Annotated in this window: 55 protein-coding genes (1 of these 55 only partly in view); 23 read left to right on the top strand and 32 right to left on the bottom strand. The window is 62.0% G+C overall.

What is annotated here, in order from left to right; translation table 11 throughout:
• Positions 1-148 precede the first annotated feature (148 nt).
• Positions 149-499, bottom strand: a complete 351-nt coding sequence (locus ASF70_RS22210; RefSeq protein WP_062457890.1) for a restriction endonuclease — start codon at positions 497-499, stop codon at positions 149-151.
• 285 nt (positions 500-784) lie between these two features.
• Here ASF70_RS22210 and ASF70_RS22205 point away from each other — a divergent pair, with 285 nt between their 5' ends.
• Entirely contained in the window at positions 785-2,326 is a 1,542-nt protein-coding gene (locus ASF70_RS22205) for a sodium:proton antiporter (RefSeq protein ID WP_062582849.1), read from the top strand.
• A 269-nt stretch (positions 2,327-2,595) separates the two neighbouring features.
• Here ASF70_RS22205 and ASF70_RS22200 read toward each other — a convergent pair whose 3' ends face one another.
• Positions 2,596-4,257, bottom strand: a complete 1,662-nt coding sequence (locus tag ASF70_RS22200; RefSeq protein WP_062582848.1) for an alpha-glucosidase family protein — start codon at positions 4,255-4,257, stop codon at positions 2,596-2,598.
• A gap of 156 nt (positions 4,258-4,413) precedes the next feature.
• On the opposite strand from ASF70_RS22200, the gene ASF70_RS22195 reads away from it, so the two are divergent.
• Complete coding sequence (locus tag ASF70_RS22195; RefSeq protein ID WP_062582847.1) at positions 4,414-5,325, top strand: sugar kinase; 912 nt, start codon at positions 4,414-4,416, stop codon at positions 5,323-5,325.
• Here the strand turns inward: ASF70_RS22195 and ASF70_RS22190 are convergent.
• Positions 5,286-7,331, bottom strand: a complete 2,046-nt coding sequence (locus tag ASF70_RS22190) for an acyltransferase family protein (protein WP_062582845.1) — start codon at positions 7,329-7,331, stop codon at positions 5,286-5,288. The genes ASF70_RS22195 and ASF70_RS22190 overlap by 40 nt on opposite strands.
• 191 nt (positions 7,332-7,522) lie before the next feature.
• On the opposite strand from ASF70_RS22190, the gene ASF70_RS22185 reads away from it, so the two are divergent.
• Positions 7,523-8,557, top strand: a complete 1,035-nt coding sequence (locus ASF70_RS22185) for a glycosyltransferase family 1 protein (RefSeq protein ID WP_082472051.1) — start codon at positions 7,523-7,525, stop codon at positions 8,555-8,557.
• Between the two features lie 361 nt (positions 8,558-8,918).
• Here the strand turns inward: ASF70_RS22185 and der are convergent, their stop codons facing one another.
• Together der and ASF70_RS22175 are read right to left on the bottom strand one after the other, a co-directional pair.
• Complete coding sequence (der, locus tag ASF70_RS22180) at positions 8,919-10,349, bottom strand: ribosome biogenesis GTPase Der (protein WP_062455575.1); 1,431 nt, start codon at positions 10,347-10,349, stop codon at positions 8,919-8,921.
• A gap of 30 nt (positions 10,350-10,379) precedes the next feature.
• A complete protein-coding gene (locus tag ASF70_RS22175; RefSeq protein WP_062582841.1) occupies positions 10,380-11,051 on the bottom strand; it encodes a tetratricopeptide repeat protein in 672 nt (223 codons plus the stop codon).
• A 215-nt stretch (positions 11,052-11,266) separates the two neighbouring features.
• Between ASF70_RS22175 and ASF70_RS22170 the strand changes: the two genes are divergently transcribed.
• A complete protein-coding gene (locus ASF70_RS22170) occupies positions 11,267-12,253 on the top strand; it encodes a hypothetical protein (protein WP_062582839.1) in 987 nt (328 codons plus the stop codon).
• A gap of 75 nt (positions 12,254-12,328) precedes the next feature.
• Positions 12,329-12,694 carry a VanZ family protein gene (locus ASF70_RS22165; RefSeq protein ID WP_062582837.1) on the top strand — a complete coding sequence of 122 codons (366 nt, stop codon included), beginning with the start codon at positions 12,329-12,331 and terminating at the stop codon, positions 12,692-12,694.
• 17 nt (positions 12,695-12,711) lie between these two features.
• On the opposite strand, the gene ASF70_RS24120 is transcribed toward ASF70_RS22165, so the two are convergent.
• The 3 genes from ASF70_RS24120 to ASF70_RS22155 all read right to left on the bottom strand — a co-directional run bounded on the left by ASF70_RS24120 (position 12,712) and on the right by ASF70_RS22155 (position 15,646).
• Complete coding sequence (locus ASF70_RS24120) at positions 12,712-12,894, bottom strand: hypothetical protein (RefSeq protein ID WP_156461908.1); 183 nt, start codon at positions 12,892-12,894, stop codon at positions 12,712-12,714.
• 157 nt (positions 12,895-13,051) lie between these two features.
• Positions 13,052-14,329 carry a peptide antibiotic transporter SbmA gene (sbmA, locus tag ASF70_RS22160; protein WP_062582835.1) on the bottom strand — a complete coding sequence of 426 codons (1,278 nt, stop codon included), beginning with the start codon at positions 14,327-14,329 and terminating at the stop codon, positions 13,052-13,054.
• Positions 14,330-14,458: 129 nt separating this feature from the next.
• Positions 14,459-15,646 (bottom strand): YbfB/YjiJ family MFS transporter, encoded by a 1,188-nt coding sequence (locus tag ASF70_RS22155; protein ID WP_062582833.1) that lies wholly within the window; start codon positions 15,644-15,646, stop codon positions 14,459-14,461.
• 306 nt (positions 15,647-15,952) lie between these two features.
• On the opposite strand from ASF70_RS22155, the gene ASF70_RS22150 reads away from it, so the two are divergent.
• Positions 15,953-16,168, top strand: coding sequence for a hypothetical protein (locus ASF70_RS22150; protein ID WP_062455558.1), 216 nt, complete (start codon positions 15,953-15,955; stop codon positions 16,166-16,168).
• A 54-nt stretch (positions 16,169-16,222) separates the two neighbouring features.
• On the opposite strand, the gene map is transcribed toward ASF70_RS22150, so the two are convergent.
• The 6 genes from map to ASF70_RS22120 form a co-directional block, all read right to left on the bottom strand.
• The gene (gene map / locus ASF70_RS22145) at positions 16,223-16,981 is read right to left on the bottom strand and encodes a type I methionyl aminopeptidase (RefSeq protein ID WP_062582832.1); all 759 of its coding nucleotides are present in this window, start codon (positions 16,979-16,981) and stop codon (positions 16,223-16,225) included.
• Between the two features lie 58 nt (positions 16,982-17,039).
• On the bottom strand, positions 17,040-18,083 hold the full coding sequence (locus tag ASF70_RS22140; protein ID WP_062582830.1) for an LLM class flavin-dependent oxidoreductase: 1,044 nt from the start codon (positions 18,081-18,083) through the stop codon (positions 17,040-17,042).
• 221 nt (positions 18,084-18,304) lie between these two features.
• Positions 18,305-18,769 (bottom strand): SRPBCC family protein, encoded by a 465-nt coding sequence (locus ASF70_RS22135; protein ID WP_062582828.1) that lies wholly within the window; start codon positions 18,767-18,769, stop codon positions 18,305-18,307.
• 91 nt (positions 18,770-18,860) lie between these two features.
• Positions 18,861-19,622: an ABC transporter ATP-binding protein gene (locus ASF70_RS22130; protein WP_062582826.1), complete on the bottom strand. Its 762-nt coding sequence runs from the start codon at positions 19,620-19,622 to the stop codon at positions 18,861-18,863.
• Positions 19,619-20,620: an iron chelate uptake ABC transporter family permease subunit gene (locus ASF70_RS22125; RefSeq protein WP_113110873.1), complete on the bottom strand. Its 1,002-nt coding sequence runs from the start codon at positions 20,618-20,620 to the stop codon at positions 19,619-19,621. The genes ASF70_RS22130 and ASF70_RS22125 overlap by 4 nt, the downstream gene beginning before the upstream one ends.
• A gap of 71 nt (positions 20,621-20,691) precedes the next feature.
• On the bottom strand, positions 20,692-21,717 hold the full coding sequence (locus ASF70_RS22120; RefSeq protein WP_062582824.1) for an ABC transporter substrate-binding protein: 1,026 nt from the start codon (positions 21,715-21,717) through the stop codon (positions 20,692-20,694).
• A gap of 213 nt (positions 21,718-21,930) precedes the next feature.
• Between ASF70_RS22120 and mqo the strand changes: the two genes are divergently transcribed.
• The 4 genes from mqo to ASF70_RS22100 all read left to right on the top strand — a co-directional run bounded on the left by mqo (position 21,931) and on the right by ASF70_RS22100 (position 25,719).
• A complete protein-coding gene (gene mqo, locus ASF70_RS22115; protein WP_062582822.1) occupies positions 21,931-23,637 on the top strand; it encodes a malate dehydrogenase (quinone) in 1,707 nt (568 codons plus the stop codon).
• A 159-nt stretch (positions 23,638-23,796) separates the two neighbouring features.
• The gene (locus tag ASF70_RS22110; protein WP_062582820.1) at positions 23,797-24,504 is read left to right on the top strand and encodes a glutathione S-transferase N-terminal domain-containing protein; all 708 of its coding nucleotides are present in this window, start codon (positions 23,797-23,799) and stop codon (positions 24,502-24,504) included.
• 50 nt (positions 24,505-24,554) lie between these two features.
• The gene (locus ASF70_RS22105) at positions 24,555-25,025 is read left to right on the top strand and encodes a GFA family protein (protein ID WP_062582818.1); all 471 of its coding nucleotides are present in this window, start codon (positions 24,555-24,557) and stop codon (positions 25,023-25,025) included.
• Between the two features lie 157 nt (positions 25,026-25,182).
• Positions 25,183-25,719 carry an SH3 domain-containing protein gene (locus tag ASF70_RS22100; RefSeq protein ID WP_062455533.1) on the top strand — a complete coding sequence of 179 codons (537 nt, stop codon included), beginning with the start codon at positions 25,183-25,185 and terminating at the stop codon, positions 25,717-25,719.
• Between the two features lie 4 nt (positions 25,720-25,723).
• Here the strand turns inward: ASF70_RS22100 and ASF70_RS22095 are convergent, their stop codons facing one another.
• Entirely contained in the window at positions 25,724-27,058 is a 1,335-nt protein-coding gene (locus ASF70_RS22095; RefSeq protein WP_062455530.1) for a D-alanyl-D-alanine carboxypeptidase, read from the bottom strand.
• Between the two features lie 514 nt (positions 27,059-27,572).
• Between ASF70_RS22095 and ASF70_RS22090 the strand changes: the two genes are divergently transcribed.
• Positions 27,573-28,664 carry a hypothetical protein gene (locus ASF70_RS22090; protein WP_156461907.1) on the top strand — a complete coding sequence of 364 codons (1,092 nt, stop codon included), beginning with the start codon at positions 27,573-27,575 and terminating at the stop codon, positions 28,662-28,664.
• 42 nt (positions 28,665-28,706) lie between these two features.
• Here the strand turns inward: ASF70_RS22090 and glpK are convergent, their stop codons facing one another.
• Entirely contained in the window at positions 28,707-30,200 is a 1,494-nt protein-coding gene (glpK, locus tag ASF70_RS22085) for a glycerol kinase GlpK (protein WP_062582814.1), read from the bottom strand.
• A gap of 248 nt (positions 30,201-30,448) precedes the next feature.
• Between glpK and ASF70_RS22080 the strand changes: the two genes are divergently transcribed.
• The 5 genes from ASF70_RS22080 (at position 30,449) to xdhC (ending at position 37,774) form a co-directional block, all read left to right on the top strand.
• The gene (locus ASF70_RS22080; RefSeq protein ID WP_082472015.1) at positions 30,449-31,399 is read left to right on the top strand and encodes a sensor domain-containing diguanylate cyclase; all 951 of its coding nucleotides are present in this window, start codon (positions 30,449-30,451) and stop codon (positions 31,397-31,399) included.
• Positions 31,400-31,555: 156 nt separating this feature from the next.
• Positions 31,556-32,332: a 3-hydroxybutyrate dehydrogenase gene (locus ASF70_RS22075; RefSeq protein WP_062582812.1), complete on the top strand. Its 777-nt coding sequence runs from the start codon at positions 31,556-31,558 to the stop codon at positions 32,330-32,332.
• Positions 32,333-33,048: 716 nt separating this feature from the next.
• The gene (gene xdhA, locus ASF70_RS22060) at positions 33,049-34,521 is read left to right on the top strand and encodes a xanthine dehydrogenase small subunit (protein ID WP_062582805.1); all 1,473 of its coding nucleotides are present in this window, start codon (positions 33,049-33,051) and stop codon (positions 34,519-34,521) included.
• On the top strand, positions 34,521-36,860 hold the full coding sequence (gene xdhB / locus ASF70_RS22055) for a xanthine dehydrogenase molybdopterin binding subunit (RefSeq protein WP_062582803.1): 2,340 nt from the start codon (positions 34,521-34,523) through the stop codon (positions 36,858-36,860). Before xdhA ends, xdhB begins: the two co-directional genes overlap by 1 nt.
• 32 nt (positions 36,861-36,892) lie before the next feature.
• Entirely contained in the window at positions 36,893-37,774 is an 882-nt protein-coding gene (gene xdhC, locus ASF70_RS22050) for a xanthine dehydrogenase accessory protein XdhC (RefSeq protein ID WP_062582800.1), read from the top strand.
• Here xdhC and ASF70_RS22045 read toward each other — a convergent pair.
• Entirely contained in the window at positions 37,756-37,935 is a 180-nt protein-coding gene (locus tag ASF70_RS22045; RefSeq protein ID WP_156461906.1) for a hypothetical protein, read from the bottom strand. The genes xdhC and ASF70_RS22045 overlap by 19 nt on opposite strands.
• A 161-nt stretch (positions 37,936-38,096) precedes the next feature.
• Between ASF70_RS22045 and ASF70_RS22040 the strand changes: the two genes are divergently transcribed.
• A complete protein-coding gene (locus tag ASF70_RS22040; RefSeq protein ID WP_244474105.1) occupies positions 38,097-38,993 on the top strand; it encodes a LysR substrate-binding domain-containing protein in 897 nt (298 codons plus the stop codon).
• 13 nt (positions 38,994-39,006) lie between these two features.
• On the opposite strand, the gene ASF70_RS22035 is transcribed toward ASF70_RS22040, so the two are convergent.
• The 3 genes from ASF70_RS22035 to ASF70_RS22025 all read right to left on the bottom strand — a co-directional run bounded on the left by ASF70_RS22035 (position 39,007) and on the right by ASF70_RS22025 (position 41,963).
• Positions 39,007-39,381, bottom strand: a complete 375-nt coding sequence (locus ASF70_RS22035; protein ID WP_244474116.1) for a hypothetical protein — start codon at positions 39,379-39,381, stop codon at positions 39,007-39,009.
• 191 nt (positions 39,382-39,572) lie between these two features.
• Positions 39,573-39,956 (bottom strand): response regulator, encoded by a 384-nt coding sequence (locus ASF70_RS22030; RefSeq protein ID WP_062582792.1) that lies wholly within the window; start codon positions 39,954-39,956, stop codon positions 39,573-39,575.
• Entirely contained in the window at positions 39,957-41,963 is a 2,007-nt protein-coding gene (locus ASF70_RS22025) for a GAF domain-containing protein (RefSeq protein ID WP_062582790.1), read from the bottom strand.
• A 212-nt stretch (positions 41,964-42,175) separates the two neighbouring features.
• Between ASF70_RS22025 and ASF70_RS22020 the strand changes: the two genes are divergently transcribed.
• Entirely contained in the window at positions 42,176-43,096 is a 921-nt protein-coding gene (locus ASF70_RS22020) for a sensor domain-containing diguanylate cyclase (protein WP_062583169.1), read from the top strand.
• Between the two features lie 5 nt (positions 43,097-43,101).
• Here ASF70_RS22020 and ASF70_RS22015 read toward each other — a convergent pair whose 3' ends face one another.
• On the bottom strand, positions 43,102-43,530 hold the full coding sequence (locus ASF70_RS22015) for a GFA family protein (protein WP_062582788.1): 429 nt from the start codon (positions 43,528-43,530) through the stop codon (positions 43,102-43,104).
• 183 nt (positions 43,531-43,713) lie between these two features.
• Between ASF70_RS22015 and puuD the strand changes: the two genes are divergently transcribed.
• The 4 genes from puuD (at position 43,714) to ASF70_RS21995 (ending at position 49,891) form a co-directional block, all read left to right on the top strand.
• Positions 43,714-44,955, top strand: coding sequence for a urate hydroxylase PuuD (gene puuD, locus ASF70_RS22010; protein WP_062582786.1), 1,242 nt, complete (start codon positions 43,714-43,716; stop codon positions 44,953-44,955).
• 8 nt (positions 44,956-44,963) lie between these two features.
• Positions 44,964-46,277, top strand: a complete 1,314-nt coding sequence (gene guaD, locus ASF70_RS22005) for a guanine deaminase (protein ID WP_062582785.1) — start codon at positions 44,964-44,966, stop codon at positions 46,275-46,277.
• 309 nt (positions 46,278-46,586) lie between these two features.
• Entirely contained in the window at positions 46,587-48,557 is a 1,971-nt protein-coding gene (locus ASF70_RS22000) for a methyl-accepting chemotaxis protein (RefSeq protein ID WP_062582783.1), read from the top strand.
• 188 nt (positions 48,558-48,745) lie between these two features.
• Entirely contained in the window at positions 48,746-49,891 is a 1,146-nt protein-coding gene (locus ASF70_RS21995) for an alpha-hydroxy acid oxidase (RefSeq protein ID WP_062582781.1), read from the top strand.
• A 15-nt stretch (positions 49,892-49,906) separates the two neighbouring features.
• On the opposite strand, the gene ASF70_RS21990 is transcribed toward ASF70_RS21995, so the two are convergent.
• Positions 49,907-50,323: a response regulator gene (locus ASF70_RS21990; protein WP_062582780.1), complete on the bottom strand. Its 417-nt coding sequence runs from the start codon at positions 50,321-50,323 to the stop codon at positions 49,907-49,909.
• Between the two features lie 200 nt (positions 50,324-50,523).
• On the opposite strand from ASF70_RS21990, the gene ASF70_RS21985 reads away from it, so the two are divergent.
• Entirely contained in the window at positions 50,524-51,285 is a 762-nt protein-coding gene (locus ASF70_RS21985) for an SDR family oxidoreductase (protein WP_062582778.1), read from the top strand.
• 30 nt (positions 51,286-51,315) lie between these two features.
• Here ASF70_RS21985 and ASF70_RS21980 read toward each other — a convergent pair whose 3' ends face one another.
• From ASF70_RS21980 to ASF70_RS21935, 10 genes are all read right to left on the bottom strand, one after another.
• Positions 51,316-52,101, bottom strand: a complete 786-nt coding sequence (locus ASF70_RS21980; RefSeq protein WP_062582776.1) for a hypothetical protein — start codon at positions 52,099-52,101, stop codon at positions 51,316-51,318.
• A 156-nt stretch (positions 52,102-52,257) separates the two neighbouring features.
• The gene (locus ASF70_RS21975) at positions 52,258-52,650 is read right to left on the bottom strand and encodes a VOC family protein (RefSeq protein ID WP_062582774.1); all 393 of its coding nucleotides are present in this window, start codon (positions 52,648-52,650) and stop codon (positions 52,258-52,260) included.
• A gap of 61 nt (positions 52,651-52,711) precedes the next feature.
• Positions 52,712-53,458 (bottom strand): metallophosphoesterase family protein, encoded by a 747-nt coding sequence (locus ASF70_RS21970; RefSeq protein ID WP_062582772.1) that lies wholly within the window; start codon positions 53,456-53,458, stop codon positions 52,712-52,714.
• The gene (gene uraH / locus ASF70_RS21965) at positions 53,458-53,814 is read right to left on the bottom strand and encodes a hydroxyisourate hydrolase (RefSeq protein ID WP_062582770.1); all 357 of its coding nucleotides are present in this window, start codon (positions 53,812-53,814) and stop codon (positions 53,458-53,460) included. The genes ASF70_RS21970 and uraH overlap by 1 nt, the downstream gene beginning before the upstream one ends.
• On the bottom strand, positions 53,811-54,335 hold the full coding sequence (locus tag ASF70_RS21960; RefSeq protein ID WP_062582767.1) for an ureidoglycolate lyase: 525 nt from the start codon (positions 54,333-54,335) through the stop codon (positions 53,811-53,813). The genes uraH and ASF70_RS21960 overlap by 4 nt, the downstream gene beginning before the upstream one ends.
• Positions 54,319-54,594: a HepT-like ribonuclease domain-containing protein gene (locus tag ASF70_RS21955; protein WP_244474104.1), complete on the bottom strand. Its 276-nt coding sequence runs from the start codon at positions 54,592-54,594 to the stop codon at positions 54,319-54,321. The genes ASF70_RS21960 and ASF70_RS21955 overlap by 17 nt, the downstream gene beginning before the upstream one ends.
• Before the next feature lie 81 nt (positions 54,595-54,675).
• Entirely contained in the window at positions 54,676-54,969 is a 294-nt protein-coding gene (locus ASF70_RS21950; protein WP_062582764.1) for a nucleotidyltransferase family protein, read from the bottom strand.
• 61 nt (positions 54,970-55,030) lie between these two features.
• Positions 55,031-55,528 carry a 2-oxo-4-hydroxy-4-carboxy-5-ureidoimidazoline decarboxylase gene (gene uraD, locus ASF70_RS21945; RefSeq protein WP_062582762.1) on the bottom strand — a complete coding sequence of 166 codons (498 nt, stop codon included), beginning with the start codon at positions 55,526-55,528 and terminating at the stop codon, positions 55,031-55,033.
• The gene (gene puuE, locus ASF70_RS21940; RefSeq protein ID WP_156461922.1) at positions 55,525-56,475 is read right to left on the bottom strand and encodes an allantoinase PuuE; all 951 of its coding nucleotides are present in this window, start codon (positions 56,473-56,475) and stop codon (positions 55,525-55,527) included. The genes uraD and puuE overlap by 4 nt, the downstream gene beginning before the upstream one ends.
• Before the next feature lie 77 nt (positions 56,476-56,552).
• Positions 56,553-56,601 carry the end of a DUF1045 domain-containing protein gene (locus tag ASF70_RS21935; RefSeq protein ID WP_062582757.1) on the bottom strand. The gene runs 659 nt beyond the window's last position, so the window shows 49 of its 708 coding nt (coding positions 660-708); its start codon lies beyond the right edge, outside the window — the gene reads right to left on this strand; it ends in the stop codon at positions 56,553-56,555.

Here is a 56,601-nt window from a genome sequence, read left to right as displayed (position 1 = left end):
ACCGCAAGGGCAAGCGCTTGTTTTTCACCGAGGAACCTGTGAGCAGCCGATCAAAAAAAACGAACGACGGCGTCGGCGGACTTCGCCATCATCTACGCCCCGCGCACACTTGATGGCGTCCGGTATCAGCCCGGGCCATCGTCTGACTTTAAGCTTTCGGCCCGCGTCCCCGGCCCTGTCGCGGCTCCTTCGGCGGAGCCGCATACCCCGGAGGTTTTGTTTTCACCCAGGCAACGAATGTCCGTATCGCCGGGTCTTCAAGGATCGCCTCGATCGTCGAGAACTTCTTGGCGAGCTGGGCATCCGTCAAATTCACATGGATCTGGTCGTGACAGATCCGGTGCAGGCAAACCGTTTCCTTGCCGCCCTTGCTCTTGGGGACAAGATAATGCTTTTCCTGCTGATCCGCCGGGATCACCCGCTCGCACATCGGACAATACACGGGCTCCGGCGCAGCCTCGTCCCATGAAGCCGGTTCGTCTCTGTTCTTGCGGGCCATCGGTCCATCACCTGTTGAGCGCTGCCGGCCCTGCATCTCCATCTGGCTGGATCGATGCAAAGCCCTTGCCTCCAGCAGATATCGCGTCCCGCAACCCGGAGCAATGCCGTTCGAAACAGACCTTGGACCTGGCATCGCCCAAATCCCGCTGCCCACGCAGACCCGCCATCACCCTCACCCGCCCGAAAACCGTTTTCCCTTTCACCCTCCCGCCCTACATGATGCTCGACGGATGCGCTGTGACGCGCCCGGTCGATCACCCCTGCAGCGAATGACGCCACCCCCATGACCTTTTTCGAAAGCCTGCTCATCCTGATGCTGGTCGCGATCGTGCTGTTGCAGGTGTCGCGGCGGCTCTCCGTGCCCTATCCGTCGATGCTGGCGCTGGCAGGCGTCGCGGTGGCGCTGGTGCCGGGCGCGCCTTACTTCGCGCTCGATCCGGAGATCGCGCTGGCGCTGTTTATCGCGCCGGCCTTGCTCGATGCCGCCTTCGATTTCCCGCTGAATACCGCAAGGCGCTTCTGGCTGCCGCTCGTGGTCTTTGCGCTCGGCGGCGTCGTCGTCACCACGGCGACGGTCGCGGTCGCCGGCTATGTGATGGCCGGCCTGCCGATTGCGGCCGCCATCGTGCTCGGCGCCATCGTCGCGCCGCCGGACGCCGCCGCCTCCACCGCCGTCCTCTCCACCATGTCGGTGCCGCGCACCACCGATGCCATCCTGCGCGGCGAAAGCCTGTTCAACGATGCGGCAGCACTTCTGATCTTTGGAGCAGCCCTTGCGGTCCAGTCGGCCGGCGGGCTTGATCGCGAAGTAACGACCCATCTCGTTCTTGCCGTTCCCGGCGGCATCCTGCTCGGCTGGGTCGCGGCGCTGGTGATCCGCCGCCTGTCGGCCTACGTCACAGGCACGCTTGGTGGCAATCTCCTGCAATTCGTCCAGACCTTCCTTCTGTGGATCCTCGCCGAACATCTGGAACTGTCTGCGGTGCTCGCCATCGTCACCTTCGCCATGACGATCGCCAGCACCAGCGAAAGCCTGTCGTCGGCGCGCATGCGGGTGCAGTCCTATGCGGTCTGGACGGTCGTCGTCTTCGTCCTCAACGTCGTCGCCTTCCTGCTGATGGGCATGCAGGTGCGCGACATCTATGCGGACATGGAGGTCGGCCATTTCGCCGAAGCTCTGTTGTTTTCCGCCGTGATCGTCGCCATCGTCATCGCCACCCGCTTCGCGCTCTGCCTTGCCTATAACCGCATCGAAGCCTGGCGAGTCCGTCGCGACGGACGCGAGGAACCGGCATCGACCAGGCAGGCGATTCTCGCCTCCTGGTGCGGCATGCGCGGCCTCCTCTCGCTTGCCACGGCCTACGCGCTTCCCGCCGATTTCCCGGAACGCGACATGGTCGTGCTGACCGCCTTCGCCGTCGTCATCGCCACGCTCGTCCTGCAGGGCCTGACGCTGTCACCGCTCATCCGCTGGCTCGGCCTCGACCGGCGCCATACCAGCGCGCAGGAACTGTCTGAGATGCGCCGCCGCGTCGTCAAGGCAGGCATCGGCCGCCTCGACGGCGAGACGGGAACAGAAGCCGAAAAACTGCGCGCGAAGCTCACGATGGAACACCAGGCCTTCGACGACCCGGACCGTGCTGCCTCGATGGACACCTACCGCCGGCTGGTGCTTCTCTTCATCGCCGGACAACGCACCGAACTCGAAAACCTCCGCGCTTCCTACGAGTTGAACGTCGACGAATACAATCTCCTGCTCGAGGAAATCGACTGGCGCGAACTCTCGATCCTCCCCGAAGACGACCGACGGATCGAGGAGATCTGATCAGGGAAAGCGGTGCGGGATCAACGGGCGTTGAACCACCAAAATATCTTGCTCCCGCACCAATCCACAGGCAACGGCGCCGATAGTTTGGCGCCCGCATTCCCCCACACTCCCGCATTCCTGTGCTCGTCACAGGAACCCAGTCAGCCCAAGTCCTTGGGCTGAAAGAACCGTCGTCGCCCTACCGACGCGTCGGCAAAATTCCTGTGGCAATCACAGGAAAGAGGGGAAGATTGCCTCCCCCTCCCATCCCACTCACACCTACGCCATCACACCCGCGCGCAGAACACATCCAGCGCATCGAGCTTCACGGCACCCGCTTCCAGCTTCGACACAAACCCCGGAAGATCGACCGGCATCACGTCGCCCATCCGCTTGGGCAGCACGAAGTTTTGCGGCTCGCGGGTCAGGTTGAACACGAACAGCAGCTTCTCACCGCCCTTTTCGCGGACGAAGGCGAGCAGGTCCTGGTTGATCTCGATAAACGTCATGTCGCCGTCGATCAGCGCATGGTGGTTTTTGCGGAAGGCGAAGGTTTCGCGGTAGTGCTGCAGCACCGAATCCGGCATTGCCTCCTGCGCATCCACCGAACGGCTGGCGTGATCGGCCGGAATGGGCAGCCAGGTCTTGGCGCCCTCGCTGAAGCCCGCATGGGCCTCGCCCGCTTCCCACACCATCGGCGTGCGGCATCCGTCGCGGCCCTTGAAGGCCGGCCAGAAGCGGATGCCGTAGGGGTCGCGCAGATCCTCGTAAGTCAGTTCCGCTTCGCTCAAGCCCAGCTCCTCGCCCTGGTAGAGGCAGATCGAACCGCGCAGCACCGAAATCAACGTTGCCGACAATTTGGCGACGCGGTCCTGCTCGGACGGATCCTCGGTAAAGCGGGTAACATGACGAACCACGTCGTGGTTGGAAAACGCCCAGCACACCCAGCCGTTCACCACCGTATCGAGCACGGTCTGCATCACCTTGCGGATATAGGCGGCAGAAAACGCCGGGCCCAGCAGGTCGAACGTGTAGCACATATGCAGCTTGTCGTCGCCGGTCGTATAGAGCGCCAACGTGTTCAGCGAACGCGGCCCGTCGCCCACTTCGCCCACCGAGGCGCGGTTGTCGTAGCTGTCGAGCAGCGCCCGCAACCGCTTCAGAAAGCCGATATTTTCCGGCTGCGTCTTGTCGTAGAGATGGTTCTGCATCGAATACGGATTGGTATCCGTCTCCATGCCGGCGCCGTCGGTGTCGTAGACCATCGGCGGGTTGCTGCGCAGTTGCTTGTCGTGGAAATAGTAGTTGACGGTATCGAGCCTGAAGCCGTCGACGCCGCGGTCGAGCCAGAAGCGCACCGTATCCAGCATCGCATCCTGCACATCGGGATTGTGGAAGTTGAGGTCCGGCTGCGAGATCAGGAAGTTGTGCATGTAGTACTGCTTGCGCACACCGTCCCATTCCCAGCCCGGTCCGCCGAAGATCGACAGCCAGTTGGTCGGAGCCGTGCCGTCGGGCTTGGGGTCGGCCCAGACATACCAGTCGGCCTTGGGATTGGTGCGGCTGGAGCGGCTTTCGATAAACCACGGATGCCGGTCGGATGTATGCGAAATGACCTGGTCGATGATCACCTTGAGGCCGAGGCGATGGGCCTCTGTCATCATCTCGTCGAAATCGGCAAGCGTGCCGAACATCGGGTCGACATTGCAGTAATCGGAAACGTCATAGCCCATGTCGGCCATCGGCGAGGTGAAAAACGGCGACAGCCAGATCGCATCGACGCCGAGCGAAGCTACATGCGGCAGGCGCTGGGTAATCCCCTTGATATCGCCCAGTCCGTCGCCGGTCGTGTCCTGGAAGGACCGCGGATAGATCTGGTAGATCACCGCACCCCGCCACCAGTTGCCGTCAACCTTGCGAGTGGTGTCCCTCGTGGTCTCCAATACCATTCCACAATGCTCCTTCTTGAAAATCGCTCATCCCAACCTTGGTCCCAAACTAGAGCCATGCCACCAAAAGACAACGCGGAAACGAAGCGCGACACGCTCTTGTCATGGCGGACGCTTCAGCTTATTCGAGCGTCAAACCCATGGGAGGGATGACAATTGGGCGGAAAGCTTCTTTCGATCGGCGAATGCATGGTGGAACTGTCGCAGGCGGGTGAAGGCCTGCTGCGCAAGGGCTTCGCCGGCGATACGTTCAACACGGCCTGGTATGTCCGCGCCTGCCTCTCCAAAGACTGGTCGGTGGACTATCTGACCGCAGTCGGCGACGATCCGATGTCGTCGGATATGCTTGGGATGATGGAGAAAGCCGGCATCGGCACCAGCCTCATCCGCCGCATCCCCGGCAAGACGCCCGGCCTCTACTTGATCACCCTCAAGGATGGCGAGCGCACCTTCAGCTACTGGCGCGACAGCGCTGCCGCGCGCAAGCTCGCAGACGACGCCGAGCACCTGCGCTCGGCAATCGAAACCGCCGACATCATCTATTTCTCCGGCATCACGCTCGGCATCCTGGCACCGGAAGCGGTCGAGACGCTTTTATCGGAACTGCGCCGCGCCAAGGCCGCCGGCAAGACGGTCGCCTTCGATCCGAACCTTCGCCCGCGCCTGTGGGTGAGCCGGGACATCATGCTGAAGACGATCGAGGATGGCGCAAGAGCCGCCACCATCGTTCTCCCAAGCTTCGACGATGAAGCGACCTATTTCGGCGATGCCACGGTGGCCGATACGATCGCCCGCTACCATGGTCTCGGCGTCACGGATGTCGTGGTCAAGAACGGCGCAGAAGGCGCAACCTTCAGCCTGTCGGGCGTGACCGGTCATGCACCGGCCGTCACCACCGGCAAGGTGGTCGACACGACCAGCGCCGGCGACAGTTTCAACGCCGGCTTCCTGTCGAAGTACTTAAGCGGCGCCACACCGCACGAAGCCGCAGCCTACGGCGCCGCAGTCGCCGCCACCGTCATCGGCCATCACGGCGCGCTGATCAGTCCGGAGCTTCTGCCCGGCTGAACCACCGCGACCGGATGTGTCGGCTTGAGCTGGCAGATCCCTTTCGGCTCGCCCACCTTCACGCCAGCCTCGCAACCGTGTTGCGCGGCATCCGTCAGCGCGTCGTAGAGATCGAGCGTCTTACCGAGATGGATCGACCCCAGATGCGAAAAATGCTCGTCGTCGAGGAACAGCGAAACGCCGCCATCCACCACCCGGCAGCTTTTCTCGTCGCAGAGAAAGTCTTCGAGCGACACGACCGGGAACCGCTTCGAAACGTCCGCCATCAGCCGCTCCACGAGGGCATCATGGGCGCGCTGTTCGTCCCGCTCCATCATGCAGGGCGTGTCTGCAACATCCAGCATGGCGCTTCGCACGACACAGCGGCCGATATCGCGACCATCGCGCGGCGGCGGCGCCATGAACACTGGCCGCAGACCGATCGAGCGCAGCCAGTCGGCAGTCGCCTCGACCTCGGCAAGCATCCGGCCGTAATCCGTCCGCATCGCCTGGCCTTGCGCCGTCATCACCCGGCGGTCAGATCTGAGATAGGTCAGGTACTGCGATCCGAGCACGACGGTGCGCAGCGAGGGCGTCTTTGCAAGATAGGCCTTTACCGCCTCGTTGTGACGAATGCAGTCGAGCGGCCATGACGCGGAATCGTTGAGCGGAATGGGCGCGATGCCGGTTGGAAACGCGCAGCTGTTCTTGTGAAGCTGCACCAGCCCCTCGCCCTGATCGGACGGCGTATCGTGCATGGACGCCGCCAGCCCGTCGACCAGATGCATCGCCAGCGAATCGCCCCAGACCGCCATTTCCGGGCCCTGACCGATCGTGCAGACATCCGGCCGCACTTCGCCGTTGCAGATCTTGCCGATGCCGAGGCTCGGCTCCCCCATGGCTGTAAGCACGGGATCGCGGCCCGGAAAGCCCTGCGCGTTGGTGGTCACGATGCCGAGCACCACCAGCACCGCCGCTAAGGACCCGCTGAGGGAAAACACCAAGCGACGGCCGACCTGCGGCTTCCGGAACGGCTGTTCCACCAGAAAATAGCTTGCGATTGCCAGCGCAAACACGAGCGCCACCAGCAGCCCGTAGGACCAGCCCGGCAGCATGTCCATCGAGCGCAGACGGGCAAAGGCGAACACCGGCTGATGCCAGAGATAGAGGCTGTAGCTGATCAGCCCGATCGCCACCAGCGGCCGAAGCGAAAGCAGCCGTCCGGCAAGATTGCGCGGACCGGCAAAGGCGATCACGAGAAGCGTGCCGACGACCGGCGCCAGCGTCACCGGTCCCGGCCATTTCAGCTCGGATGTCAGGAACAGGCAACTGCCGACGATCAGGATAAGGCCAGCGAGCCCCAGGGCCGATCGGGTCCGCTCAGAGTAACGGGTCGGTATGCCGCCGATCGCCAGAAGAGCGCCTGCGGCAAGTTCCCAGAAACGGGTAAAGGGGAGATAGAAATTCGCGACCGGATCGACCCTTGAAACCGGCCATGCCAGAAACAGGCTGATCAGCGCCAAAACCGCCACGATGCGGAAGATCACCTGCCGCGTCTGCTTGCGCACCATCCACAGAAGCACCGGAAACACCAGATAGAACTGCTCTTCCACCGATAGCGACCACGTATGCAGCAGCGGCTTCAGTTCGGTACTGGGCGAAAAATATCCCGTATTGTCCCAAAGCTCGAAGTTGGAAACCATCAGCAGCGAGTGGAACAGGTCCTTGCCGAAATCGTCCAGTTCCGATGGCAGCATCCACAGTGCCGCAAAGGGCAGACAGGCAATGCACACCACAAGCAGCGCCGGCGCGATGCGCCGCACCCGCCGCTCGTAGAAATTGACGATGCTGAAACGGTCTTTCGCCAGGTCGTTGAGAATGATCGCGGTGATCAGGTAGCCGCTGATGACGAAGAACACGTCGACGCCGACAAAGCCACCCGGCATTAACCCGAGACCGGTGTGGAAGAGGATGACGGGAACGACGGCGATCGCGCGCAGCCCATCGATTTCTGGTCTGTACTGCATGCCGGGGCTCTACCAATCCCGGCCGCGGAAGTCCATTGCTGAGGGGTGCTGCGAGCAGCGTTCGGCTTTGACAATCAAACGTTGAGAGCGCGTCTTCATCGCCCTGTTACAATATTTTCCGATGAAGGAACGGAAAACATGGTCGGCAGCCGCGAGTCGGTTCCGGCATGGCAACGGGGCCGGGTCAAACCATGACAAGGATTACCATTGTAACCGACGCCTGGTATCCGCAGGTCAATGGCGTCGTACGCTCGATCGAAAATACCAACCGCGAACTGGCAGGCATGGGCATCAATGTCTCGATGGTGACGCCGCTGGATTTCTCGAGCATCCCCTGCCCGACCTATCCGGAAATCCGCCTTTCGGTCGCAAGCTTCCGCAGCGTTGCCGCGACCATCGAAGGAACTCAGCCATCCGCCGTGCATATTGCAACGGAAGGACCGCTCGGACTTGCTGCCCGCCGCTGGTGCCTGAAGAACGGCATGCCGTTCTCCACCAGTTATCACACGCGTTTTCCGGAATATGTGGCCGCCCGCTTTCCGGTGCCGATCCGGCTGCTCAACGGCTTCGTCCGCTGGTTCCACAATGCCGGCAACGGCTGCATGGTGGCAACCGCGAGCCTGGAGCGGGAACTGCACAAGCTCGGCGTGAAAAATCTTCTGCGCTGGAGCCGCGGTATCGATCAGACGGTGTTTCACCCGGTGGCACTCGAGGCCAAGCCCTTCGACCTGCCTCGTCCGATCTTTATGACGGTCGGCCGAGTAGCCGTGGAGAAAAACCTGCCCGCCTTTCTCGATCTCGATCTGCCGGGCTCCAAGGTCGTGATCGGCGACGGCCCCGCCCGCGCCGACCTTCAACGGCGCTACCCACATGTGCTTTTCACGGGAATGAAAACGGGAGAAGACCTGGCACGCGCCTACGCCCAGGCCGACGTGTTCGTCTTCCCGTCCAGAACCGATACGTTCGGCAACACCATTCTCGAGGCGCTGGCAAGCGGCGTCCCGGTCGCGGCCTATCCGGTCATGGGTCCGATCGATATCATCGAACAGGGCTCAGGCGCCGGTGCCCTCAACGAAGACCTGCGTCTTGCCTGCCTGGAAGCACTGACGTGTCAGCGCGAGGACGCAAGTCGCCTTGCCCGCCGCTACACCTGGGAAGCCGCCTCGAAACAGTTTCTCGGCAACGTGCTCAAGGTACAGGGCGTCAAGGCGCTGACTGCGCGATAACCGAATATTGCTGCTGTGGCCGGGGTTCTATGCGCTAGCCTGCATGTCGAACCGGCACGTCCCGCTGATGCTTATCCGCGCCAGATGAAATAGCCGATACCACCAGCACCAAGACCCACGGCAGTCAGCAGACCGAGTACGATCATAAAAAACCTCCCAAAAGGCCGCCCAACGCCCTCCACAGCACCGGGTCGACAAGAAGGAGTGGATCATAAAGACGAACCGAATGCAAGCAGAGCGCGAAACGCCTTAGCGGTCGCTGCGTTCAGCCCACGTTCTGGCTTATATTTCAACCATTTGGCGAAATCGCTCGTGCTGCTGATGATCGACGCTCTGCACTAAACGCGATCATCGAGCAGGTTTATCGCTTCTTGCGGCGGTTTTCGAACGGGTTCTCGCCCGCCTTGAAGTGAATGCGGATCGGCACGCCCGGGATCTGGAAATCGGCGCGCAGGCCGTTGGTCAGATAGCGGATGTAGCTTTCCGGCAGGGCATCGGGACGCGTGCAGGAAATCATGAAGGCCGGCGGGCGGGCCTTGACCTGCGTCATGTATTTGAGCTTCAGGCGACGGCCCGAAACGGCCGGTGGCGGATGCTGAACCTGCGTGCCTTCCAGCCAGCGATTGAGCTTGGCCGTCGAGATGCGCTTGTTCCACACCATGTCGGTGTCGATGATGCTCTGCATCAGCTTGTCGAGCGAATAACCGGTCTGGCCGGAAATCGGCACGGCGCGGATGCCGCGCGCCTGCGGCAGCAGCCGCTCGGTCTTTTCGCGCAGCTCGGCCAGCACCGCCTGCGGTTCTTCGACGAGGTCCCACTTGTTGAAGGCGAGCACGGCGGCGCGACCTTCTCGCAGCACCAGATCGACCAGCTGCAGGTCCTGCTTTTCAAACGGAATGGTCGCATCGAACACGATCACGACCGTCTCGGCAAAGCGGATCGACCGCAGCGCGTCGGCGACTGACAGCTTTTCGAGCTTCTCCTGGACGCGCGCCTTTTTGCGCATGCCGGCCGTGTCGAACATCTTGATCGTGCGGCCGCGCCACTCCCAGTCGACGGAAATGCTGTCGCGGGTAATGCCCGCTTCCGGGCCGGTCAGCAGCCTGTCTTCACCCAGAAAGCGGTTGATCAGCGTCGACTTGCCGGCATTCGGACGGCCGATAATGGCAACCCGCAGCGGCTTGGTATCGTCATAGGCAGGCTCAAACTCGTCGTCGGCCTCTTCGCCCAGCACGCTGTCGCGCACGTCGATATCCGTCTCGGCCTCGTCGTCGTCGCCTTCCGGAAACGCCCGGTCTTCGCCGATCGCCTCGACGATCGCGTCGCGCAGGTCGATCATGCCCTGGCCGTGTTCGGCAGAAATCGGCACCGGCTCGCCGAGACCCAGCGTATAGGCATCGTAGAAACCACCGTCGGAACCCTTGGCTTCGGATTTGTTGGCCACCAGCACGACCGGCTTGCCGCTGCGGCGCAACAGCTCGCCGAACGTCTTGTCGAGCGGCGTCAGGCCGAATTTCGCATCGACCACGAACAGCGTCAGGTCGGCATCCTCGATGGCGAGCTCGGTCTGGGCCCGCATGCGGCCCTCGAGCGTATCGGGACCGACCTCTTCGAGACCGGCCGTATCGATGATGATGAACCGGAGGTCGATCAGCTTGGCATCGCCCGGGCGGCGGTCACGGGTAACGCCCGGCGTGTCATCGACGAGCGCGAGCTTCTTGCCGACCAGCCGGTTGAAGAGCGTGGACTTGCCGACATTCGGGCGTCCTACGATGGCGACGGTGAAGCTCATAGTCGTTCCTTGCTGCCCTGTGGCGAAAAATCAGGGCGCCTTGCCGGATGCGGCGATGTTGTCGAGCATGATCTGGGCGCGGTTGGCAACGTTGCGCGGCGCACTGGCATCCTCGGCGATCCGCTGGAACCAGGTCTTGGCTTCCGCCATGTTGCCGGCCTTGTAGGCGGCAAGACCGAGTGCCTCGCGGGCGGAATTGGCAAGCGTCTGGCCCTGGTTGGCCATGGCCTGCGCCTGTGCAGACACCTGATCGTAGGTGCCGGCGTCGATCAGCAGCCATGCGGCGCGCAGTTTTGCGAGATCGCGGATTCCGGCCGGCGCTGAAGTGTCGCCGCCGATCGCTGTAAAGGTGGAGATGGCTGCCCCGGTATCGCCCTTGGCGGCCTGAACCGAGCCTGCACGCATCTTGGCGAGAACCGGATAGGCGCCGGAGCCATCCTTTTCGATCGCGGAGAGTGCCGCCAGCGCTTCGTCGTTCTTGCCCTTCGAGGCAAGATCAAGCGCCGCGATAAACCGGTCACCCGACTGCGACGAACCGTGGTTTTCCCAGTATTCGTACCCGCGCCAGCCGGCCGTGCCGAGGACGACGAGAACGGCAACGCCGATCAGGATACGGCTGTAGCGCTTCCACACATACTGCAACTGGTCGGAACGAAGTTCTTCGTTGACCTCACGGAAAAAGCTGTCGTCGTTCTGCGCCATGATCACTCCGGCCTTGCTGGGGCCCCATCCATCTAAAGAGCGCCTAATAGCTTATTTTGCTAAGGATGTAAGGCCCCTCACGCAATTCTCAAACAAGCTTGTTGATGCAAGGAGCCTTGGTCCCTTCTATCATATCCCAATTCAAAGCTTCGCCTTAATCCGGGCGCAGGGAAATTCGCCTCGATTCTCCCCTTTGGACACAGTACCGGGTTGCCATGCGTTTGCTCTCTTCCTCCATCGCCCTTTGCCTCTGCCTCGCCTCCCCGGCGTTGAGCGCAGACGAGCGGCCGAAACAGTTGCTGATCGTCTCCTTCGATGGCGCCGGTCCCAACCACCTGTGGCAGCGCAGCCGCGATTTTGCGAGGGCCAACAACGCCCACTTCACCTACTTCCTGTCCTGCACGCTGCTGATCCCCCGCGCCGAGCGGTCGACCTATCAGGGACCGGGCCACAAGCCCGGCCGCTCCAATATCGGCTTTGCCCAGACGAAAGACGAAGCGCGAGAACGGCTCTCCCATATCTGGCAGGCGCATCAGGAAGGCCACGACATTTCCAGCCACACCTGCGGCCACTTCGACGGCAAGGACTGGTCCGCGGCAGACTGGAGCGCCGAGATGACGACCTTCTCGCGCGTGCTCGGCAATGCCTGGACGGCGATCGGTGCTGGCGACAGCGAACCCGGTGGCTGGAAGGATTTCGTGGCGAACGACATCCATGGTTTCCGCGCCCCCTATTTCGCCACCAGTGCCGGCATGACTGTCGCCGAGAAAAAAGCGGGCTTTACCTATGATGCAAGCCTTGTCACCAAGGGGCCGATGATGCCGGAAGAGGAGGACGGGCTGATCCGCTTCGGCCTGCCGCTCATTCCCGAAGGCCCGTCGCAGCGACCGATCATCGCCATGGACTACAACCTGTTCATCCGCCATTCCGGCGGCATCGACAATCCCAGCCAGTCGTCCACGTTCGAGGACCGCGCCTATTCCGCGTTCCGCGCCGCCTTCGACCGCGAATACGACGGTGACCGCATTCCTGTTCAGCTCGGCTTTCACTTCGTCGAGATGAACGGCGGCGCCTATTGGCGGGCGATGGAACGGCTGGTCTCGGAAGTCTGCAATAGGGACGATGTCGCCTGCGTCAGCTACAAGCAGGCCATCCCCATGATCGCAGAACGTCGCAAGGCCAAGGCAACGTCCGGCCTGTAGCCGTCTGCTGGACGCCGTTAACCGCGGGCGACGATTCGATTTTCGCAATGCAGCATAGTTCGGTATGACACCCCGATGACAAACCGCCTTCTCGCAAATCCGCTCAGAACCCTGGCCTGGCTGGCGCTCGCCGCGATCGTCTTCGTGACGATCTCGCCGATCGACCTGCGGCCGCACGACCTCCTGCCCGTGGATGTCGACCGGGCGGCGGCCTTCGCCGTGATGGCCTTCCTCTTCGTCGCCGCCTATCCGCGCCAGTGGATTTTTTGCGCAGTTCTGCTCTTGATCGGGGCTGGCGGCATCGAGATGCTGCAGCTCCTGTCGCCCTCGCGGCATGCCCATATGGATGACGCACTGGTCAAGGCCGCAGGCGCGGCCATTGGTTGCCTTGCCGGCTGGACGCTGAACCAGATGCGGTTCCGCCGCAAAGCTGTCGCCTAAGGCATCCGAAAAATCCGCTAATGCACGTTATCTCCGTTTGAAACCAACGGATTATCATTTTTCTGAAAACCGCCCGTCCTCACGCTGTCGGGCCGCGCGATAATGCTTGCGTCATCGGGCGGGAAACCGGGTTCGCGAACCGGCATCACCAAAGGTTCGAAAGAACCGGTTCCGATGATGGCCGTGACGGTTTTCGGCATCCCGAAAATCATCGGAAACGGCCCGGGCAGGCGGAAAGCCTGAACTCCAAAATACCCTTATTGCGCCGCCTGCCCTTCCCCTGAACGAGAAACCGCGCCGGACTAGGCACCCGGCGCGACCAAAACTGCTGTCTGTTATCTGGAAACGACGATCAGGTCAGGTCGGCTTGTTCGCCGCCATCTCCCCGCCTTCGGCTTCACGCACCAGATAATTCCGGTCGATCTCCGGCAGCGGCTCGCCATCGATCGCCGCCTCGAAGGCCTGGAGGCGCTTGTGGATGGACAAGAGCTCGATAATCGTCGTCCAGGAACTGATGAGGTACTGCAGGGAGCTCGATACCTGTCCGAAGGCCGTGCTGATCTGTTGCCAGATGCCGAGCGTGATTTTCGCAGCCACGATCGTCGGCACCAACAGGAAGATCAGGAACAGTGCGTCCGCCTGCAGATACGCGTACCGGGCGACATTGAAGTAGAGGTAGTGCCAGTACATTCGGAAATAGTTCTTCCGCACATTGCCGAACAGCTCCATGACGGTCAGCGGCTGGGCGCGGTCCGCATGGTCTTCGCCGTAGACCAGTTCCTTGCGGTAGGCCGCTTCGACGCGCTGGTTACGGAAGTTCAGGCCCGGCAGCTTTATACCGGCGACGGCAAGCAGCACGGTTCCGAACAGGGACCAGAAGATGGCCGCCCAGAACAGCGCATAGGGCACCTGGCCGAAGAACGGGATGTCCGTGACGTAGCTTGAAAGACCGAGCAGGATTGGCAGGAAGACCACGAACGTCATGACGGACGTGATCAGCGATATGCCGAGCGATTCCAGCGTCGAAGAAAACCGCATCGTATCTTCCTGGACACGCTGGGATGCACCTTCGATATGGCGCAGCTTCTCCCACTTCGACATGTAGAAATTGTTCATCGCCGTGCGCCAGCGGAAAATATAGTGGCTGGTGAAGAAGTCCGTGAGGATCGATACAACCATGCTCAGGAAGGCTACCTGGGCGAAGATCACCATCAGGTCATAGAAGTTCCACTCGGTAATTCCGGGTTTTCCTCCCAGCGCATTCTGCATCAGGTCAAAGAACGGTCGGCGCCAATTGTTGAAGATGACCGAAATCTGCACACCGAAATAGGTGACCGCAATGATCAGCAGCGATCCCCAGACAGACCAGCCGATCCATGGATTGTGCTTGTCGAGCACGCTCCATGCAGCACCGAACAGAAGCAGAGTGATGGCGAAATACGAATAGAACCAGATATTGGTCGGCATCAGGAAGTAGGTCAGATCGTAACGATCCGGCGAGCCCTCCGGCATCGTGAAGCCGAGACTTTGGCCGAGCCCGTCAAAAACGAAGTACCAGGCCAGGATGGTAATGACAGTCCAAATGGCCGCAGACGTGAAAAACAGTTTTGGTCGGGGAAAGAAGGAGTGGAACACGGAGCGCGCGCTTTCCTGAGTTCGATTCTAGGATGATGTCGGGGTGGACGATGTGGCCGGAAACTAAGGCAGTTCCAAGGGAGCGGCAATGGTTCCCCACCATTGTTACATAAATGTAAGCATCAGCCCTCAGGCGTCCCGTCGAGGCACATACCGGATCAGCGGCAATGCCAGCCCAACGCACACGACAAGGGCGCCGGCTGCAATCAGCGACGGTAGCGTGAAACTGCCGCTCCGCTCCGCTATAAACCCTGCCACCAGCGGCCCGACGATCTGGCCGGTGCCGAAGGCGGCGGTCATGAAGGCAAAGGCGCGGCGTGGACTTTGCGGCGCAAGCTGGCGCCCGAGCTGCAGCCCGTAGGCGGTAACGACCATGAACGTCGCCCCGAGCAGCAACCCGCCGAACAGCGCACCGGAAACCGCCGGCAGCATCACAGAGCCGAGCACGCCGAGCCACAGCAGCGCGATGGCGGCGCAATAGGCCGCCCCGAGCCCGAGCCGCCTGACGAAGGGCTGCCAGGCAAACAGCGAAACCGCGGCCGCACAGCCGGTGACGAACCATGCCAGAAACTCGACCACCGACCCGGCATTGCCCATCCGCGCAATCGCGACAAGAAACGTGGCTGTTATCACGTAACCGAAGCCGAACAGACCATAGGACAGCGTTATCAGCACCAGCGGACGGTTCCAGACGAGCCTGGGCTCGACCGGTGCCCGCGTCTCCCCGGCCGGCCGCGGCAATCCGCGCGACACGAGGAGGAAGACAAGGAGCGCGATCGCCGCACCCGCAAACCAGTTGATCCGCCACCCGTGCGCCGCATCACCCGCCACCGTGTTGACGATGAAGGCAAGCGCCGAAGACAGCGCGATGCCGGCGCCCACGCCACCGTAATGCAGCATGCCGACAGTCGGACGGCCCGCCGCATGCGGCAGCACCACGGCCGAGGTGAAGATCATCGAAAACGCACTCGCAAGCCCGGCGAGAAAACGGATCACCACAAACACCGTGACCGATGTCGAAAGCCCCATGGCCGCCAGAAGAACTGCAGTCGCCAGCAATCCCCCGAGCGCCACCTGCCGCTCGCGACCTGACGCCCAGGCATAGGCCGAAAGCACGGCACCGGCCAGATAACCCGCAAAGTTACCGGCTGCAATCGTGCCCGCGTCGGCAGCCGAGATCGGGATGCCCGCGATCATCCCCGGCAGCACCGGTGTATAGAAGAACCGCCCGAAACCCATCGCCGCCGCCATCGCAACGCCGCCGGACAAGCCAATCAAAATAGGATTTCGAACCTGGGAAATGGGGATCTGCAACATGCCGCCTTATCCCAGCGGCAGTTGCGCTGCACAATGCAGAAATTGTCATCGCTGCGATGACAAGCGCTGATGGGTGGTCGGGCAGCCTCAAATTCGGGTCACCTGCAATCCCATTCCCGACACCACAAATCACGACTTCTGTCGCTTTGCTGACACGAATGACGGGCATTATATGAAGGTCGACAGGGGCTCCGGTGATTCGGATGTCCTGGCCGGCGTTCATTTTAGGAAATCTACGCATCGTACCCTTCGAATGCCGTTTCAGGTGTTCGGATCGATTTTGTAGGGATGATGGAGTTTATATTGATGAACCAGGATCTTACCCGTTCGGACGTGATGTCCGACCCTTTGATCTCGCAGCTGCGCGAGGCCGACCAGATCGGCAACGCGGCGTTTGCCCAGTTGCTCGAAAGCGCTGCCCGTCGCCAGACCAGCCTGATGATGGACAAGCTCAATCAGGAGCGCGCCGACGCTTTCTATCGCAGGCTGGATATCGTCTGCAGCAAACACAAGAAAAGCTGATCGGATTGACCCGGCCGACTCTTCGGCCGGTCTGCTGACAAATCTGGGCTAGGCCTAGTCTGCCAGCGTCAGGATCAGCGGCCCGTTGCGCGTCACCACGATCGTGTGCTCGAACTGCACGGTCGGCGCCTTGGGTTCACTGTAGAGCGTCCACGGATCGCTCTTGTCGTCGCCGTCTTCGGCCCATTCGCCGCCGAGAGACAGGAACGGCTCGATGGTAAACACCAGCCCCTCCTCCATGATACGGCTTTCCTGCGGATCCGGCCATGTCGGCACTTCACCCGGCTCCTCGTGCAGCGAGCGGCCGATGCCGTGGCTCGAAAGATTGGTGATCAGCGTATAGCGGTTCTTCTTGGCAAACGCCCCGATCGCGTTGCCGATGCCGGCAATCGGCTTTCCCGTCTTCACCTGCTGCAACCCGGTCCACAGCGCCCGCTTGCCGTCGCGGCACAGCTTTTCGACCTCGCGCTTGACCGGCGGCACGCAGAATGACGCGCCTGTATCGCCGTAAAATCCGTCCTTGAGCGCCGAAACGTCGATATTGACGAGATCGCCCGCCGCAATCGCCCGGTCGCCCGGAATGCCGTGCGCCACTTCCTCGTTGACGGAAATGCAGGTTGCGCCAGGAAACTGGTAGTCATGCTCGGGAGCCGACTGCGCGCCGTTGTCTTCCAGAAGCTTGCGGCCGATCGCATCCAGTTCGCGGGTGGTGATCCCTGGCTCGAGCGCCTTGCCCATCAGATCCACCGCACGGGCGCAGAGCCTGCCGATCTCCTTGAGCTTTGCAAGCTCGTCTTCGTTCGAAATGATCATCCGTCCCGCACGTCCATTCTCTGTAAGGTCGCCGGTTTCGCGCCAACGACCCGGCCCGTCAAATGCTTTTTGGGCTCCCGATCTCTTTTCTGACGATCGGCGCCACTTTCGTGCCGTAGAGTTCGATGCCGCGCATGATCTGATCATGCGGCATCAGGCCGATCGCCATCTGCAGCATGAAACGGCTCATGCCGAACACCGTGTGGGCAGCGATCATCTTTTCCGCCACCAGCTCCGGCTCGCCGACAAAGAGATTGCCGATCGGACCACGGGCCTGGTCGAAATGCACCCGGTTGGTCGGCCCCCAGCCGCGCTCGCGACCGATCCGGTCCATCACCGCCGCCTGCGGCCCGTAGAACTGCTGGGCAGCGATATCGGTCGTGTCGGCGATGAAACCATGCACAGCGATGCTGGTTGGCAGAGCGGCGGCATCATGCCCGGCCCGGGTCGCCGCCTCGCGGTAGAGCTTGAAGAACGGCGCAAAGCGCGGATATTCCCCGCCGATGATGGCGACCGCAAGCGGCAGGCCCATGGCCCCTGCCCGCGCCACAGACTGCGGCGTGCCGCCGACCGCGATCCACACCGGCATCTGGTTCTGCAACGGCCGCGGATAGACGCCACGGCCATTGATCGGCGCCCGCTTCTCGCCCTGCCAGGTCACGATCTCGTTGTCGCGCAGCGCGAGCAGCAGATCGAGCTTTTCCGAAAACAGGTCGTCGTAATCGCCAAGGTCGTAGCCGAACAGCGGGAAGGATTCGATAAACGAGCCGCGCCCGGCCATGATCTCGGCCCGGCCGCCGGAGATCAGGTCGACGGTCGCAAACTCCTGAAACACCCGCACCGGATCTTCCGAAGACAGAACCGTCACCGCACTCGTCAGCCTGATGTTTTTGGTGCGCACGGCCGCCGCCGCAAGTACCGTCGCCGGCGACGATATCACATAGTCGGCCCGGTGATGTTCGCCGAGCCCGAACACGTCGAGCCCCACCTGGTCGGCAAGCTCGATCTCTTCGAGAAGGTTCGTCACCCGCCGTGCCGCCTCCCCACCCTTGTTGAGCAGGGTCGGGTCGAGATCGCCGAAAGTGTAAACGCCGAGTTCCATCGTAAGAAGATATCCGGTTGCTGATGCCAGTCACATAGCCACCGGACAGACATCCCGCAAACCGGATTTTCTCGAACGGTTCGTTCGATCGAATGGATAGGCAAAAGGGATCTGGTTTCAGACACTTGGATCCTAAACCGGATTCACATCGTCAGCCGCACCGTTTGCGGATTAAGGACACGAGCGATAGGGCCCAACAGCCTGAAAGGAATCGAGAAAATCTACATCGTCTTGGCAATCTCTGCCATCTGGTCCGCAACCACGCCCCAGCCTTGCTCGAACCCCATGTCCCGGTGGGCGATCATGTCTTCCTCGGCCCAGTGGACGGCAGTTGCCGTGTAGCGGGAGCGTCCGCCGCCGATATCCTCGAACGCGATGATGCCGGTCATGAACGGCTTGGCCGAGGGCACCCATCCGGCCGTATAGGCGTCGGTAAACACGAGCTTCCTGTTCGGCACGACTTCCAGATAGACTCCGGCATTCGGCACCGTTTCGCCTTCCGGCCCCTGCATCAGCACAAAACTCTCGCCGCCGGGACGAAGGTCGGCGCGCGCCTGCGTCACTTTCCAGGGCAGCGGGCAGAACCACTCGCCGAACCGTTCCGGCGTCGTCCAGACCTTGTAGAGCTTCTCGGCCGGTACATCGAACTCGCGGACGATCTGCAGTGCGTAAGCGGCGTGTGTCATCCGTCTCTCTCCCGTGCGTGTTCAACGTGCTGAGGACATGAGCCTACAACGAATGCGTCGCAAGGGAAGCGCGAATACGAGGTTTTCGGATCTATCGCAGATAGTGGATATGCGGCCGCCCGTGATGCGACGAGGTTTCCACCCGCGCATCGACCGAAAACACGTCCCGCAGAAGTTCCTGCGTGATGATCTCCTCCGGTGTCCCTGACGCGACGATCCTGCCCTGCTGCAGGATGATCAGGCTGTCGCAGAACATCGCAGCGTGGTTGAGATCGTGCAGCGCGATCACGCTCGTCACCGGCAGACCGGCAACCAGCCGCATGAGGCTGATCTGGTGCTGGACATCGAGATGGTTGGTCGGCTCGTCGAGGATCAGTTCCTTCGGCGATTGCGCCAGCGCCCTGGCGATATGGACGCGCTGCCGCTCGCCGCCGGACAGGCTCTGCCAGCGGTCGTTTCGCTTTTCCACCATGCCTGAGCGTTCCAGCGCCTCACTCACCGCCTCGTCGTCGGCCATCGACCAGCCCGAAAACATCGACCGGTGCGGAAAGCGCCCGAGCTTGACCACGTCGATGACCCGCAGGCTGGAATTGGTCGTCGCATGCTGCTCCACGAACGCCACCCTCTGGGCGATAGACCGACGGCCGATCGTGCCGATATCGCGGCCATCGAGCGTCACTTTGCCCGCATGCGGCGTCTTCAGTCCGGCGATCAGGCGCAAAAGCGAGGTCTTGCCGGATCCGTTCGGCCCGAGCAGCCCGACCATCTTGCCCGGTTCGGCCGCGAAGGACACGCCGTCGAGAATGGTCTTGCGGCCGATCTTCCAGCTGAGATTTTCCGCTTCGATGCTCATGACGACTTCTGGAACCGGTAGAGAATGACGGAGAAGAACGGCACGCCGACCAAAGCCGTGACGACGCCGATCGGCAGAACCTGCTGCGGGATCAGCGCCCGCGAGGCGATATCGGCCAGCACCATGAAGATTGCACCGACGATGGCGCAGGCCGGCAGCAGCCGGATATGCAAAGGCCCGACGATGAACCTCGCCGCATGCGGCACGACGAGACCGACAAAGCCGATCGTTCCAACCATCGAGACGATCGTCGCCGTCATGATCGCCGTCAGCGCAAACAGCACGATGCGGGCCCGACCGACATTGACGCCGAGCGAGGCGGCCGCCTCGTCTCCGAAGGCAAACGCGTCGAGCACCCGCGCATAGAACAGGCAGACGATCAGGCACACGCCGACGATGACCGAGACGAGCATGAATTCCGGCCAGCGCACGCCGCCGAAACTGCCGAGCAGCCAGAACATCACGTCACGCGCCTGCTGCGCATTGCCGGATGTGGTAACGATATAGGAGGTTGCCGCGTTGAACAGCTGCGATGCCGCTACGCCCGCAAGAATGGTGCGATCCGCCCCGCCACGCGCGCCGTTCGACAGCAACGCTACGAAAAAGAACGCCGCAAAGGCGCCGGCAAAGGCACCGGCCGAAAGCGACACCGTGCCAGCGCCAAGCCCGAGAATGACGATTGCCACCGCCCCGGTGGAGGCGCCGGCGGAAATGCCGAGCACATAGGGCTCGGCCAGCGGATTGCGCAGCAGCGACTGCATGATGGCGCCAGACAGCGCAAGACCCGCACCGCAGAAGGATGCGACCAGCGCCCGGCTGAGGCGGTAGTCCCAGATGACCGTCTCGTGGATGCGGTTGAGCTCGATCGCGGTCCAGCCCAGCCGGTTGGTGATTGCGGCATAGGTCGTCGAAAGCGGGATCGGCAGGTCGCCGATACCGACGCTCACTCCGACCACGAGACCGATGGCGGCGAGCGACGCCAGCAGCAGGCCGAACAGGACGGCAAGCTGCCGCCCGTTCTGCCGGCCCGTATGCCGGCTTTGCTGCGGGATCGGTCGCTGCGTTTCGCTCACTTCAGGAGACCAAGCGCCTTGAGCTGCGAGGCCACCTGTTCGGCGCCGTAGATCGTGCGGATCGTCGGGTTCATCGCCTGACCGTCCATCACCACCATCGCCTTGTTCTTGACGGCCGCGATCTGGCTGACGGCCGGATCGGTGGTCAGGAACTTGATCTTGGCGTCCGGCTTGTCCAGCTCCCAACGGTTGCGGTCGAGATTGGCGACCACGATCACATCGGGATTGGCAGCGATGATGCTTTCCCATCCAAGCGTCGGCCATTCGGCTTCCGCCGTCACGGCATTCTTGCCGCCCAAGAGATCGGCGATAAAGCCGGAGGCCGCGTTCTTGCCGCCGAGATAGGCATCGGCGGTCGGCGACTGGCTGGAGAACCAGAACAGGTAGGAGAGTGTCTTGCCGTCCTTGGCAACGCTCGAACGAAGGGCTGCCTCACGCGCCTTGAAATCGGCGATGACCGCTTCGCCACGCTCGGAAACGTCGAAGATCTGCGAAAGCTCGGCGATCTCCTTATAGAGCAGGTCCATATTCCAAAGCTGGTCGCGGCTGCCGTATTCGTTCTTCACCTTTTCGGTGGAAAGGCAGGTGCTGGGCGAGATATAGGTGGGGACGCCGACTTTCTCGAAATCCTCGCGCTTGGCAACCTTGCTGGTCGGGCCGATCAGGCTCGGCAGCGCGGCGGCGGCAAAATCCGGGTTCTGCGCCAGAATGCTCTCGAATGTCGGGAATTCGACAGTCAGCAGCTTCACCTTGGCATTGGCTTCTTCCAGTTGCGGCAGAACCTTGCTCGGCCAGAAAGCGGTTCCGACCATCCTGTCCTCGAGCCCGAGCATCAGCAGGATTTCCGCGCTGTTCTGGCCAAGTCCGACGGCCCGTTCCGGGGCCTTATGGAAGGTGACGGAAGCGCCGCAATTGTCGATCGTCAGCGGGTACTGGGTTGCCGCCTCGGCAAGATCGGCAGTCGCGAGACCAAGAGCGGCGCAAAGGCCGGAGACGGCCAGAAGAGACTTAATCGCTGTCACGAGAGTGGTTCCCTATTGAAGGACGATGGGCGCACGCGCCCTATATCCACGCCGCCGGATCAAAACAAGATGAATTCAATCATCTTTTGAAGAACAGCCGCCGCGTCACGCTGTCCTACCGACAAAATGCCGCAACGGGGGCTTGTCGGTCTATGATAAATCCCTTAGAGACCGCCGCGGGAGGAGCGAAACACCAACAATTCCGAGGTGGCGATGCCTTCCAAGAACAATAACATTTCGTCCTCCACAAGCGGCATGGCGGTCAGCCGTCGCCAGCTTCTCGGCTCCGCTGCGGGCGGCGCTGCTGCACTTGGCGCGACGACGCTTCCGAGCTGGGCGCAAACCACCTCTCCCGAAAAGACGGTCGACGTTCTCCTCGTCGGCGGCGGCATCATGAGCGCCACGCTCGGCGTTCTCATCTCGCAGCTCGAGCCGACCTGGACGATCGAAATGATCGAGCGCCTCGACAAGGTCGCGATGGAAAGCTCCAACGGCTGGAACAACGCCGGCACCGGCCACTCGGCGCTCGCCGAACTCAATTATTCGCCGATGGACAGCAACGGCAATGTCCAGATCAACCGCGCAATCGAAATCAACGAAGCGTTCCAGGTCACCCGTCAGTTCCTCGCCCACCAGGTGGATGTCGGCGTTCTGAAGGATCCGCGCTCGTTCATCAACTCGACGCCGCACATGAGCTTTGTCTGGGGCGAAGACAACACCGCGTTCCTGGCCAAGCGCTTCGAAGCGCTGAAGGCGAGCCCGCTCTTCTCCGGCATGGAATTCTCCAACAATCACGCCAAGATCGCCGAATGGGTTCCGCTGATGATGGAAGGCCGTGACGCGAACCAGAAGCTCGCCGTCACCTGGAGCCCGCTCGGCACCGACGTCGAGTGGGGCGAAATCACCCGCCAGTACGTGGCGCACCTGAAGGCCCAGCAGACGTTCACCCTGCGCACCTCGTCGGAAGTCGACGACATGCAGAAGAACGACGACGGCACCTGGACGGTCAGCTATTCCAACCGTGACACCGGCGCATCCGAAACGGTCCGGGCGAAATTCGTCTTTATCGGTGCCGGCGGCGGCGCATTGCCGCTTCTGCAGATGTCCGGCATTCCGGAAGGCGACGACTATGCCGGCTTCCCGGTCGGTGGCTCGTTCCTCGTCTGCGACAAGCCTGAGATCGTCGAACGCCACCTTGCCAAGGCCTATGGCCAGGCCGAGACCGGCGCTCCGCCGATGTCGGTGCCGCATCTCGACACGCGCGTGCTCGAAGGCAAGCGCCACATCCTGTTCGGCCCCTTCGCCACCTTCTCGACGAAGTACCTCAAGGAAGGCTCGCTGTTCGATCTGCCGGCTTCGGTCACGCTCGACAACATCTGGCCGATGGTCAAGGTCGGCACCGACGAGTTCGCGCTCGTCCAGTATCTCGCCGGCCAGCTGATCATGTCCGACGAAGACCGCTTCGAAGCGCTCAAGGTCTACTTCCCCAATGCCAAGGCCGAGGACTGGCGCCTGTGGCAGGCCGGCCAGCGCGTGCAGATCATCAAGCGCGATCCCGTCAAGGGCGGCGTGCTGAAGCTCGGCACCGAGATCGTCGCAGCCAAGGACGGCTCGATCGCAGCCCTTCTCGGCGCTTCGCCTGGCGCCTCGACCGCAGCCCCGATCATGCTCGACGTTCTGAAGAAGGTGTTCGCCGAAAAGCTGAAGACACCGGAATGGCAGGAACGCGTCCACACGATCGTTCCGAGCTACGGCCAGAAGCTGAACGAGAACCCGGACATGCTTGCCAAGGCATGGGCCGCCACGGAAGCCCGTCTGCAGCTGGCCATCGCCTCCCCGGCGGTCAACGCAGCAGCCGCCGCCAGCGCAACGGTAACTCCCGCTGGCGACGTCAAGAAAGTCCCGGACATCGCTTTGTAATCGCGGCGGCCTGGACGGAATGAATGGAGCCGGGTGTCCGCAAGGACGCCCGGCTTTTTTGTGGTGCAATTCGGGCTGACAGCCACGGAAACGTTTCCTCTTTTCCACGGACAGTCACCGAACTAGGGTGTTCTGGATAGTTCAACCCGAGGATCCCCCATGGCCGATCTTTCCGCTTATCCGATCACCACCCGCTGGCCCGCCCAAAACCCTCAAGTCCTTCAGCTCTATTCGACGCCCACGCCGAATGGCGTGAAGGTTTCGATCATGCTGGAGGAGACGGGCCTGGCTTACGAGCCGCATTTCATCAATATCGGCGCGAACGAGACCTGGGAGCCGGAGTACCTGTCGCTCAACCCGAACGGCAAGATCCCGGCAATCCTCGATCCGGATGGTCCCGGCGGCAAGCCTCTGGCGCTGTTCGAATCGGGTGCGATCCTGATCTATCTTGCCGAAAAGACGGGACAGTTTCTGCCCGCCGACCCGGCCGGCCGTTACGAGGCGATCCAGTGGGTGATGTTCCAGATGGGCGGGCTCGGTCCGATGTTCGGCCAGCTCGGATTCTTCCACAAATTCGCCGGCAAGGATTTCGAAGACAGGCGCCCGCGTGACCGATACGCCAAGGAGAGCGCCCGGCTGATCCGCGTGCTGGAAACACGGCTCGCCGGTCGCGACTGGGTGATGGGCGACGAATACACGATCGCCGACATTTCCATGCTCGGATGGGTTCGCAACCTGATCGGCTTTTACGGTGCCGGCGACCTCGTCGGCTATGAAGAGCTTGTCCATGTGCCGAAATGGCTGGAACGCGGCCTAGCCCGTCCCGCCGTGCAGCGCGGACTGGATATCCCGAAACGCCCCGCCTGACATTGTCAGCATGATGCGCTATCTCCTCGGGATCACCTGAGGAGATCACCATGCCGATGCCGAAACTGCCGATCGTTGGGTCCTGCCGCTGCGGCGAAATCCGCTTCCGGATCAGCGCAGCGCCGCTGGTCACGATGGCCTGCCACTGCAAGGGGTGCCGGAAGATGAGCGCCAGCGCCTTCTCCTGCTCGGCCGCCATTCCTGCCGATGGTTTCGAGGTCACAGCGGGAAAGCCTGTCATCGGCGGCATGCATGGCGACGACGTCCATCACTACCACTGCTCGCGCTGCAAGAGCTGGCTCTACACGAAGGCGACAGGGATGGACGGGTTCGTCAACATCCGGCCGACCATGCTGGACGATGCCGACTGGTTTGCGCCCTTCATCGAAACCTTCACCTCGACGAAATTCCCCTGGGCAAACACGGGCGCCACCCACAGTTTTGCGGAATTTCCGCCGATGGACGCTTACGAAGGGCTCGTCGGGGACTACCGGGCGCAGGCCGGGAGCGACGACCGATAACCCCATCGTGAGTGCATTGTGTTCCCGTTGGTGGCGTTGATTAACGCGCTGCTAACCACGACCGACTTGAATGCCGCAGCCGGCCTTAGCTGGCTGCAGCAACGATGGCGGGTTGATGAAAACAAACGGAAAAATCGGAACGCGCGCCAGAAGAGCCTTGCCCGCTCTCCTGGTCCTGATCGCCATCCTGGCACCGGTCGAAACGGGGGGCAGCGTGCCGCAGGCGCAAGCCGCGTTCAACGACGGCTGGAAGAAAGGCCGCTCGACCGGGTTTCCGATCCCCCGCTTTGTGTCGCTGAAATCACGAACGGCGCATATGCGCGTCGGACCCTCGCTGGATCACCCGACATCCTATGTCTATTCCGCCCGCGGCCTGCCGCTTGAGATCATCGAGGAATACGGAAACTGGCGGCGCGTGCGTGACCAGCAGGGCGCGAGCGGCTGGATGTTTGCAGCGCTTCTCTCCGGCAACCGCACCGCCGTGGTCGGCCCCTGGATCAAGGAGACGGTGCCGTTGCGCATCGCGCCCGCATCCGACGGGCGGCCGGTGGCGCAACTGCAAGCGGAGGTGAAACTCGATATCGTCAGGTGCGACGGCCGCTGGTGCCGCGCGCAATTGCAGAACCGGCGGCTTGCCGGCTTCGTCAGACAGGCGGACCTGTGGGGCGTCTATCCCGGCGAAACGATCGAGTAAGGCCTCAGCGCACCACGAAACAGGTCATCGACTTCGCCTGCAGCGAGGCGCAGGCGCTGGCGGCAACCTCACGGCTGGCAAATCCGACAAACCGTGCGCGAAAATACTCGCGGGCGCCGTCCTTGTAACCCTCGACGCTTGGTGCCGCAGGGCCGAACCCGCCTGCGAGAACCGGCAGCGCCCGCTCCAGCATCGCGGTGGCTGCCCTGCGGCTGCCGGCGGCGGCAACCTGGATGCTCCAGCCTGCGGCGTTCGACGCGGCATCCACCTGCGACGCAGCGCTCGACGCATCGGCGACCCGCGCGGAAGGCAAGGGAACCGGCGGTTCGATACCGGTGCGCGACTGGGTTCTGCCGCCGGCACTGGCAGCGACAGTCCTCTGGCTCGACGATGCCATGCCGGGAGAAATCTGACGGCGCGGCTGTTCGGCGTAGGAGAGGACCTGGCCCGCCGCCGGAGCTCCCGCCTGGCCCCCAGGCTGGACGCCGGGACGCTTTTGCGGCTCCGCCGTCGCCACAAGCGCACCGCCTGCCGGCCGCATCGGGTTGGTATACTGATCGAGCAGCGCCGCCATCTGGTCATCGCGCTTGCGGGCGGACTTGCCGCCCATCACCACGCCGATATAGCGCTTGCCGTTGACGACAACGGCGCTTGCCAGATTGTAGCCGGAGGCGTTGACGAAACCGGTCTTGATCCCGTCCATGCCGGGATAGCGGTACATGAGATTGTTGTGGCCGCGGATGGTCCGGCCGCGGAACACGAACGACCGCATCGAAAACAGCTGGTACTCGCTCGGATAGTCGCGGATCAGCGACAAAGCCAGGATCGCCATGTCGCGGGCGGTGGTGATCTGGGCCGGATCCGGCAGGCCGGACGCATTGCGGAACACCGTCTTCGACATGCCGAGCGCCCGCGCTTTCGCCGTCATCATCGTCGCGAACCGTTCTTCCGAACCGCCAAGACGATCGCCGAGCGCCGCCGCCGAGTCGTTGGCGGATCGGATGCCGGTGGCAAGCACCGCCTCGCGCACGGACAGCGTCTCGCCGGGCTTCAGTCCCAGCTTGAACGGGATCTTCGACGCCGCGTTTGGCGTCATGACGATCTGCTCGTCCCAGGTCATCCGGCCGCTCTTGATCGCCTCGAAGGTGAGATAAAGCGTCATCATCTTTGTGAGCGACGCGGGGTGATTGAGCACGTCGCCATTTTCGGACGCAAGAATCTTGCCCGCGCTCACATCATAGATGAAATGCGCGTAACCTGCCTGCGCCTCGGTCCGGCCGGCAGCGACCGCCAAGCATGACACCAGAAAAAACGACAGAACACGCAGCAGCCGAACCATTCTACACCTTCTCGAATTTGCGGTGCGACCATAGGCGAGCGATACCGGCATGAAAATGGCGCTGCCGAATTTTACCCGGTATGACGTGTCTTTTTATGGGACACCGATCGGACGGCGACCGCGGCCTGCGCTGATCCAGTCGGAACGGATCGTCTTGTGCGAAGACGATAAATAAGCAAACCGTCCGTAAGATACTGCTCAAACTGCGGGCGGACGACAGCGCGAGAAATAAATCCTGACCGATTGTCGATGAATACATCGATCTGCTAAGAACAGTTCCACAAACCGGGGGCGGTTGACGGGATTGGGGCAGCCATTGCAGACCTATAGAAAAAACAACGACGCCGACAGGCCGGCAAGCATAGTCTTGTTTGCCGCAACGCTTTTGAATACGGCCCTTGCTTTCTCCAACAGCCTACTGTTTCCGGTCAATTCGACTATCGCGTCCGTCGCTCAATTAGCGATTACTGCAGCAGCGATTGCTGTTGCTGTCCTGCGGCGGCCGCAGCTTCCGTTGAGCTTCTGGATCGCCTGCGCCTGCCTTGCTGTTTTTGCACTCTTGGCGTCGATCTGGAACGAGCTCAATTCGAAACATTACTACGACCTGATGGTCATCCCGATCTTCATCATCTTCGGAAGTGTCATCAGGCAATTTCCGTTCAAGGCCTTCAAGCTGATCATCGCTGCGGTCGGTGTCATCTGCTTTCTGGATGCGTTCCTGGTCGGCCTCTATACCACGCTGTTCAATCCCCTCTCGTTCTTCCGCAACACCCGCGTCTGGGTCTCCGACCAGCTCGCCAGCGGCTCGGACGAGATGGGGCTTTATCTCGGCGCCAACCGCGGCGGCGGAAGTTTCTTCGGCTTCCTGACCGATCACCGGATCGGTGGACCGTTTCTGGAACCTCTGTCGCTCGGATATTTCGCAGTCGTCGCCTGCATGTTCTTCGCCGTCTGGTTCCGGCACTACCCCTGGCAACGCGCGGGCGCATTTGCCGCCTGCCTGGTCCTGGCACTGCTGGCCGACTCGCGTGTGCCGTCCGCCATGATCATTCTCTTTTTCGGCCTCTCATGTCTCCAGTCGCATATCCGAATGGCATGGTCGGCTTGGGGTCCGGCCATCGTGCTGGTCGCGGCATTTTTCTTCTACATGATGAGTGATGGCCGGCTTGCCGAGTCCGAAACCCCTCGACGCATCGCCATCACATTCGATGTCGTCACCAGTACCAACATCTTCGAGTTGTTCTCGGGCGCCTTGAACGTGAGCCGGTTCGGCGACAGCGGTATCCTCTATCTCGTCTACGCTGCCACACTGCCAGGCATGTTGCTCTGCCTCTACCTCTTTTCAGGCGTCCTGACTTCGACCCGCCTGACGCCGCCAATCCTGCCACTGATGGCATCGATCTACATCACCACGACGGCGCTGTTCGGCGGCGCGTTTCTCTCGATCAAGACGTCCGCACTTTTGGGAATCATGCTCGGAGCAGCATCGGTCGGCGCAGTTCGTTCCAAGTCGAAAACACGATCGATGCGGAAACAGCCGGCTCCATTCAGTCAACCCGGCTACAAGCCCGACCTGGGAGCGGTCGATCAACAAGCGACAAATTGACTGGTGCTAGATAAGCAAGAGGGCTGAGGCCAAAATACCCCTTCACCCCTTCGTCAACGTCCGCCTCACCGCGTCCTTCCAGCCCTTGATCTTGGCAACCCTCGTCTTCGGGTCCATCTCCGGCTCGAACCGGCGTTCCATGGCCCAGCTTTTGGCAAATGCCTTGCGGTCGGGCCAGACGCCGGCTTTGGAGCCGGCGAGCCAGGCGGCGCCGAGGGCGGTGGTTTCGAGGATCTTTGGGCGGTCGACCGGCGCGTCGAGGAGGTCGGAGAGGCGCTGCATCGTCCAGTCGGAGGCCACCATGCCGCCATCGACCCTCAGCACCGTGTCGCCGCTACGGTTCTTCCAGTCGCGGCACATGGCGTCCAAGAGGTCGCGGGTCTGGTAGCAGACGGCTTCGAGTGCCGCGCGGGCAATTTCCGCCGGTCCTGTCGCGCGCGTCAGGCCGAACATGGCGCCGCGCGCCTCCGCATCCCAGTGCGGCGCGCCCATGCCGGTAAAGGCGGGCACCAGATAGACGTCCTGCTGCGGATCGGCCTTTGCGGCGAGATCTCCCGATTTTGACGCCTTGTCGATGACGCCGATTCCGTCGCGCAGCCATTGCACGGCAGCGCCCGCGATAAAGATCGAGCCTTCCAGCGCATAGGTCGTCTCGCCGTCAAGCCGGTAGGCGATGGTGGTGAGCAGCCGGTTCTTCGAAGGCACCATGTCGCGTCCCGTGTTGAGAACGGCGAAACAACCGGTGCCATAGGTGGATTTCATCATGCCCGGTTCGAAACAGGCCTGACCGATCGTTGCCGCCTGCTGATCGCCCGCAACGCCCAGGATCGGGATCTCGGCGCCGAACAGGGATTTTTCCGTCACGCCGAAATCGTCGGCGCAGTCCTTCACCTCGGGCAACATGGCGGCCGGGATCTTGAGGATATCAAGCAGCGACTGGTCCCAGGCATTGTCGGCGATATTGTAGATCAGCGTGCGCGAGGCATTGGTGGCGTCGGTGACGAAGCTCTTCCCCCCTGTCAGCCGCCAGATCAGAAACGTATCGATCGTGCCGAAGCAGAGTTCGCCCTTTGTGGCGCGCGCCCTCGCCCCCTTCACATTGGACAGCAGCCAGGAAAGCTTGGTGCCGGAAAAATACGGGTCGAGCAACAGGCCGGTGCGCTTCGAGAATGTCTTTTCGAGACCCTCGCGTTTGAGCTTTTCGCAATAGGATGCAGTGCGGCGATCCTGCCAGACGATGGCGTTGTGGATCGGCTTGCCGGTCTGGCGGTCCCACACGACGACGGTCTCGCGCTGGTTGGTGATGCCGATTGCGGCGATCTGCGATGCCTCAAGGCCTGCGGCCTTCAGCGCCTGCTTGACCGTCACGAGCACGCTCTCCCAGATCGCTTCCGGATCGTGCTCCACCCAGCCCGATTTCGGAAAGATCTGCGGAAACTCGGTCTGGCCGACACCGGCGATCTGCATTGTTTCGTCAAACACGATTGACCGTGTCGACGTGGTTCCCTGATCGATCGCCAGGATGTAACCCGCCATGCTGCCCTCCCTCACCATTTGCGCGTTGATCACGGTTTGAGCAGATGCCGCCGTCGCCGTCAAACCGCAACTCCCCGCCATGGAGGCTGGAATCGAGCGGGTGCCGCACCGTTATCCACAGGATCAGAGGCGAAACTGCTAAATTTCGCATTTGCCTTTTTGAGCGAGCGCCCTCTTTTGGACGCACCCATAGCTTTATGCGGTCTTTGGACCCCGCAGGGGGACTTGTATCTTCAAAAGGAGCCGGGATGAATCCGACCCCCCCGATGGCGCTGCAGCCTTTCAGGAAATCACTGACGGCCAAGATCTTCATGATCTGCTTTTTGTCCATCCACGTGCCCTTGATCGCCGTGATCGCCTATCTCGCGATCGGTTTCGAAACCCAGCCGCTCACGCTTCTTCTGTTGCTGCTCGGCGCCACGCTGATCGGCACCGTGGCCTGCCTTTCGGGCCTTTGGCTGCTGCTGCGGCCGCTCCGCAGCCTGACGCGCGCGGTCAAAACCTATCGCGACGAAGGTCAGCCGGTGCGGATGTTTTCCAAAGCCGATGATGAGATCGGCGTGCTCGCGACGGCTGTGACCTCGATGGTCGCCGAAGTCGAAACGCTGATGCAGAAGCTGCGCCACCAGGCGATGACCGACCCTTTGACCGGGCTTGGCAACCGCCGCTGGCTGAGCGAACGCGTTGCGCAGGAACTGGCACGCGCCGAGCGCCAGGCGGAACCGATCTCGGTCATCCTGTTCGATCTCGACAAGTTCAAGACCATCAACGACAGTCACGGACACGATGTCGGCGACCAGGTTCTGGTGGCAGCCGGCGAAATTGCCACCAATTATGTCCGCCCCTACGATCTCGCGGCGCGGATCGGCGGCGAGGAATTCTGCATCGTCTTGCCGAAGACGACCGAGACGGAGGCCGCCGATATCGCCGAGCGGTTGCGCGCAGCACTCGCGAAGACCACCGTCACGCCGCTCGCGCAAGGACGTCTCACCGCAAGCTTCGGCGTCTACCAGGGGGAGGCCGGCGAGAGCTTCGCACAGATGCTGCGGGTGGCCGATACGCTGCTCTACGACGCCAAGCAAGGCGGGCGCAACCGCGTGCGTCAGGCCGCCAGAAACACGGCCGGCAACCCGGCGCGATCCCCGTCTCACGCGCAGGCGACCCATGCCGCAACCGGTGCGGGCAAGCCGGCAAACTGAAGCTTGCTGCACGGGCAAGGCTGGCGCCTGGCCCTTGCTCGCTCCCCTTCTTTCGGCACTCCTTGGCAATTGCCAGGGCGCAAGGTTTGAGCGTACCTTTCCGGTCGAGGCACCGCTCAAGCGCGGGCGCTTTGGCCTAGGGAGGGTTTTATAAAAATGGCAAGAACCGTCGTCGTCACCGGCTCAACGTCCGGCATCGGTCTCGGCATCGCAAAGGGTTTTGCAGCCGCGGGCGATACGGTCGTGATCAACGGCTTTGGAGAAAAGGACGCAATCGAGGCCGCCTGCCGGATGCTCGACGAGGCGGGTGCCGCAACCGTCCTCTACCACCCGGCCGACATGACCAGGCCCGGCGAGATCGAGGATCTGATCCGGAGCACGGCGAAGACATTCGGAACGGTCGACGTCCTCGTCAACAATGCCGGCATCCAGCATGTGGCAAAGATCGAGGATTTTCCGCCGGAAAAATGGGACCAGCTGATCGCCATCCTCCTGTCATCCGCCTTCCACACGATGCGCCACGCGATCCCGCTGATGAAAACGCAAGGCAAGGGCCGCATCATCAACGTCGCCTCCGCCCACGGCCTCGTCGCCTCGCCGTTCAAATCCGCCTATGTGGCCGCCAAGCACGGCATCATGGGCCTTACCAAAAGCGTGGCGCTCGAAGTGGCGCAATCCGGCATCACCGTCAATGCCATCTGCCCCGGCTTCGTGCTGACGCCTCTGGTCGAAAAACAGATCCCCGCCCAGGCCCGCGAAAAGGGCCTCAGCGAAGCGCAGGTGCGAGACGAAGTGCTGCTGCGGCTACAGGCTACGAAGGAATTTGTCGCGGTCGAGGACGTGGCCGCCGCGGCGCTGTACCTCGCGAGCGATGCGGCAAGAAGTATCACGGGCACGCACCTCTCCATCGATGGCGGATGGACGGCGCAGTAGGTTGGGCGTGAAAGACGATGGGGAAGGTCTCGCCCGTAGCGCATTCCTGGCACCCCCGTTTCCCTCATCCCTGTGCTTGTCACAGGGATCCAGTCACGCGAAGTCTTTCGCGTGAAAGACTCTTCCGCGTCGCGGACGCGACGCTGCTGGATTCCTGTGACAAGCACAGGAATGAGGAGAGGTTGGGTGGTTGCCGCGGCGGAGACGTCCGGGTGGATGCCGCGCCGGAGACGTTGGGTGGTCGCCGCGACGGAGACGTTGGGTGGTCGCCGCGACGGAGACGTTGGGCGGGGGTCGCGGCCGAGACGTTGGGCGATCGCTGCAACGAAGACGTCGGACAACTGCTTCGCCGGAAACGCCCACTTCCGCGTCCCCGCCAAAAATATCTCCATCGACGGCGACCGCACTGCGCAGTAGACTTGCGCGAAGCATTCGATGTGGGTGACGCCAGCCAAGACGGCGCCCACCCCCGCTACCCTCATTCCTGTGCTTGTCACAGGAATCCAGTCACGCGAAGTCTTTCGCGTGAAAAGGTCCTTCCGCATCGCGGACGCGACGCTGCTGGATTCCTGCGACGAGCACAGGAATGAGGGAGGTTGCGCGGGTGTCGCGGCGGAGACGTCGGGGCGTCGCGGCAGAGACTTTGAGCGGATGCCTCGGCATCCGCGCCAATGAAATTGACAGCAGAAGCCGGGAACGGCGGACGAAGGAGACAGATGAGTTCAGCGATCCGCTTCATTCTCAACACGGAAGAGTTGAGCCTTGGAGATTTCGGCCCCACGGAAACGCTTCTCGATTATCTGCGCCTCAGAAGGCGGCTGACGGGGACGAAGGAAGGGTGTGCCGAGGGCGATTGTGGTGCCTGCACGGTGCTGGTGGGGAGGCTGAGCGAACGCGGCCTGATCTATGAAAGCGTCAATGCCTGCATCCGCCTGCTCGGATCGCTGCACGGAACCCATATCGTCACGGTCGAACATCTGGCCGCAAAGGATGGCGTTCTGCATCCGGTGCAGCAGGCGATGGTCGACTGTCATGGCTCGCAATGCGGCTTCTGCACGCCGGGCTTCGTGATGTCGCTTTATGGGCTCTGGCTTTCCAACGAACAGCCGTCGCGCCAGGACATCGAAAGCGCCTTGCAGGGCAATCTCTGTCGCTGCACCGGTTACGAGCCGATCGTGAAGGCGGCCGAACAGGTGGCGGAAAGCCGCCCGAGCGCGCTGTTTGATCCGCTGGAACGCGACCGCACCGAAATCATGGGCAAGCTTTTCTCCATGCAGTCGGCGACCGACACAATCGTCGTGGAGAAAGACGGCGCCCGCTCCATCGTTCCGGCCTCGGTCGAGGCCTTTGCCGAAGTCTTTTCCCAAAACCCTGATGCAACCGTCGTGGCCGGTGCCACCGACGTCGGACTGTGGGTGACGAAGCAGTTGCGGCTGCTTGATCCTGTCATCTTCATCAACCACCTCAGCGAGTTGAAATCGATCACCATCGAGGATGGAGGGGTCTCCATCGGCGCCGGCGTCAGTTATGCGGATGCGCAAGGCGTGATGGATGCGGTGGTTCCCGCCATCGGCCGGTTGATCGACCGGATCGGCGGCAGCCAGGTGCGCAACATGGGCACGATCGGCGGCAATATCGCCAACGGATCGCCGATCGGCGACACACCGCCGCCCCTGATCGCGCTGGGCGCCGAACTGACGCTGCGTTCCCATTCCGGTCGCCGCACGATGCCGCTCGAAAATTACTTCATCGCCTATGGCAAGCAGGACCGGCAGCCCGGCGAGTTCGTCGAAAAGATCGTCGTGCCGCGCCCGGCAGAGGATAGCCATTTCGCCGTCTACAAGATTTCCAAGCGTCGCGACGAGGATATTTCGGCGCTGTGCGGCGCGTTTTACCTGATGCTCGATGCGGAAGGGCTGGTCGAGGAGATCCGCATCGCCTTTGGCGGCATGGCGGCGATCCCGAAACGGGCGACCCATGTGGAGGATATGCTGAAAGGACAGCCCTGGAGCTGGGGCGTGGTCTCTGCCGTGCGCGACGCGTTCGATGCGGATTTCCAGCCTTTGACGGACTGGCGGGCAACCGCTGAATACCGCAGCCTGACCGCCAAGAACCTGCTGACGCGGTTCTTCCTGGAGACAGCGGGAGCACCGAGCGAGTTGCACCGGTTCGAGCTGGAGGAAGCATGATGGACAATACAAGCTTTCCGATGAAGCCCGTGATCGACGGCCCGATGCATGTGTCGCTAAAGCATGATTCGGCACACAAGCATGTGACCGGACAGGCCGAGTATATCGACGATATTCCAGAACCCGCAGGCACGCTGCATGGCGGGCTGGGCCTTGCCGATCGCGCCCATGCGCAGATCGTCTCGATCGACCTCGAAGCCGTGAAAGCAGCCCCCGGCGTCGTCTGGGTGATGACGGCAGAGGATATTCCGGGGGCCAACGACGTCGGCTCGACCGGACGCCATGACGAGCCGCTGTTGGCGACCGATCTCGTGCAGTTCCACGGCCAGCCGATCTTTGCGGTGTTTGCGGAAACGCGCGACCAGGCCAGGCGTGCAGCACTGCTGGCGAAGATCGAGTACCGCGACCTTCCCCACTGGAGCGACATCGCAGGGGCCCGCGACAATGGCGCGCCGTTCGTGACCGAGCCGATGACGCTGAAACGCGGCGAGCCTCAAGCCGAGATCGGCAAGCCGCCGCTTCGCGTGCAGGCCTCGATGGAAATCGGCGGCCAGGAGCATTTCTACCTCGAAAGCCACATCGCCTTTGCCATTCCGGGCGAGGACGACGACGTGATCGTCTGGTCCTCCACCCAGCATCCGAGCGAGGTGCAGCATATGGTGGCGCATGTGCTGGGCGTGCCGAACCATGCGATTGAGGTCCGCACACGACGCATGGGCGGCGGTTTCGGGGGCAAGGAGACCCAGGGCAACCAGTTCGCAGCCCTTGCGGCCGTCGCGGCAAAGAAGCTCAACCGGGCGGTCAAATTCCGGCCGGACCGCGACGAGGACATGTCGATGACCGGAAAGCGTCATGATTTCCGCGTCGATTACGATATCGCCTTCGACGAGGACGGCCGCATCCATGCGGTCGACGCGACCTACGCGGCGCGTTGCGGCTTTTCCGCGGATCTCTCCGGTCCCGTCACCGACCGGGCGCTGTTTCATGCGGATTCGAGCTATTTCTATCCGCATGTGCACCTGACCTCGCAACCGCTGAAGACCCACACGGTTTCCAACACCGCCTTTCGCGGGTTCGGCGGGCCACAGGGCATGCTCGGCGCCGAACGGATGATCGAGGAAATCGCCTACGCGGTCGGCAAAGATCCGCTCGAGGTAAGGAAACTCAATTTCTACGGAAAGCCCGGCTCCGGCCGCACCACGACACCCTATCATCAGGAGGTCGAGGACTGCGTCATCGCCCGCATTGTCGAGGAACTGGAACAGTCGAGCGACTATCAGGCGCGGCGCCAGGCGATCCTTGAGTTCAACGAGCAAAGCCCCGTCATTCGCAAGGGCATCGCGCTGACGCCGGTCAAGTTCGGCATCTCGTTCACGCTCACCGCCTACAATCAGGCCGGCGCGCTGGTGCATGTCTATAACGATGGTTCGATCCACCTGAACCACGGCGGCACCGAGATGGGCCAGGGTCTCTATACCAAGGTGGCGCAGGTCGTGGCCGACGCCTTCCAGGTGGATATCGACCGGGTGAAGATCACGGCGACCACCACCGGCAAGGTGCCGAACACATCCGCGACGGCTGCCTCTTCCGGCTCCGATCTCAACGGCATGGCCGCCTACGATGCCTGCCGGCAGATCAAGGAGCGGCTGGTGGATTTCGCCTGCCGGCAGTGGAAGGTGGACAAGTCGGAGGTGGAATTCCTGCCCAACCGCATCCGCATCGGCGGCGACACGGTGCCCTTCGATACATTCGTGAAGGCCGCCTATTACGACCGGGTCCAGCTTTCTGCGGCCGGTTTCTACAAGACGCCGAAGATCCATTGGGACCGGGCGGCCGGAAAGGGCCACCCGTTCTACTATTTCGCCTATGGAGCCTGCGTGTCGGAAGTCTCGATCGACACGCTGACCGGCGAGTACATGATGGATCGCACCGACATTCTCCATGATGTCGGCAAATCGCTCAATCCGGCGATCGATATCGGCCAGATCGAAGGCGCCTTCGTGCAGGGCATGGGGTGGCTGACAACCGAAGAACTGTGGTGGGACGCCAAGGGTCGCCTCAGAACGCACGCGCCCTCCACCTACAAGATCCCGCTCGCCTCAGACCGGCCGAAGATTTTCAACGTGCAGCTGGCGGAATGGTCGGAAAATGCTGAACCGACCGTCGGCCGCTCGAAAGCCGTGGGCGAACCGCCGTTCATGCTGGCGATCTCGGTTCTCGAAGCGATCTCGATGGCGGTGGCAAGCGTTGCCGACTACACCGCCTGCCCGAGGCTCGACGCGCCCGCGACGCCGGAAAGGGTGCTGATGGCAGTCGAGCGGATGAAGGCGTTGGGGTGAGCCGCGATGCTGCAGCCGCATGAGCCCCAACCATGACCCTGCCGCTTGCCGCGTTTCTCGCCGCCAACCCCGCATCGGTCCTCGTCGAGATCACTGAGGCGAAGGGCTCGACGCCGCGTGAGCGAGGTGCGTTCATGCTGGTCAGCAGCAGTGCGATCTGGGGCACGATCGGCGGCGGCCAGTTCGAATATATGGCGATCGACAATGCGCGTGCCATCCTGGCAGGCTTGGGCGCAGCGGTGATGGATATTCCGCTAGGGCCTGAGATCGGCCAGTGCTGCGGCGGTCGCACGAAACTCGTGTTTACTGTCGTGACGCCTGAAGTCGCTACGGATCTGCAAACCCGTATGCGCCGCGAAGAGGACACGCGCCCCGAAATCTACCTGTTCGGCTGCGGCCATGTGGGTCTGGCGCTGGCACGCGCCCTCGTGCCCCTGCCCTTTGCCGTCACGGTCATCGAGACACGCGCCGAGGCGCTGGAGGGACTGCCGCTAGAAGTGTCCGCAAGGCTGATTGCCATGCCGGAAGCGCATGTGGCGGAGATTGCGCCGGGTGGCGCGGCTGTCATCCTCACCCACGACCATGCGCTGGACTTCCTCATCGCCGAACGGGCGCTTTTGCGGGGAGACCTCGCCTATGTCGGCATGATCGGCTCTGCCACCAAGCGAGCGACATTTTCGAACTGGCTGCAGCGGCAGACGGAGGATCGTGACGCGAGTGCGGCAATGATGGCCCGGCTGACGCTACCGGTCGGCAATGTCTTGGCTGACGGCAGCGTCAAGGACAAGCGCCCGGCGGTGATCGCAGCGCTGGTCGCCGCCGAACTGTTGCACCGCGTCCCGGCCCAGCATCCGGTCGAAAGTGTCTCGGCGCGTTCTTCGGTCTCACACGCGGCTCACGGAAAGCGCTGGTAGCGATCCACCTCGGCCCACGCCTCGGAACGGAAGCGACGCTTGACGGTGCTGGGCGAGATCCTCTCGTCGAGCAGACCGAAGGCCCGCAGTTCGTCCTCGCTGACATTCTCCACGTCGCACCGCTGGCGGGAGCCCGAGATCATCGATGTCAAAAAAACCACGCTTGTTTTCAGGCGCAGAAATGCAGCGCGCAAACCACTGAACATGGCCGCTTCTCCCTTGTTGAGTCATCACTGATTTGATGTTTGTGCTTGGAAGATGCGCGCAAAAATTCTCCGTTTCCAATGGAACATCCGTCTGGATGGATGAAGAGGGCTTATCCATGAAAATGTCGACGAACTTTCCGCTGAACGCCCTTCGCGTCTTCGAAGCGGCAGCGCGGCACCTAAGTTTCACCAGGGCCGGCGAAGAGCTGGGCATGACGCAGACGGCCGTGAGCTATCAGATCAAGCTTCTCGAGGAGACTTTGGGCGACCAGCTTTTCCTCCGCCGGCCGCGACAGGTGACATTGACGGCGGCAGGCGAGCGGCTGGCACCAAAAATATCGGAAGCGTTCGGCATCATGGACGAGGCTGTGGCGGGAACGAAGGAACTGTCAGAGAGCACGCTGGTCATCCACACGACCGCGACATTCGCATACCGGTGGCTCGCCCCTCATCTCGGCACATTCCAGATGCAGAACCCCGACATCGCGGTGCGGCTCGAAACCTCGCAGACCGTGGTGGACTTCACTCGGACCGAAGCCGACGTGGCGATCCGCAGCGGCACCGGCCACTGGCCGGGACTGACGTCACATTTCCTGATGAAGAGCGACTTTACGCCGATGCTGAGCCCCGTGCTGGCCGAAACCATCGGCGGCGTTCGCGAGCCGGCCGACATCCTGAAGCTGCGGCTCATCGACCCCGGCGATATCTGGTGGCAGCTGTGGCTGGCAGCGGCCGGCGTTCCCGCTGACGATCTCGCGGGGCGTCCGATCAGCCGGTTCGGGGCACAGGCTTTCGAGGCGGCGGCCGCGATCGCCGGACAGGGCGTGGCGATCCTGAAGCCCGAATTCTACGCCGACGACGTTGCACTCGGACGACTGATCCAGCCGTTCGAACTGAGGGCCTCGGACGGCAACGACTATTGGTTCGCCTATCAGGAGACGCGGCGGCATTCGAAGAAGATCCGCGCCTTCCGTGATTTCATGCGCCTCATGATGCCGAGTTTCCGAGACTGATCATGCTGGTCGTTCAAAAGCCCATGTCGGGTGCGTAGAAACAGCGCAGCGTGTCTTCCGTCGGATAGAGACAGATGTGATATTCGGAATCGGTGCTGCGACGGGCCGCGCTCTGCGGCAGCTGGAAATCATGGGTGCGGGTGACCAGACGGTGGTCACCGGGCTTCAGGATGATTTCGTAACCGCCGCTTGTGATCCTGACATTCCTGGTCGGGATCCTCTGGCAGTCGCCGGTATGATTGTTGCCGTTGCAGCAGTAGGACTCGTATTTGAAGCCGCTCACGGCCTCGTGCGCCCGCCCCTGTGGAATGGGAATGCCGCACGTGGATACACCGGATACAAACGCAATCACCGCGCCCGTTGGAAGGCACCGCCTGCTCGGCGTCATGTCGCTATGCATAAGCCTGTTCTCCGTTGATGAATGTCATCTCCGGCGACGCGCTCAACGCAATACCCGGCACCGCCGGAGAACTTGCAAAGCTTACAATACGCGAGTCGGCTGGTGCCGCTAAACAAAATAGTGCGGCGCACAACTTGCGTATTAGATTTTTCTTAAGGAACCTACACTCAGGCAGGCATTCAGAGGTGCGAGACCATCCGGTGCAGCTGAGCGGCGATCTTGGCGGCATCGTAGGGCTTGCTGTAGAACACGCTGCGGTCCGGCATATCGTCCTTGCCGAGCTTCACATGGCCGGACACGATGATGATCTCGATCGGCGGCCAGCGGTCGCGCACCATGGCGGCCAGCCGCATTCCGTTCATGCTGCCCGGCATATCGATGTCGGTAAAGACGATGCGGATATCCTTACGGTCCTGGAGAATTTCGACTGCCTGATCGGCACTTCGAGCCTCGACGGCTTCGAAACCGGCTTCTTCTACGAGGTCCGTCGCCATCATCAAGAGCAGCGGTTCGTCCTCAACTACGAGTACGACGTGCCTTGAAGGCGGGGTAAGTGATCCCATTCAGATATCTGCCTGCTGGAGCTGAGGGAGAGACGCGTGCATCTGGGCGACGAAGCCCGATGGTTCATAACGAACGTTAACGCCGCCTGTTCCGGCCAGTCCCATACGAATAAGTTTCGATCCAAACCCATTGGCCTGCGGTTCGGCAACCTGGGGCCCGCCGCTTTCCTGCCAGCTGAAGTTGAACGACGAAAGATCGCCCTCGCCTTCCACGTGCCAGTTAATGGCAACGCGGCCTGTCGTGTTGGAGAGACTGCCATACTTGATCGCGTTGGTGGCGAGCTCGTGCAGCACGAGCGACAGCGACAGCGTACCCTTGGGTCCAAGCATGATCGGGTCGCCGACAATGTCGATCCGCTCGCGCACGGAGAGACGGTCAAGCGTCTTTTCAACGACGTTGGAAACGGGGGCACTACTCCAGTTGCGCTCGAGAAGGATTTCGTGTGCGGTGCTCAGCGCATGCAGGCGACGCTCGAAAGCGTCCACGTGGTTGCGCTCCTTGACCGGACGCAGGGTCTGGGAGGCGATGGCCTGCACCATGGCAAGCGTGTTTTTCAGACGGTGCCCGAGCTCACGCTGCAGGACCATCTGTTCGGCCTCGGCATGCACGCGGGCAATCGCGGCCTGGATGCGATCGCCAAAGCTGCGCAGGAAGGCCAGTTCTTCGGTGCTCCACGCATAGGGATGCGTGTGGTGGGCGAACACGACCAGATTGAAACGCCCCTGATCCATGATCGGCACATTGACGAGGACGCGGATATCCAGATCCAGCAGTGCCTGCGCATTGTCGCGGGTTCTCGGGTCCTGCGTGACATCGGGGATGACGACGGGGTTGCCAAGCCTCAGATCGTTGATGAACGAGCCGTAATCGCGGAAGTGATGCCGGCCGGAAAGAGACACGACACCGGGCGCCGTCCATTCCGGCTGCATCAGCACCGTCTCGTCAGCAAGGTTGACGATGCCGAAACCGGCGCGGGTGGCATCCAGTGCCTTGGCCATCAGGTCGGCCGCCGCCATCGCCATGGACTCTGTGTCGGTCAGATGATTGAGACGGTCGCCAAGATCGAGCAGAGCCTGGACGCGGGCGGCCGCCCGCTTGATGACTGTGACGTCCTTCACCGCACCGATCATCTTGATCGGCCGTCCGCTCTCGTCGTGAACGAAACTGGCGGTGCGCGAAATCCAGCGGATTCCGACATCCGTGTTAATGCGATACTCGACGTCGAGCGAATCCGTGGCCTCCCGCCGGCCGAGGTCACTCGACTGCAAGCCCCGGTCGCTCTCCACGACCATTCCCTCAAACAGGGAGGACGGATAGATCGGTGCGACGGGCAGATGGAAGATGCGGCAAAAGGCCGGCGACGTCTTGGCCTGACCGGTCTCGATATCCACTTCGAACGTGCCGACGCCGCCAGCCTCCTGGGCCGCCAGCGTCTCGTTTGCAGCGGCCCGCATATGCGATGTCAGGCTCTTCTGCCGGCGAAACAGATCGTCCTTGCGCTGCGACAGCCGGCGCGCTTCAAACAGCGCAATCACCTGGCCTGCAAGCGCGCGCAGTCCTTCGCGCTGTTCGTTGTCGAGACCGTGCGGCCGCGGCACACTGTCGATGACGCAGAGGCTGCCGATGGTGATATTGTCGGGTGTGATCAGCGGTGCGCCCGCGTAAAAGCGGATGAATGGCTCGCCGGTCACCAGCGTGTTGTCGCGCGTGCGCGGATCGTCCTTGAGATCGGGAATGATCAGAAGATCGGAACTGGCGAGCGCATGGCGGCAGACCGACTGGGAGAGCGGCGTTTCAGACGGGCTGAACCCGACACGCGCCTTGAACCACTGGCGTTCCGCATCGACAAGACTGATCAGCGCCACCGGCGCCTTGCAAAGCGCGGTGGCGATCTGGACGATCCCGTCGAACTCCGGTTCAGACGGAGAATCCATGATGTCGTAGGCTTCGAGGGCCTCGAGACGATCGAGAAGGGCGGCGTGTTCGTCGAGATCGGCGATGAGCAAGGGAAACTCTGAAAATTGCAATTGACGCTAAGATAGGGCGTAAAAATGATTTGTCACCACTGCACGGTCACTGCTGCTGCTCAACCGCGTATACCGCGGGTTGAAACAAATTGCCTAACCGATCATTCATAAGTAACAGCTAAGAAATACGCAGACAGAGACTCACATTCTGGGACATCATGGCCTTGAACGACGACGCGACGCTGCGGCAGATGGCCGGGCTGATGGAAGTTGCAGGCGTCCTGATCGCGGTGTTCGATCAGGACGACAGGCTACGTTTCGCCAATCGTGCGTTCCGGGACGCCTGGTGCCTCGACGAGAGCGAAAATCCGCTCTGGTCGGAGATGATGCGCCGCAATTTCCTGTCAGCACGCGGCACGGTCATCAAGGCGACGGATTTCGAGACATGGCTGCGCTCCACCCTTTCGCGGCGCGGCAAGACCGGCTTTCGCGCCTACGAAACCGACCTTCACGATGGTCGCTGGCTCTGGATGACGGAAACCATGCAGCCGAACGGCTGGATGCTGTGCGTTGCAAGTGACATCACCTCGATGCGCCCTGACGAAAGAACGCTCCGGCAGGACCGCGACGACGCGATCAGGGTCTCCCAGATCGACGAACTGACCGGCATTCCAAGCCGGCGGTTCGCGATGGCAAAGATCGACGATCTGTTGCGCTCGCAAGGTGGCGCGCCGTCGCAGCCGGCCGGATGCCTGGCCGTACTCGACATCGACAATTTCAAATATATCAACGACCGTTTCGGCCATTCGGTCGGCGATGCGGTGCTGAAGGACTTTGCCAAGACACTGCACAGCCATGTGCGAAAGACCGACGTACTCGGCCGTGTCGGCGGCGAGGAATTCGTGCTGATCCTGCCCAATGCATCACCGGAAAACGCGCTGACGATCGTCGGCAAGATGCTGGAGGCGGTGCGTCACTCGCGGCCCGTCGCGGAACAGCAGAGCTTCCGCTACACGTTTTCTGCAGGCATCGCGTCCGGCGACAGCGGCGATAGCGCCGCAGACCTCTACCGGCGCGCCGACTTGGCCCTTTATGCCGCCAAGATGCGGGGCCGCAACCAGGTCTGCCTCGATCCGGAAACACGCCTGGGACGGATTACTGCCGCTGTCTGACAGCCTCAGGATGTCGAGTATCTGAGGACACCTGCAATCCCCGAATTTGGATCGGCACCCGTATCGGTTGGATGACGGACGCCGTCCATGACCGTCACTTCGGGGAAATCGAACGGACTGACACCTTCGATGCAGGCGACATTGATGCCGAACTGCTCCGGATTTGAGCGTCGCTGGTGATGGGTATAGATGCCGCAGGTCTTGCAGAAATAGTGTTTCGCAGTCCCCGTATTGAACTGATAGAGCGTCAGGCTGTCCTCGCCTTCAAGGATGGTGAGATCGCTCAGCAGCGCAGAGGCAACGACGGCTCCCCGCATGCGGCAAAACGAGCAGTCACAGCGCCGGATCGTGTTGAACCCATCCGACAACTTGACCCGCAAGCGCACCGCGCCGCAGTGGCACGAGGCATGATGGGGTTCTGCGGTTTCGCTCATGGGTAGCTCCTCGATCCTGATACGCCCGAAAGCTAGTCCGGATGGACGGGCACGGCAACCTCGCCCGCTCCCCTCATTGCCATATGATCTGTATCGGAATGACGGTGGCGTCCGCCCCTCTTCCCTCTCCGCGATTTTTTCCCCAAAGTGCGCTGCAGGGGAACTGAATCGGGAACACACGGAATGTACGAATACGCGATCGCCTGGGAATGGCTGAGCTTTGCAGCGCGCTGGTTTCACGTCATCACTGCGATCGCCTGGATCGGCTCGTCCTTCTACTTCATCGCGCTTGATCTTGGGCTGGTGAAGCGGGCACATCTTCCCGTCGGCGCCTATGGCGAGGAATGGCAGGTGCATGGCGGCGGGTTCTATCACATCCAGAAATACCTGGTGGCGCCGGCGCAGATGCCGGAACACCTGACCTGGTTCAAGTGGGAAAGCTACGCCACCTGGCTCTCCGGCTTCCTGATGCTGTGTATCGTCTATTATGGCGGCGCAGACCTGTTCCTGATCGACCGCACGGTGATGGACCTGTCATCCCTGCAGGCGATCGGCCTTTCGCTGGCCTCGCTCGGTATCGGCTGGGTCATCTATGACCAGCTGTGCAAATCGCCTGTTGGCAAAAACACCTGGGCGCTGATGGGCATTCTCTACGTGGTTCTGGTTGCGATGGCCTGGGGCTACACGCAGATCTTTTCCGGCCGCGCCGCCTTCCTGCATCTCGGCGCCTTCACCGCCACGATCATGTCGGCCAACGTGTTCATGATCATCATGCCCAACCAGCGCATCGTCGTCGCCGACCTGATCGCCGGACGCACGCCCGATCCGAAATACGGCGCGATTGCCAAGCAGCGTTCGCTGCACAACAACTACCTGACGCTCCCCGTCATCTTCTTCATGCTGTCGAACCATTATCCGCTGGCGTTTGCCACCCATTTCAACTGGGTGATCGCGGCGCTGATCTTCCTGATGGGCGTGACGATCCGCCACTGGTTCAACACCACCCATGCCCGCAAGGGCAAGCCGACCTGGACCTGGCTGGTGACGGTGCTCCTGTTCATCACCATCATGTGGCTTTCGACGGTGCCAAAAGTGCTGATCGGCGAGACACAGATATCGAAAGCATCGGCCATGACGCCGATCCAGCAGACATTCGCATCCGACACCCATTTCGTCGCGGCACGCAATGTCGTCCAAGGGCGCTGTTCGATGTGCCATGCGGCGGAACCGGTTTGGGAGGGCATCACCTTCACGCCGAAATCGGTGAAGCTGGAAACCGATGCGGAGATTGCCGCCCACGCCCGCGAGATCTATATCCAGGCCGGCCGGAGCCACGCCATGCCGCCAGGCAACGTGTCCGCCATCACCCCCGAGGAGCGCCGTCTTCTCGTTGCGTGGTATGAAAGTGCGATAGCGTCGAAATAGAGTTTTAGATGACCGATACCCTGATCCGCGGCCGCCTTCTTTCATTCAAGCGTGCGCCCCTCGCGATGACCGATACCGACAGCTATTCGTACGAGCACGACGGCGCCCTCCTCGTGTCCGGCGGCCGGATCACCGCAACCGGCGACTACGCGCAGGTCAAGGCGCAGGCGCCAGCCGATATCGAGGAGATCGATCACCGGCCGCACCTCATCCTGCCGGGGATGATCGACACCCATGTGCATTTTCCGCAGATGCAGGTGATTGCGTCCTATGCCGGCAACCTTCTGGAATGGCTCAACACCTACACATTCCCCGAGGAATGCCGCTTCGTCGAGAGCGATCACGCGACGCGCATCGCCACGCATTTCTACGACGAGTTCCTGCGCCACGGCACGACGACGGCGGTTGCCTATTGCTCCGTCCACAAGACTTCCGCCGACGCCTTTTTCGCCGAGGCGATGAAGCGCAACATGTGCATGGTCGGCGGCAAGGTGATGATGGATCGCAATGCACCGCAGGGCCTGCTCGATACCGCCGAGATGGGCTATGACGAAACCAGAGCCGTGATTGCCGAATGGCACGGAAAGGGCCGCAACCACGTCGCCATCACGCCCCGCTTTGCCATCACCTCGACGCCGGGCCAGATGAAGGCGGCGGAAGCGTTGGCGCAGGAATTCCCCGACCTGTTCATCCAGACGCACCTCTCGGAAAACCACGACGAAATCAAGTATACTGCCGAGCTCTATCCGGAAGCGACGGACTATACCGATATCTATGCCCGTTACGGCCTGCTGGGGAAAAAGACGCTGCTCGGCCACGCCATCCATCTCTCCGAGCGTGAGGCAGATGCGCTGTCGGAAGCCGGCAGCATTGCCGTGCATTGCCCGACCTCCAACCTGTTCCTCGGTTCCGGCCTGTTTCCGCTGAAAGCCTTGAGGAGGCGCGAAAAGCCCGTCCGTGTTTCCGTCGCGACCGATATCGGCGGCGGTTCCAGCTATTCGATGCTGAAGACCATGGACGAGGCCTACAAGATCCAGCAACTGCTGGGCGAACGTCTCAATCCGCTCGAAAGCTACTACCTGATGACCCGCGGCAATGCGGAGGCGCTGGGCATGGAGGCCGACATCGGCACGCTCGACATCGGATCGATGGCCGACCTCGTCATCCTCGACGCCGAATCGACACCCGCAATGCGGCTTCGGATGGAAACGGTGAAGACCCTGCCCGAAGAGCTGTTCCTGCTGCAGACTATGGGCGACGACCGCGCGGTGGTGGAAACCTATGTTGCGGGCAAGGCGATGAAGACGGGGCTCGACGCGTGAGCGGCAACGCCGCGAAATGACATACGAACATCACCGCCATGCGCAACCTGCGCAAGAAACATTAAGAAAAGATCCCGCAATCGCTGCATGTTTCCAGTAATATCTCTATTTAATTGTATTTAAACTATAACTTATTACCCCTGTTCCCTGACAGAACATCCACTGGCAGCCATGAAGGCAGAGCGCAGCTGTCATGCCACGTTAGTTCGCCGGACCAATCGGTCAGTTTATGCATTTGCCCCAGCCCTCCCGGCCGGCACCAGCAAAGCTGATGGAATGACGGCTTCTTTGGACCTCCACGAGGGATATATGTCGTTTCTGAAAAACGCGAGTATTCGCACCAAAATACTGTCTGTGCTCATCCCGCTCTGCGTCGTCGGACTGAGTGCCACAAGCTTCGTTGCAAGCCGCTACAAGGCCGCCGACACCAGCTATTCGGATTTCATCTCTTCGGACAACGTTGCGGCCGTGGAATTTGTGCGCGTCAACCGCAACCTGGCCGCCTCAGGCTACGCCGCCTATCAAATTCTTACATACTCACGCACCGACCCGGCCATGACGACTGCAATAGCTTTCTACAAGGAAAGCAAGACGGCTCTGCTGATGCGCCTCGACACCGTTCAGGCAGGACTGGCGTCGAAAATGCCTGAGGTCAACGGCATCGCCATCCGTGTCAAGGAAGCCCTTGCACTGATCGACAAGGCCGTCGAGGCCGGCTCCTCCGATCGTGACGAAGAGGCCCGCGCGCTGCTTGCGCAGGCGGACCTTCAAATCATGCCGCTCGGCAGGGACATGGTCACTTTGCTGGATCGCTTCAACAAAGGCATTGCCCAGACCAGCGACGAGATGACCGAGACCACCAATGCCCTCATTTTAAAGACGCTCGCAGCGCTGGTCGTCATCTTTGCCCTTGGCATCATCGCCTCACTCATCATCGCGACGAAGGGCATCACCAAGCCGATCGCCAGCCTTCGCGAACGCATGGCATCGCTGGCACGCGGTGAGACGGAGGCCCCTGTCGAAGGTCAGGATCGCCGCGACGAGCTTGGCGCCATGGCGGCAGCCGTTGCCGTGTTCCGCGACAACGCGCTGGAGCGCATCCGTCTCGAACGCGAAGCCGATGCCAACCGCAGCCTGTCCGATCGCGAACGCATCGAACGCGACGCGCAGAAGGCAAAGGACGCAGCTGACACACAGTTCGCGGTGGACCAGCTTGCCGGCGGACTGGCAAAGCTTGCGCAGGGTGATGTCGCCTACCGCCTCGACACGCCGTTCGTCGCGCATCTTGATGCGCTGCGCAACAACTTCAACGATTCGGTTGCCAACCTTCAGGAAACCCTGCAGGCCGTCGGCAACAACGCTCGCGGCATCGACGGCGGCGCCAATGAGATCCGTGCGGCCGCCGATGATTTGTCCAAGCGCACCGAACAGCAGGCTGCATCGGTCGAAGAAACCGCAGCCGCCTTGGAGCAGATCACCACCACGGTGAAGGATTCCAGCAAGCGCGCCGAAGAAGTCGGCAACCTCGTCACCAAGGCCCGTGCCGGTGCCGAGCGTTCCGGCGCAGTCGTGCGCGATGCGGTCACCGCCATGCAGGGGATCGAAAAGTCCTCGGGCGAGATCTCCAGCATCATCGGCGTCATCGACGAAATCGCCTTCCAGACCAACCTTCTCGCCCTGAACGCCGGTGTCGAAGCCGCGCGTGCCGGTGAAGCGGGCAAGGGTTTCGCCGTCGTCGCACAGGAAGTCCGCGAACTCGCACAGCGGTCTGCCAAGGCCGCCAAGGAGATCAAGGAACTGATCACCGCATCGAGCGAGCATGTCCGCTCCGGCGTCCACCTCGTCGGCGAGACCGGCAAGGCGCTGGAAGTCATCGTCGCCGAAGTTCAGGAGATCAACCGCCACGTCAACGCGATCGTCGACTCCGCGCGCGAACAGGCGGTCGGACTGCAGGAGATCAACACGGCGGTCAACACGATGGACCAGGGCACCCAGCAGAACGCCGCCATGGTGGAAGAATCGACTGCGGCCAGCCACTCGCTTGCCAAGGAAGCAGCCTCGCTGAACGACCTCCTGTCGCGCTTCAACCTCGGCCAGAGCGAAAACCGCTCCGCATCGAACGGTCGTCGCGGCCATGCTCCGTCGGCTCCGATGGCCGTATCGCCGGCCTCGCGCCAGACACCATCGCCGGCACGAGCGCTCGGCAACCGCATCGCTTCAGCCTTCGGCGGCGGTTCGTCATCGGCCGCGGCACAGGCCCAGTCCTGGGAAGAATTCTGAGGCCCAGCCACAAAACCCGGCCACAGATTGAGTAAACTATGACGGGCGGCCATGGCCGCCCGTTTTCCGTTGCGGCGCGGCACCTGCGGTGCGGTTGAGAAAACTGCTCCCCCAAACCGACGTTTCCGCTGGCAAGGTCGCCCGGATATGGTAGTTGTCGGACAACCATCGAGGAGGAAGTTTTGCGCATGTCCAAGCCGCTGACCATTGCCGATCTGAAGACCATGGCTCGCCGTCGTGTGCCCAAGATGTTCTTCGATTATGCCGATAGTGGCGCCTGGACCGAAGGCACCTACCGTGCCAACGAGGATGACTTTTCCAAGATCAAGCTGCGCCAGCGGGTGCTGGTCGACATGACCAACCGGTCGCTGGCAACGACGATGGTGGGACAGGCAGCGGCGATGCCCGTGGCGCTCGCACCGACCGGAATGACCGGCATGCAGCACGCCGATGGCGAAATGCTGGCAGCGCAGGCGGCCGAAGAATTCGGCGTTCCCTTCACGCTGTCGACGATGAGCATCTGCTCGATCGAGGATGTGCGCTCGGTCACCACCAAGCCGTTCTGGTTCCAGCTCTACGTGCTCAAGGACCGCGGCTTTATCGAACGGCTGATCGGCCGCGCCAAGCAGGCCGGCTGCTCGGCGCTGGTCGTCACCGCCGATCTGCAGATCCTCGGCCAGCGCCACAAGGACATCCGCAACGGCCTGTCGGCACCGCCCAAATGGACGCTGAACAGTGCCCTGCAACTGGCAACCAGGCCACAATGGTGCCTGGAAATGCTGCGCACCAAGCGTCGCGGCTTCGGCAATATCGTGGGCCATGCGAGCAACGTCTCGGACCTGTCGTCGCTCGGTGCCTGGACCGCCGAACAGTTCGACCCGCGCCTCTCCTGGGACGATATCCGCTGGATCAAGGACCTGTGGGGCGGCAAGCTGATCATCAAGGGCATTCTCGACGAGGAAGACGCGCGGGCCGCAGCCGACACCGGCGCCGATGCGATCATCGTTTCCAACCACGGCGGCCGCCAGCTGGATGGCGCCCCCTCCTCGATCAGCATGCTGCCGAAGATCGTCGAAGCCGTCGGTGACCGTATCGAGGTGCATTTCGACGGCGGTATCCGCTCCGGTCAGGATGTGCTGAAAGCCGTGGCGCTGGGGGCCAAGGGCACCTATATCGGCCGCCCCTTCCTCTATGGCCTCGGCGCGATGGGAAAGCCGGGCGTGACTGCAGCGCTCGACATCATCCGCAAGGAAATGGACATCTCGATGGCCTTGTGCGGAAAGCGCGATATCGAAACCTGCGGCCGCGACATCATTGCCGACGTGAGGTTCTGATTTCTTCTTCTGAGCCTAGGCCCACAGTCTGCCGCAGGGCCATGCCTGGGACGACCGCGTGGAGGCCTGGGCGATCCGTGCCGCGAGCATGTCGAGCATTTTCGGCAGGTCATAGGGTTTGGCAATGAAGGCGCAGCCGGGTTGAAGCTCGGCTTCGCACAGGACATGACCGCCTGACGTGACGATGACGGCGGTATCCCGGTAGCAGCTGCAGATCAGCTTCATCAGGTCGAAACCGTCGAGGGCGCCGGGCATGTCGATATCGGTAATGACCGCGTCAACGGTTCGGGACTGCCCAAGGACGGCCACCGCCTCGAGCACGTTCGATGCCTCGAGAACCGTATAGCCGGCATCCTCCAAAGTGTCTGCCAGATGCAGCCGGATTAGGGGCTCATCTTCTACGACAAGCACGGTACGCTGATACAAAGCCATGTTCGCCTCCGATGTAGTTCGCTCCCTCAACGCCTGCCATCTGATTTCGATGTGTCCCGTCCGTCAGTCTTTGCTAACAATATTAATAAAATGCGAACAATCGCATATTCGCCGCGTCTGCCGGTGGAACCACGCCGCGTTCCTGCCCGTTCGCAGCCTTGGAGGATGGCCCTAACAGCATCGCTTACAAGGAGAATTTCATGCAGCGCTTCAGCGAAAAAGTCGTCATCGTCACGGGCGCGGGATCGGGCATCGGCAAGGCGACCGCAGAACGGTTTCTTGATGAGGGCGCCTTCGTCGTGATCGCCGGCCGCACCCCCGAAAAGCTTGAGGCGGTTGCAGCGCCCTACCCCAAGGACCGCGTTCTCGTGCAGGCCTGCGACATGGCGGACGAGGACCAGGTGAACGCTCTGGTCGAGGCCGCGGTCAAGACGTTCGGTCGCGTGGACACTCTCGTCAACAATGCAGGCGTGGCGGTGCAGGGCGATGTGTCATCGCTGTCGACCAGCGACTGGCGCAAGGTGATGGCGACCGATCTGGACGGCGTGTTCTTCGCAAGCCGCGCGGCAATCCCGCATCTGAAGACGACCAGGGGCTCGATCGTCAACGTCGCTTCTGTCTCCGGCACCGGTGGCGACTGGGGCATGGCGGCCTACAATGCCGCCAAGGGTGGTGTCGTCAATCTCACCCGGGCGATGGCGCTGGATCACGGCAAGGACGGCATTCGCGTCAACGCGGTCTGCCCGAGCCTGACCCGCAGCGGCATGACGGACAGCATCATGGACAACCAGGAACGGCTGGCCCAGTTCAACGCGCGCTTTGCGCTGGAAGGCCCCTGCGAGCCGGCCGATGTCGCCGCCGTGATCGCGTTTCTGGCGAGCGACGATGCGCGCTTCGTGACGGGCGTCAACCTGCCGGTCGATGGCGGGATCTCTGCGTCCAACGGCCAGCCTTCGAAGTAAGGTGGAGGCCCGGCGAAAAGCGGCTGAGGCTCAGGAGCACCAGCCGGACTTGCCGGCGCCCGGGCGCTTCGCCAGTCCCTCTTTGACGAGGATATCGGCAAGCGAGCGGCCGTTGCGGGTGACTTCGCGCAACTGGTGACCGTCCACCGCCGCATCATTGCCGCGCCAGCTCATCAGGTCGAACGGACCGGAATCGAGAAATGCGCGGACCCGGAGCTTGGCATCGCTCGCCTTGATCCGCTCGGCCTCGCAGCGGGGCTTGGCGATATTGGGAACTTCGACGCCGACCAGCCGGATCTTCTGGCCGTGGAAGACGAAGCGGTCGGCGGACACGACGCAGTCGTCCTGCTTGGCGGTGCCGCAGAGAAAGAACTTCGCCTCATAGGCGCCGGCAAGCTTCTCGCCCACTCTCGGCGCCCCCGGCTGATCCGCCGACTGTGCGGCAACCGCGTCCAGGCCCGGCTTGCCGATCGGCGCCGGCGGAATGATCGCCGCCGTCTGGCTCTGGTCAAGCACAGCGGCCGGCCGCGGCGTGACCGGGCGCTGCAGAGGTGCTGCGGCGACGACCGGTTTGGGCGGTACCGGATTGTCATCGCGCGGCACCGGCTTCGAGGCTGTCTGAACGGGCTCTGAAGAGGTGAGACTGCTCACGAAGCGGTGCGCGGCTGTCGAATGATCGTAGAGCGCGATCGAGCCGCCGACCACGACAAGGGCTGCCCCCCAGAGCCAGAGCGAACCGCCCGAACGCGAGGAAGAGCGTTTGGTCCCGGCGCTGCGCTTGCGTTTCGCAGCCGGTTTTGCGCGTGATTGAGCCATCGAATCATCCCCTGTCTCGTCGCAGGGGAGTATCTGGAAGAAGCCTTGCGGAATGGTTTCCGTCGGAATTTTAGCGGTGGATAGAGAATTGAAGGGGCATGGGCGCGGCCCGACCGACCCTCGCGTCCGACATCTCTGGCGTTACCCTAACCGCTCTCAATCTGCGGCGTAGCAGACTGCCTGAAGCTTGTTTCCATCGGGATCGCGGACATAGGCCGCGTAGTAGTTTGGACCGTAATGTGGGCGGGGACCCGGTTGCCCCTCACTTTTGCCCCCCAATGCAAGGGCATGTTCATGGAACGAATGAACTTGATCCCTGGTATCGGCAATGAAGGCGATGTGCGTGCCGTTTCCCCACGTTGCCGGACGACCGTCTTCCGGGGTGTAAATGTAAATCGTCGGCATCTTGCCGTCCCGTTCGTATGCCAACGGCTTTTCTGGTGGTTTCGGCAATCTTGAAAAGCCAATCGCTCCGAGGACAGCATCATAGAACTTCGCCGATCGATCCTTGTCGTTCGTTCCCAGCGTGATGTGGCTGATGATGGACATGAGAACCCCTCGCTACCTTACGGGAATATCGAAGCCTGCCATGGATCTCAGCTAGCCGAGCTCACACCCTGCCGGTCGCGAGTGCGCTTGCCCAGTCGGGACGGTCGTTTTTCGCGGCAAGCCGCGACATTGCCATGTGGTCGTAGGCAGCGGTGCGAAATGTGGGCGTCCAGCCTTTGTCGGTCTTTTCGATCACCGCGTAGGACGCCAGAGCATGGCCGGTTTCGACCTTGTGATAGACGGGGGCATCGTCGTCATAGGCGGGCTGGCCGACGCTGCCGGGATTGACGATCAGCCGGCCATCCGAAAGCTGCACGACACGGGCGACATGGCTGTGACCGCAGAGGATCAGCGATTGCGCGATGCCCTCGGCCAGCGCTTCGATCTCGGCTTGCGGCCGCAGCGTCACTTGGCTGTCAGCCGACACCGTTTCGAGCCAGTAGAGATTGTCGTTCTCCGGGGTCGCGTGGCACAGGTAAACGTCGTCGCGCCAGACCTTGGTGAATGGCAGTTTGCGCAGCCATTCGAAATGCCGCGGTGCCAGCTGCCCGTGCGCGTGCCGATCCGAGGCCGCCAAGGCGTCTGGTGGCGTTTCCAGGAGGTAGCGATCGTGGTTGCCGCGCACGGTCTGCGCTGCGGCCTCATCGAGAAGCAGCAGCAGGTCACCGGTCCTGTCAGCCTCCAGTGGGCCGCTGAAACAATCGCCGAGATTGACGATGTCGCGGATGCCGAGGTCTGCGATGTCGTCGAGCACCGCCTGCAGTGCGGCGCAGTTTCCGTGGATATCGGCGATCGCTGCAAAGCGCATCAGCTTCCCCTGTAGGTGGAATAGCCATAGGGCGAGATCAGCAGCGGCACATGATAATGCGCCGAGACATCGGAAATGCCGAAGCGGATCGGGATGACGTCGAGAAAGGCCGGCTCGGTGAGCGCGACGCCGCGGGCACGCAGGTAGTCGCCCGCATGGAAGACAAGCTCGAAGATGCCGGTGACGAAGGTGTCGCCGGAGAGGATCGGTCCGCCATCAATGCGGCCATCGGCATTGGTCGTGACCGTCATGAGTTTTTCGCGGGCGTCGCCGTCGATCCGGTAGAGGTCGATGACGAGCCCGGAGGCAGGCGCACCGCTCGCGGTATCGAGCACATGGGTGGTGAGGCCGGTCATAGGCTGGGCTCCGTGATGCGATAGGGTTTGTCGAAGAAGAATTCCTCGAGGTTTGCCGCCGTGTTGTCGCGATCGACGACGAGAAAATCGCTGACCTCACCCAGCGCCATCAGCGGATGATGCCAGGTATTGGCGAAATAGTTCACGCCCTGATGCGGCTGCGCCAAAAAGATTTTCGGACGCCCCGGCCGGCCGTCCTCGTCGTCGGAGACGCCCACCAGAAACGGCCGCCCCGACAGCGGCATGAAACTCTGGCTGCCGAACGGATGCCGCTCCATCATCCCGACCTCGTGCGGGAAACTCCGCGGCTGGCCGCGAAAAATGTTGAAGATCAGCCGCTCCGGGGCCCCGACTACGACCGGTGAGGCCAGCCCATGGTAGCGCTCCGTCGTGCCGTTGTTGATCAGCCGCATCGTCGCCGGATCGGCCTCGATCACGTCGCCATAGGCTGCGAATGCTGCTTTGGTGAGCGGGAGGATGTGGAGGGTTTCGGGGTCGGTCAAATCATTCGCCTTGGGCATGGAAGTTGCGCAGAGAGTGGAGTTGGTCGAGAAGGTCGGGAATGGATGTCTGAACCGTATCCCACAGAGTTTCCACATTGATGCTGCGATAGCCGTGCGCGATGCGGTTTCTCATTCCGCGGATCTTGATCCACGGGATATCCGGATGGTCGGCCACGAATTCGGGAAACTCCTTGGCAAGCTGCATGGAGGCTTCGCCGATCATCAGCAGGTTCATCCCGATGCCCCGCTGCGCGAGAATTGCCGGCGAAGTCCTCATAGGTCATGCCTGCGACAAACGTCCGGATCTCCTGCCCGATCTCAAGCATTTCATCGATGTAGGTCTGGAGCCGCTCGATGCTCATACCGGCTTGGCTTCCCGCAGTATCCGCTCGCGCAGGCGCTCGGGAAGATCCCCGGGTGTGAGAAGGTCGACATCGGTGCCCGACATCATCTCTTTCAGCTCTTCCAGCAATCCGCCGAGATCAAACAGCGTTGTGCCGGGCAGTGCATCGACGAGGATGTCGATATCGCTATCCGGACGATCCTCACCCCGCGCCACCGAACCGAAGACGCGCGGGTTCGCCGCATTGAAGCGTTTCGTCGCTTCGCGGATAGCCACACGGTTTTTCTCCAGCACTTCCGACGGTCTCATGAGGGCGAGAACTCCTGTTGCGGTCACTATAGGCGAAGGACAGGCAAGGGAAAAGCGCGCCTCACGTCTCCGGCAAAAGGGCCAGCAACCGCAGATGCGCGATCCTTTCCACCTGGGCGCAGGCGGTCGCAAATTCCTGATCAGCGTCGTTGCCGACGCGGGTCTCGAAGGCGGCCAGAATGTCGTCCCTTGTCAGGCCTTTCACGGCGATGATGAAGGGGAAGCCGAATTTTGCGACATAGGCGGCGTTGAGTTCGGTGAAACGTGCGTGCTCATCTGGGCTCAGACGATCGAGCCCGGCGCCGGCCTGTTCGTTCTTGCTCTCTTGCGTCAGTCCGCCGGCGATGGCGAGCTTGCCGGCAAGGTCCGGATGGGCGTTGAGGATGCCGAGCTTCTCCTGCGGGTCCGCGGCGCGAAAAACCGCCACCATCGCCTCATGCACGCCCTTGGCGGTCAGCGGCACGAAGATCATGCCGCCGTCATAGGCGCGCTCGGCGATAAAGGGCGAATGTTCGAACACACCACCGAAGGTCGCGACGAAATCGTTGCGGGCGGTCATCGTGCAGCCACCGTGCTGGTCATCGACGCATCTGAGGGCTTGTGATGGGCGTGCCAGTGGCGGGCGATCTCGATGCGTTGCGGCAGCCAGACCTTGTCGTGGGAGAGCACGTATTCCATGAAACGGCGCAGCGCCGCCACGCGGCCTGGGCGCCCGACGAGGCGGCAATGCAGGCCGACCGACAGCATCTTTGCCGCCCCCTCCTCGCCTTCCCGGTAAAGTGTGTCGAACGCATCCTTGAGATAGGTGAAGAACTGATCGCCGGTGTTGAAACCCTGCGGCGTGGCAAAGCGCATGTCGTTGGTTTCCAGCGTATAGGGGATGATCAGGAACGGCTTGCCATCCAACCCGGGAACCCAATAGGGCAGATCGTCGGCGTAGCTGTCGGACGAATAGAGGAAACCGCCCTCTTCCATGACGAGCTTCAGCGTGTTGTCGGATGGCTTGCCCTGATACATGCCGTAAGGACGCTCGCCGGTAAGCTCCGTATGCAGGCGCACCGCCTCAAGGATGTGTTCGCGTTCCCGCGCTTCGTCGAAATCCTTGTATTCGAGCCAGCGGTAACCGTGGCTGGCGATCTCCCAACCGGCTTCCTTCATGGCAGCGACAGCTTCGGGATTACGGGCCATGGCAAGCGTCACGCCATAGACGGTGGTCTGCACATTGAGTTCGGTAAACAGCCGGTGCAGCCGCCAGAAACCGGCGCGAGAACCGTATTCGTAGATCGATTCCATGTTGAGATTGCGCTGGCCCGGCCAGGCGGCGGCGCCGACGATCTCCGACAGCAAGTTTTCAGACGCCGGATCATCATCCAGGATCGAGCTTTCGCCGCCCTCTTCGTAGTTGATCACGAACTGCACGGCGATATTGGCGCCACCGGGCCATTTCGGATCGGGCGTGTGGCGGCCATAGCCGACGAGATCGCGGGGGTAGTCTTTCATGGTTATGGGCATGGTCCACCTCGATTATCTCTTGTGGAAGGTAGCCCAGCCTTTCCGCCGATGTCGAGACGGAACGTGATCGCTCAGGCGATCTTGCGGGCGGAAACGCGCCCCATCGGATGCAGAGAATGC

It is taken from the genome of Rhizobium sp. Leaf321 (assembly GCF_001423215.1).
GTDB lineage: Bacteria > Pseudomonadota > Alphaproteobacteria > Rhizobiales > Rhizobiaceae > Neorhizobium > Neorhizobium soli.
The sequence above is the reverse complement of the archived record's forward strand: the minus strand, read 5'-3'. Positions and strand labels throughout refer to the sequence as shown.

Bases quoted from the DNA above. Each gene is read 5' to 3' on its own strand.
- ASF70_RS22035 (WP_244474116.1), bottom strand. From the start codon at position 39,381: ATGACGCCGAGCAGGCGGTGCCTTCCAACGGGCGCGGTGATTGCGTTT.
- ASF70_RS21970 (WP_062582772.1), bottom strand. From the start codon at position 53,458: ATGCGCTTTGCAGCGATCGCCGATATCCACGGAAACTGCGCCGCACTG.
- ASF70_RS22030 (WP_062582792.1), bottom strand. From the start codon at position 39,956: ATGGGATCACTTACCCCGCCTTCAAGGCACGTCGTACTCGTAGTTGAG.
- ASF70_RS24120 (WP_156461908.1), bottom strand. From the start codon at position 12,894: ATGCCGAAAACCGTCACGGCCATCATCGGAACCGGTTCTTTCGAACCT.
- ASF70_RS22210 (WP_062457890.1), bottom strand. From the start codon at position 499: ATGGCCCGCAAGAACAGAGACGAACCGGCTTCATGGGACGAGGCTGCG.
- ASF70_RS21980 (WP_062582776.1), bottom strand. From the start codon at position 52,101: ATGGCTCAATCACGCGCAAAACCGGCTGCGAAACGCAAGCGCAGCGCC.
- map (WP_062582832.1), bottom strand. From the start codon at position 16,981: ATGATCATTTCGAACGAAGACGAGCTTGCAAAGCTCAAGGAGATCGGC.
- ASF70_RS22190 (WP_062582845.1), bottom strand. From the start codon at position 7,331: ATGCAGTACAGACCAGAAATCGATGGGCTGCGCGCGATCGCCGTCGTT.
- ASF70_RS22170 (WP_062582839.1), top strand. From the start codon at position 11,267: ATGCGTTTGCTCTCTTCCTCCATCGCCCTTTGCCTCTGCCTCGCCTCC.
- ASF70_RS22130 (WP_062582826.1), bottom strand. From the start codon at position 19,622: ATGAGCATCGAAGCGGAAAATCTCAGCTGGAAGATCGGCCGCAAGACC.
- ASF70_RS21950 (WP_062582764.1), bottom strand. From the start codon at position 54,969: ATGAGACCGTCGGAAGTGCTGGAGAAAAACCGTGTGGCTATCCGCGAA.
- ASF70_RS22200 (WP_062582848.1), bottom strand. From the start codon at position 4,257: ATGGTATTGGAGACCACGAGGGACACCACTCGCAAGGTTGACGGCAAC.
- ASF70_RS21995 (WP_062582781.1), top strand. From the start codon at position 48,746: ATGTCCAAGCCGCTGACCATTGCCGATCTGAAGACCATGGCTCGCCGT.
- ASF70_RS22075 (WP_062582812.1), top strand. From the start codon at position 31,556: ATGGCAAGAACCGTCGTCGTCACCGGCTCAACGTCCGGCATCGGTCTC.
- ASF70_RS21955 (WP_244474104.1), bottom strand. From the start codon at position 54,594: ATGAGGACTTCGCCGGCAATTCTCGCGCAGCGGGGCATCGGGATGAAC.
- puuD (WP_062582786.1), top strand. From the start codon at position 43,714: ATGTACGAATACGCGATCGCCTGGGAATGGCTGAGCTTTGCAGCGCGC.
- mqo (WP_062582822.1), top strand. From the start codon at position 21,931: ATGCCTTCCAAGAACAATAACATTTCGTCCTCCACAAGCGGCATGGCG.
- ASF70_RS22080 (WP_082472015.1), top strand. From the start codon at position 30,449: ATGAATCCGACCCCCCCGATGGCGCTGCAGCCTTTCAGGAAATCACTG.
- ASF70_RS22105 (WP_062582818.1), top strand. From the start codon at position 24,555: ATGCCGATGCCGAAACTGCCGATCGTTGGGTCCTGCCGCTGCGGCGAA.
- uraD (WP_062582762.1), bottom strand. From the start codon at position 55,528: ATGACCGCCCGCAACGATTTCGTCGCGACCTTCGGTGGTGTGTTCGAA.
- glpK (WP_062582814.1), bottom strand. From the start codon at position 30,200: ATGGCGGGTTACATCCTGGCGATCGATCAGGGAACCACGTCGACACGG.
- ASF70_RS22020 (WP_062583169.1), top strand. From the start codon at position 42,176: ATGGCCGGGCTGATGGAAGTTGCAGGCGTCCTGATCGCGGTGTTCGAT.
- ASF70_RS22015 (WP_062582788.1), bottom strand. From the start codon at position 43,530: ATGAGCGAAACCGCAGAACCCCATCATGCCTCGTGCCACTGCGGCGCG.
- ASF70_RS22175 (WP_062582841.1), bottom strand. From the start codon at position 11,051: ATGGCGCAGAACGACGACAGCTTTTTCCGTGAGGTCAACGAAGAACTT.
- ASF70_RS22150 (WP_062455558.1), top strand. From the start codon at position 15,953: ATGAACCAGGATCTTACCCGTTCGGACGTGATGTCCGACCCTTTGATC.
- der (WP_062455575.1), bottom strand. From the start codon at position 10,349: ATGAGCTTCACCGTCGCCATCGTAGGACGCCCGAATGTCGGCAAGTCC.
- ASF70_RS21990 (WP_062582780.1), bottom strand. From the start codon at position 50,323: ATGGCTTTGTATCAGCGTACCGTGCTTGTCGTAGAAGATGAGCCCCTA.
- ASF70_RS21975 (WP_062582774.1), bottom strand. From the start codon at position 52,650: ATGTCCATCATCAGCCACATCACGCTGGGAACGAACGACAAGGATCGA.
- ASF70_RS22135 (WP_062582828.1), bottom strand. From the start codon at position 18,769: ATGACACACGCCGCTTACGCACTGCAGATCGTCCGCGAGTTCGATGTA.
- xdhC (WP_062582800.1), top strand. From the start codon at position 36,893: ATGACCCTGCCGCTTGCCGCGTTTCTCGCCGCCAACCCCGCATCGGTC.
- xdhB (WP_062582803.1), top strand. From the start codon at position 34,521: ATGGACAATACAAGCTTTCCGATGAAGCCCGTGATCGACGGCCCGATG.
- ASF70_RS22165 (WP_062582837.1), top strand. From the start codon at position 12,329: ATGACAAACCGCCTTCTCGCAAATCCGCTCAGAACCCTGGCCTGGCTG.
- ASF70_RS21985 (WP_062582778.1), top strand. From the start codon at position 50,524: ATGCAGCGCTTCAGCGAAAAAGTCGTCATCGTCACGGGCGCGGGATCG.
- ASF70_RS22205 (WP_062582849.1), top strand. From the start codon at position 785: ATGACCTTTTTCGAAAGCCTGCTCATCCTGATGCTGGTCGCGATCGTG.
- uraH (WP_062582770.1), bottom strand. From the start codon at position 53,814: ATGACCGGCCTCACCACCCATGTGCTCGATACCGCGAGCGGTGCGCCT.
- ASF70_RS22185 (WP_082472051.1), top strand. From the start codon at position 7,523: ATGACAAGGATTACCATTGTAACCGACGCCTGGTATCCGCAGGTCAAT.
- ASF70_RS21960 (WP_062582767.1), bottom strand. From the start codon at position 54,335: ATGCCCAAGGCGAATGATTTGACCGACCCCGAAACCCTCCACATCCTC.
- ASF70_RS22110 (WP_062582820.1), top strand. From the start codon at position 23,797: ATGGCCGATCTTTCCGCTTATCCGATCACCACCCGCTGGCCCGCCCAA.
- ASF70_RS22155 (WP_062582833.1), bottom strand. From the start codon at position 15,646: ATGTTGCAGATCCCCATTTCCCAGGTTCGAAATCCTATTTTGATTGGC.
- guaD (WP_062582785.1), top strand. From the start codon at position 44,964: ATGACCGATACCCTGATCCGCGGCCGCCTTCTTTCATTCAAGCGTGCG.
- ASF70_RS22140 (WP_062582830.1), bottom strand. From the start codon at position 18,083: ATGGAACTCGGCGTTTACACTTTCGGCGATCTCGACCCGACCCTGCTC.
- ASF70_RS22040 (WP_244474105.1), top strand. From the start codon at position 38,097: ATGAAAATGTCGACGAACTTTCCGCTGAACGCCCTTCGCGTCTTCGAA.
- xdhA (WP_062582805.1), top strand. From the start codon at position 33,049: ATGAGTTCAGCGATCCGCTTCATTCTCAACACGGAAGAGTTGAGCCTT.
- ASF70_RS22000 (WP_062582783.1), top strand. From the start codon at position 46,587: ATGTCGTTTCTGAAAAACGCGAGTATTCGCACCAAAATACTGTCTGTG.
- ASF70_RS22095 (WP_062455530.1), bottom strand. From the start codon at position 27,058: ATGGTTCGGCTGCTGCGTGTTCTGTCGTTTTTTCTGGTGTCATGCTTG.